This is a genomic window from Planomonospora antibiotica, assembly GCF_014647955.1.
GTDB classification, from domain to species: Bacteria; Actinomycetota; Actinomycetes; order Streptosporangiales; family Streptosporangiaceae; genus Planomonospora; species Planomonospora parontospora.
Genome location: NZ_BMQE01000028.1, coordinates 1 through 56,717, shown reverse-complemented (window position 1 = coordinate 56,717; position 56,717 = coordinate 1). Strand labels below are relative to the sequence as shown.

49 protein-coding genes, 1 tRNA gene and 3 pseudogenes (1 of these 53 running past the window's edge) are annotated in these 56,717 nt (G+C 69.3%); 16 read left to right on the top strand and 37 right to left on the bottom strand.

Features of this window, described 5'->3' with window-relative positions; all coding sequences use genetic code 11:
• The 8 genes from IEZ06_RS23515 to IEZ06_RS23480 all read right to left on the bottom strand — a co-directional run.
• Window positions 1-399, bottom strand: partial view of a phosphonate ABC transporter ATP-binding protein gene (locus IEZ06_RS23515; protein WP_189238855.1) — the 5' portion only. The gene continues 372 nt to the left of window position 1, outside the view; the window shows 399 of its 771 coding nt (coding positions 1-399); it begins with the start codon at window positions 397-399; its stop codon lies off the left edge, out of view.
• Window positions 396-1,307: a phosphate/phosphite/phosphonate ABC transporter substrate-binding protein gene (gene phnD, locus IEZ06_RS23510; RefSeq protein ID WP_189238854.1), complete on the bottom strand. Its 912-nt coding sequence runs from the start codon at window positions 1,305-1,307 to the stop codon at window positions 396-398. Before phnD ends, IEZ06_RS23515 begins: the two co-directional genes overlap by 4 nt.
• On the bottom strand, window positions 1,304-2,536 hold the full coding sequence (locus IEZ06_RS23505; RefSeq protein WP_189238853.1) for an acyl-CoA dehydrogenase family protein: 1,233 nt from the start codon (window positions 2,534-2,536) through the stop codon (window positions 1,304-1,306). Before IEZ06_RS23505 ends, phnD begins: the two co-directional genes overlap by 4 nt.
• Before the next feature lie 54 nt (window positions 2,537-2,590).
• Entirely contained in the window at window positions 2,591-4,021 is a 1,431-nt protein-coding gene (locus tag IEZ06_RS23500; protein ID WP_189238852.1) for a DHA2 family efflux MFS transporter permease subunit, read from the bottom strand.
• Window positions 4,022-4,245: 224 nt separating this feature from the next.
• A complete protein-coding gene (locus IEZ06_RS23495; protein WP_189238851.1) occupies window positions 4,246-5,532 on the bottom strand; it encodes an ABC1 kinase family protein in 1,287 nt (428 codons plus the stop codon).
• A 2-nt stretch (window positions 5,533-5,534) separates the two neighbouring features.
• Window positions 5,535-6,212 (bottom strand): hypothetical protein, encoded by a 678-nt coding sequence (locus IEZ06_RS23490; protein WP_189238850.1) that lies wholly within the window; start codon window positions 6,210-6,212, stop codon window positions 5,535-5,537.
• A gap of 68 nt (window positions 6,213-6,280) precedes the next feature.
• Window positions 6,281-7,018: a DUF6073 family protein gene (locus tag IEZ06_RS23485; protein ID WP_189238849.1), complete on the bottom strand. Its 738-nt coding sequence runs from the start codon at window positions 7,016-7,018 to the stop codon at window positions 6,281-6,283.
• A 57-nt stretch (window positions 7,019-7,075) separates the two neighbouring features.
• Window positions 7,076-7,519 carry a hypothetical protein gene (locus IEZ06_RS23480; RefSeq protein WP_189238848.1) on the bottom strand — a complete coding sequence of 148 codons (444 nt, stop codon included), beginning with the start codon at window positions 7,517-7,519 and terminating at the stop codon, window positions 7,076-7,078.
• Between the two features lie 317 nt (window positions 7,520-7,836).
• Here IEZ06_RS23480 and IEZ06_RS23475 point away from each other — a divergent pair.
• Together IEZ06_RS23475 and selB are read left to right on the top strand one after the other, a co-directional pair.
• Window positions 7,837-7,928 (top strand) — tRNA-OTHER (locus tag IEZ06_RS23475).
• Window positions 7,929-7,971: 43 nt separating this feature from the next.
• Complete coding sequence (gene selB, locus IEZ06_RS23470) at window positions 7,972-9,735, top strand: selenocysteine-specific translation elongation factor (RefSeq protein WP_189238847.1); 1,764 nt, start codon at window positions 7,972-7,974, stop codon at window positions 9,733-9,735.
• A 15-nt stretch (window positions 9,736-9,750) separates the two neighbouring features.
• On the opposite strand, the pseudogene IEZ06_RS23465 reads toward selB, so the two are convergent.
• Window positions 9,751-10,641 (bottom strand): annotated as a pseudogene (locus IEZ06_RS23465) (IS5 family transposase).
• 218 nt (window positions 10,642-10,859) lie between these two features.
• Here IEZ06_RS23465 and IEZ06_RS23460 point away from each other — a divergent pair.
• The 4 genes from IEZ06_RS23460 to IEZ06_RS23445 all read left to right on the top strand — a co-directional run bounded on the left by IEZ06_RS23460 (window position 10,860) and on the right by IEZ06_RS23445 (window position 14,851).
• Entirely contained in the window at window positions 10,860-12,386 is a 1,527-nt protein-coding gene (locus IEZ06_RS23460) for an FAD/NAD(P)-binding protein (RefSeq protein WP_203872139.1), read from the top strand.
• Window positions 12,387-12,523: 137 nt separating this feature from the next.
• Window positions 12,524-12,964 carry a hypothetical protein gene (locus IEZ06_RS23455; RefSeq protein WP_189238845.1) on the top strand — a complete coding sequence of 147 codons (441 nt, stop codon included), beginning with the start codon at window positions 12,524-12,526 and terminating at the stop codon, window positions 12,962-12,964.
• Window positions 12,965-13,019: 55 nt separating this feature from the next.
• Entirely contained in the window at window positions 13,020-14,651 is a 1,632-nt protein-coding gene (locus IEZ06_RS23450; protein ID WP_189238844.1) for an MFS transporter, read from the top strand.
• A 38-nt stretch (window positions 14,652-14,689) separates the two neighbouring features.
• On the top strand, window positions 14,690-14,851 hold the full coding sequence (locus IEZ06_RS23445) for a hypothetical protein (protein ID WP_203872140.1): 162 nt from the start codon (window positions 14,690-14,692) through the stop codon (window positions 14,849-14,851).
• A 56-nt stretch (window positions 14,852-14,907) separates the two neighbouring features.
• Here IEZ06_RS23445 and selA read toward each other — a convergent pair whose 3' ends face one another.
• The 4 genes from selA to IEZ06_RS23425 all read right to left on the bottom strand — a co-directional run bounded on the left by selA (window position 14,908) and on the right by IEZ06_RS23425 (window position 19,054).
• Window positions 14,908-16,263 carry an L-seryl-tRNA(Sec) selenium transferase gene (gene selA, locus IEZ06_RS23440; RefSeq protein WP_203872141.1) on the bottom strand — a complete coding sequence of 452 codons (1,356 nt, stop codon included), beginning with the start codon at window positions 16,261-16,263 and terminating at the stop codon, window positions 14,908-14,910.
• A gap of 64 nt (window positions 16,264-16,327) precedes the next feature.
• Window positions 16,328-17,401 carry a selenide, water dikinase SelD gene (gene selD, locus IEZ06_RS23435; protein ID WP_189238842.1) on the bottom strand — a complete coding sequence of 358 codons (1,074 nt, stop codon included), beginning with the start codon at window positions 17,399-17,401 and terminating at the stop codon, window positions 16,328-16,330.
• A 93-nt stretch (window positions 17,402-17,494) separates the two neighbouring features.
• On the bottom strand, window positions 17,495-18,046 hold the full coding sequence (locus IEZ06_RS23430; RefSeq protein ID WP_189238841.1) for a carboxymuconolactone decarboxylase family protein: 552 nt from the start codon (window positions 18,044-18,046) through the stop codon (window positions 17,495-17,497).
• 321 nt (window positions 18,047-18,367) lie between these two features.
• Entirely contained in the window at window positions 18,368-19,054 is a 687-nt protein-coding gene (locus tag IEZ06_RS23425) for a winged helix-turn-helix transcriptional regulator (RefSeq protein ID WP_189238840.1), read from the bottom strand.
• Window positions 19,055-19,166: 112 nt separating this feature from the next.
• On the opposite strand from IEZ06_RS23425, the gene IEZ06_RS23420 reads away from it, so the two are divergent.
• Window positions 19,167-19,736: a carboxymuconolactone decarboxylase family protein gene (locus IEZ06_RS23420; RefSeq protein WP_189238839.1), complete on the top strand. Its 570-nt coding sequence runs from the start codon at window positions 19,167-19,169 to the stop codon at window positions 19,734-19,736.
• A gap of 90 nt (window positions 19,737-19,826) precedes the next feature.
• On the opposite strand, the gene IEZ06_RS23415 is transcribed toward IEZ06_RS23420, so the two are convergent.
• From IEZ06_RS23415 to IEZ06_RS23400, 4 genes and pseudogenes are all read right to left on the bottom strand, one after another.
• On the bottom strand, window positions 19,827-22,097 hold the full coding sequence (locus tag IEZ06_RS23415; protein WP_189238838.1) for an ATP-dependent Clp protease ATP-binding subunit: 2,271 nt from the start codon (window positions 22,095-22,097) through the stop codon (window positions 19,827-19,829).
• 262 nt (window positions 22,098-22,359) lie between these two features.
• Window positions 22,360-22,599: pseudogene (locus IEZ06_RS37690) on the bottom strand (ArsR/SmtB family transcription factor); the annotation flags it as partial.
• Window positions 22,600-22,626: 27 nt separating this feature from the next.
• The gene (locus tag IEZ06_RS23405) at window positions 22,627-22,977 is read right to left on the bottom strand and encodes a VOC family protein (protein WP_189238837.1); all 351 of its coding nucleotides are present in this window, start codon (window positions 22,975-22,977) and stop codon (window positions 22,627-22,629) included.
• A 150-nt stretch (window positions 22,978-23,127) separates the two neighbouring features.
• Window positions 23,128-24,576: a DHA2 family efflux MFS transporter permease subunit gene (locus tag IEZ06_RS23400; protein WP_189238836.1), complete on the bottom strand. Its 1,449-nt coding sequence runs from the start codon at window positions 24,574-24,576 to the stop codon at window positions 23,128-23,130.
• A 268-nt stretch (window positions 24,577-24,844) separates the two neighbouring features.
• On the opposite strand from IEZ06_RS23400, the gene IEZ06_RS23395 reads away from it, so the two are divergent.
• A complete protein-coding gene (locus IEZ06_RS23395; protein WP_229798586.1) occupies window positions 24,845-26,299 on the top strand; it encodes an LVIVD repeat-containing protein in 1,455 nt (484 codons plus the stop codon).
• 74 nt (window positions 26,300-26,373) lie between these two features.
• Here the strand turns inward: IEZ06_RS23395 and IEZ06_RS23390 are convergent, their stop codons facing one another.
• The 12 genes from IEZ06_RS23390 to IEZ06_RS23335 all read right to left on the bottom strand — a co-directional run bounded on the left by IEZ06_RS23390 (window position 26,374) and on the right by IEZ06_RS23335 (window position 42,007).
• Window positions 26,374-26,925: a hypothetical protein gene (locus tag IEZ06_RS23390; RefSeq protein ID WP_189238835.1), complete on the bottom strand. Its 552-nt coding sequence runs from the start codon at window positions 26,923-26,925 to the stop codon at window positions 26,374-26,376.
• A 27-nt stretch (window positions 26,926-26,952) separates the two neighbouring features.
• Window positions 26,953-27,897: a hypothetical protein gene (locus tag IEZ06_RS23385; protein ID WP_189238834.1), complete on the bottom strand. Its 945-nt coding sequence runs from the start codon at window positions 27,895-27,897 to the stop codon at window positions 26,953-26,955.
• On the bottom strand, window positions 27,894-28,643 hold the full coding sequence (locus IEZ06_RS23380; RefSeq protein ID WP_189238833.1) for an NADPH-dependent F420 reductase: 750 nt from the start codon (window positions 28,641-28,643) through the stop codon (window positions 27,894-27,896). Before IEZ06_RS23380 ends, IEZ06_RS23385 begins: the two co-directional genes overlap by 4 nt.
• A 22-nt stretch (window positions 28,644-28,665) precedes the next feature.
• The gene (locus IEZ06_RS23375; protein WP_189238882.1) at window positions 28,666-29,106 is read right to left on the bottom strand and encodes an acyl-CoA thioesterase; all 441 of its coding nucleotides are present in this window, start codon (window positions 29,104-29,106) and stop codon (window positions 28,666-28,668) included.
• The gene (locus IEZ06_RS23370) at window positions 29,103-34,721 is read right to left on the bottom strand and encodes a type I polyketide synthase (protein WP_189238832.1); all 5,619 of its coding nucleotides are present in this window, start codon (window positions 34,719-34,721) and stop codon (window positions 29,103-29,105) included. The genes IEZ06_RS23375 and IEZ06_RS23370 overlap by 4 nt, the downstream gene beginning before the upstream one ends.
• Window positions 34,722-34,725: 4 nt before the next feature.
• Window positions 34,726-35,679, bottom strand: a complete 954-nt coding sequence (locus tag IEZ06_RS23365) for an enediyne biosynthesis protein UnbU (RefSeq protein WP_189238831.1) — start codon at window positions 35,677-35,679, stop codon at window positions 34,726-34,728.
• Complete coding sequence (locus tag IEZ06_RS23360; RefSeq protein ID WP_203872142.1) at window positions 35,676-37,589, bottom strand: FG-GAP repeat domain-containing protein; 1,914 nt, start codon at window positions 37,587-37,589, stop codon at window positions 35,676-35,678. Before IEZ06_RS23360 ends, IEZ06_RS23365 begins: the two co-directional genes overlap by 4 nt.
• Entirely contained in the window at window positions 37,586-38,551 is a 966-nt protein-coding gene (locus IEZ06_RS23355) for a DUF1702 family protein (protein ID WP_189238829.1), read from the bottom strand. Before IEZ06_RS23355 ends, IEZ06_RS23360 begins: the two co-directional genes overlap by 4 nt.
• A 335-nt stretch (window positions 38,552-38,886) precedes the next feature.
• Window positions 38,887-39,342, bottom strand: coding sequence for an SRPBCC domain-containing protein (locus IEZ06_RS23350; protein ID WP_189238828.1), 456 nt, complete (start codon window positions 39,340-39,342; stop codon window positions 38,887-38,889).
• A gap of 51 nt (window positions 39,343-39,393) precedes the next feature.
• Complete coding sequence (locus IEZ06_RS23345; protein ID WP_189238827.1) at window positions 39,394-39,732, bottom strand: ArsR/SmtB family transcription factor; 339 nt, start codon at window positions 39,730-39,732, stop codon at window positions 39,394-39,396.
• A 232-nt stretch (window positions 39,733-39,964) separates the two neighbouring features.
• The gene (locus IEZ06_RS23340) at window positions 39,965-40,681 is read right to left on the bottom strand and encodes an ArsR/SmtB family transcription factor (protein ID WP_189238826.1); all 717 of its coding nucleotides are present in this window, start codon (window positions 40,679-40,681) and stop codon (window positions 39,965-39,967) included.
• Between the two features lie 39 nt (window positions 40,682-40,720).
• Window positions 40,721-42,007 (bottom strand): NAD(P)/FAD-dependent oxidoreductase, encoded by a 1,287-nt coding sequence (locus IEZ06_RS23335; RefSeq protein ID WP_203872143.1) that lies wholly within the window; start codon window positions 42,005-42,007, stop codon window positions 40,721-40,723.
• 61 nt (window positions 42,008-42,068) lie between these two features.
• On the opposite strand from IEZ06_RS23335, the gene IEZ06_RS23330 reads away from it, so the two are divergent.
• The gene (locus tag IEZ06_RS23330; protein ID WP_308427681.1) at window positions 42,069-42,770 is read left to right on the top strand and encodes an ArsR/SmtB family transcription factor; all 702 of its coding nucleotides are present in this window, start codon (window positions 42,069-42,071) and stop codon (window positions 42,768-42,770) included.
• Between the two features lie 89 nt (window positions 42,771-42,859).
• Here IEZ06_RS23330 and IEZ06_RS23325 read toward each other — a convergent pair whose 3' ends face one another.
• The 5 genes from IEZ06_RS23325 to IEZ06_RS23305 all read right to left on the bottom strand — a co-directional run bounded on the left by IEZ06_RS23325 (window position 42,860) and on the right by IEZ06_RS23305 (window position 48,030).
• The gene (locus IEZ06_RS23325; RefSeq protein WP_189238824.1) at window positions 42,860-44,062 is read right to left on the bottom strand and encodes an RNA polymerase sigma factor; all 1,203 of its coding nucleotides are present in this window, start codon (window positions 44,060-44,062) and stop codon (window positions 42,860-42,862) included.
• Window positions 44,059-44,400, bottom strand: coding sequence for a YciI family protein (locus IEZ06_RS23320; protein WP_189238823.1), 342 nt, complete (start codon window positions 44,398-44,400; stop codon window positions 44,059-44,061). Before IEZ06_RS23320 ends, IEZ06_RS23325 begins: the two co-directional genes overlap by 4 nt.
• A 445-nt stretch (window positions 44,401-44,845) precedes the next feature.
• Window positions 44,846-46,045, bottom strand: a complete 1,200-nt coding sequence (locus tag IEZ06_RS23315; protein WP_189238822.1) for a sulfurtransferase TusA family protein — start codon at window positions 46,043-46,045, stop codon at window positions 44,846-44,848.
• Entirely contained in the window at window positions 46,042-46,893 is an 852-nt protein-coding gene (locus tag IEZ06_RS23310; protein ID WP_189238821.1) for a phosphate/phosphite/phosphonate ABC transporter substrate-binding protein, read from the bottom strand. The genes IEZ06_RS23315 and IEZ06_RS23310 overlap by 4 nt, the downstream gene beginning before the upstream one ends.
• A 15-nt stretch (window positions 46,894-46,908) precedes the next feature.
• Window positions 46,909-48,030, bottom strand: coding sequence for an acyl-CoA dehydrogenase family protein (locus IEZ06_RS23305; RefSeq protein ID WP_189238820.1), 1,122 nt, complete (start codon window positions 48,028-48,030; stop codon window positions 46,909-46,911).
• A gap of 1,102 nt (window positions 48,031-49,132) precedes the next feature.
• Between IEZ06_RS23305 and IEZ06_RS23300 the strand changes: the two genes are divergently transcribed.
• The 3 genes from IEZ06_RS23300 (at window position 49,133) to IEZ06_RS23290 (ending at window position 50,308) form a co-directional block, all read left to right on the top strand.
• The gene (locus IEZ06_RS23300; RefSeq protein ID WP_189238819.1) at window positions 49,133-49,549 is read left to right on the top strand and encodes a BRCT domain-containing protein; all 417 of its coding nucleotides are present in this window, start codon (window positions 49,133-49,135) and stop codon (window positions 49,547-49,549) included.
• Between the two features lie 40 nt (window positions 49,550-49,589).
• Window positions 49,590-49,865 (top strand): hypothetical protein, encoded by a 276-nt coding sequence (locus tag IEZ06_RS36540; RefSeq protein WP_203872144.1) that lies wholly within the window; start codon window positions 49,590-49,592, stop codon window positions 49,863-49,865.
• 194 nt (window positions 49,866-50,059) lie between these two features.
• Window positions 50,060-50,308 (top strand): hypothetical protein, encoded by a 249-nt coding sequence (locus tag IEZ06_RS23290; RefSeq protein WP_189238818.1) that lies wholly within the window; start codon window positions 50,060-50,062, stop codon window positions 50,306-50,308.
• A gap of 46 nt (window positions 50,309-50,354) precedes the next feature.
• On the opposite strand, the gene IEZ06_RS23285 is transcribed toward IEZ06_RS23290, so the two are convergent.
• From IEZ06_RS23285 to IEZ06_RS23275, 3 genes are all read right to left on the bottom strand, one after another.
• Complete coding sequence (locus IEZ06_RS23285; protein ID WP_189238817.1) at window positions 50,355-51,092, bottom strand: dienelactone hydrolase family protein; 738 nt, start codon at window positions 51,090-51,092, stop codon at window positions 50,355-50,357.
• Window positions 51,093-51,325: 233 nt separating this feature from the next.
• A complete protein-coding gene (locus IEZ06_RS23280; RefSeq protein ID WP_189238816.1) occupies window positions 51,326-52,003 on the bottom strand; it encodes an IS3 family transposase in 678 nt (225 codons plus the stop codon).
• A gap of 389 nt (window positions 52,004-52,392) precedes the next feature.
• Window positions 52,393-53,163: a TetR/AcrR family transcriptional regulator gene (locus IEZ06_RS23275; protein ID WP_189238815.1), complete on the bottom strand. Its 771-nt coding sequence runs from the start codon at window positions 53,161-53,163 to the stop codon at window positions 52,393-52,395.
• A 131-nt stretch (window positions 53,164-53,294) separates the two neighbouring features.
• On the opposite strand from IEZ06_RS23275, the gene IEZ06_RS23270 reads away from it, so the two are divergent.
• The 4 genes and pseudogenes from IEZ06_RS23270 to IEZ06_RS23255 all read left to right on the top strand — a co-directional run bounded on the left by IEZ06_RS23270 (window position 53,295) and on the right by IEZ06_RS23255 (window position 56,708).
• Complete coding sequence (locus IEZ06_RS23270) at window positions 53,295-53,849, top strand: dihydrofolate reductase family protein (RefSeq protein ID WP_189238814.1); 555 nt, start codon at window positions 53,295-53,297, stop codon at window positions 53,847-53,849.
• A 314-nt stretch (window positions 53,850-54,163) separates the two neighbouring features.
• The gene (locus IEZ06_RS23265; RefSeq protein ID WP_189238813.1) at window positions 54,164-54,433 is read left to right on the top strand and encodes a hypothetical protein; all 270 of its coding nucleotides are present in this window, start codon (window positions 54,164-54,166) and stop codon (window positions 54,431-54,433) included.
• 52 nt (window positions 54,434-54,485) lie between these two features.
• Window positions 54,486-55,730 carry a GAF domain-containing sensor histidine kinase gene (locus IEZ06_RS23260; protein WP_189238812.1) on the top strand — a complete coding sequence of 415 codons (1,245 nt, stop codon included), beginning with the start codon at window positions 54,486-54,488 and terminating at the stop codon, window positions 55,728-55,730.
• Between the two features lie 301 nt (window positions 55,731-56,031).
• Window positions 56,032-56,708: pseudogene (locus tag IEZ06_RS23255) on the top strand (IS5 family transposase).
• The last annotated feature ends 9 nt before the right edge of the window (window positions 56,709-56,717 follow it).

The following is a 56,717-nucleotide window of genomic DNA, read 5'->3' as shown; positions in this document are numbered from 1 at the left end:
GAACCGCCGCGGAACGGCACCCACGAGTACGGCCGCCCACTCCGTGAGCCTCCACTCGTAGGCGGCCGCGGCGAGGATGTTGGTACGGGCGGTCAGTCCGTTGACCAGGTCGTCGCGCTGGCGTACGCAGCCGATGGACCGCCTCACCCGGGTCAGGTCGGCGCGGGAGCCGAAGGGGTCGATTCCGTCGGCTCTCACCGTCCCGCGTGAGGGGGTGACGGCCCCCACGACCACGCGCAACAAGGTCGTCTTGCCGGCCCCCGAGGGGCCGAGCAGAGCCACCTGCTCTCCGGGCGCCACGCTGAGACTCACACCGCCGAGCACGGGACGGTCAGCGAATCCGACATGGACGCCGGACAGCTCCAGGCCCATCGCCCGGCTCTTCTCCTCTGCGGTCATGGAGCCGTCAGGAGGCCGAGGTCCGTCGCCTGCTTGCGGACGTCGGCGTAGTCGGCGGCCGACACCTTCACGTAGGCCTTGGCGCGCATGAGATCCAAGAGCTTGGGATCGGACATCGCGGTGAACGCGTTGATCACGGCATCGCGGGTTTCACCGGTCAGATCCGGGCCGGCGACCCACGGGTAGCCCATCACTTCGCGGGTCTCCACGACTTTGAGTGCTCCCTTGGGAACGCTGCCCTGCTTTTCGAGACGGTGCAGGATCCGCAACTCGATGCCCCCGGCGTCGACGCTGCCGGAGGCCACCGCCTGCGCCGTAGCGTCATGCCCGCCGGTGAAGGTGACCGAGGCGAGTGGCGGGCACACGGTGAGGTCGCCGGTCTGGCAGCGTGCGCCGGCGTCGACGAGCATGACGCGGGGGTAGAGGCTGCCGGAGGTGGAGCTGACGTCTCCGAACGCGAACTTTCCCCCGGCGGCCACGACGTCCTTGGCCGACCGGAAGGAGGCGTCCGCCTTGGCCACGATCGCCGACAGGTATTCGGGGGTCCCGGTCTCCTGGTCGACCTCGGTGACGAGCGGCGTGACCTTCGTCTGGGCCTCCGCCTGGACGTAGGTCAGCCCGCCCAGGTAGGCGATGTCCAGCTTCTTGCCCGCCAGGGCGGAGACGACGCCGGCGTAGTTGGTCGCGACGAAGAGTTCGACGTCGGTCTTCAACCGGTCGGCGAGGTACTTGCGGAAGGGCTCGTAGTGGGCGCGCTGCGTCTCGGGTGAGATGTTGGGGATGATCCCGACGCGAAGCGTGCCCGGAGAGCCGTGAGCATGGGTCGCGCCTCCCGCCGAGCACCCGGTGGACGTCAACGCCAGGGCGGAGAGCACGGCCAGCGCCGCCCGCCATGCCGTCGCCGTCATCGGGTGCGCCCCTCGACGCCGGCCGGGGGCGTCCCCGGCATCTGCGGAGCGGCGACGGGCGCGACGGCGATGCCCAGCGAGCTCGCGCCGATCAGTTCCTTTCCGGTGCGGTTGTTGATGGGCATGACCAGCCCCGCCTGGACGTCGCGCCACATGCGTTCGAAGGGCTGGCCCCGCATATAGGCCGCTCCGCCCACGACGTCGAGGAGGCGCGTCATGATGGCGGCGGCGTTGTTCGTGCAGACGTTCTTCACGAAGGCGCAGCGGCTCAGCCCTTCCTGCACCGTCAGCTGGTCGATGAGGCGGTGGCTGGACACCTCGGCGGCGTGGCGCTCCAGTACGCTCCGGTTCACCTCCAGCATGATCTCCACGTCCGCGACGGCGTCCTGGATCCGGGGATCGTTTTCGAGGCCTTTGCGGCGGATCTGTCCCAGGGTCCATTCCAGCGCGCCCGCGGCGATGCCCGTGTACACGGCGCCGAAGCTGGGGGCGGTCCAGCAGATGATGGTCTCCAGGACCTGGGCGTCGAAGTGGCCGACCGGTATCGACTGGACGACGCCGTGCTCCGGCACGAACATCCCGTCGAAGACGACATCGTTGCTCTGCGTGGCCCGCATGCCCAGCGTGTCCCAGGTCTGCTCGATCGAGACGCCCGGTGCGGAGGGGTCCGCCAGCAGGATCAGCAGGCGGGGGCCGTTGTCGGGGTCGTCGTATCTGGCCGTCGTGGCCCACATGGAGGCGACGGCGCTGTTGGTGCCGAAATTCTTGCGGCCGGTGATCCGGTAGCCGCCCTCGACGCGGGTCGCGGTGGTCTTGGCGTCGACGAAGAGGTTGGAGGTGCCCATCTCGCTGGCGATCGCCGCCAGTACCAGCCGATCCTGCCCGGCCAGTTGCAACACCTGGGCGAGGGGCGGGGCGCCGGTGCGTCGCCAGGTCAACGCCCACGAACCGAGCGGGGCGACGTGCATGGCGTAGGACAGGGCGGTGGCGCCGTCGGCGCTCGCGAGCCGTTCGAGCACCAGCAGCATCTCCTCCTGGCCCGCGCCGAGTCCGCCCAGTTCCTCGGGCACCGTCAGCCGCAGAAGCCCGGCGTCGCGAAGATCACCGTAGTTGTCGAAGGGGAAGGTGTTCTCGCGGTCGTGGAGGGCCGCGCGTTCGGTGAACGCGGGAAGCACCTTGTCTGCCAGCGCGAGGAATCTTTGCTGGCGTTCGTCAAGGCAGCGGCGCATGTCGATCTCCTCGGAACTCGATGAGATTGGGTGGAGCATGGGGCGACCAGCGGTTCATGGGGCCAGGGGCGTCATCTGCGGGGACGGGGGACGGGAAGGGCGTGACCTGAGCAGCAGGCAGGCCAGTGCCGCCAGCAGCGCCACAGCGGCGAGGACGATCAGAGCAGGGCGCGCCGCCGCCGTGAAGGCACCGGCGAGGACTGCGTCCGCCCCTTCGTGCCGTCCACTCGCCACCGTCTCGCGGACGGCGGGTCCGGTCTGGAGGATCACACCCACGAGCGTCACGCCGAGCAGGCCGGCGAGCTGCCGTCCGGTGTTGAGCACGCCTGAGGCGGCGGGCACGAGAGCTGCGGGCAGACCGCGGACGGCCTCGGTGCTCGCCGGTGCCATCACCAGCCCTACGCCGGCTCCGACCAGGGCCGAGGGCAGTGCGAGTCCGAGGACGGGGACCGACGGTGAGATCAGGAGGGCGAACCAGGCGACGCCGGCCGCCATCGCAGCGAAACCGGCCATGATGATCCGGCCGCCGCCCACCCGGTCGGTCAGCCATCCCGCCAAGGGTGAGAGCAGTCCCGCCATGACCGCCATGGGCAGCAGGATCAGACCGGCGTCGATCGCGCTGCCTGCCTGGGCCCTTTGGACGTGCAGGGTGATGACCAGCATCAGTCCGAGCATCACGACGAACTGGACGCAGGCGAGCCAGCCCGCCACGACGAAGGAGCGATACCGGAACAGGCCGAGTGGCAGGACCGGGGCCGCCGCCCTGCGCTCCCACCAGGCGAACGCGCACAGAAGCAGAAGGCCTGCGGTGAGGACCGACGGAATGGTGACGGGCCCGGCGACCGTACCCCACCCGTACCGCTCCCCCTCCACGAGACCGTAGGTGATCGCGCCCAGCCCCGCCGTCACCAGCGCGACGCCGCCCCAGTCCAAGCCCTGGTGATGATCGGGCCGAATGCCGGGCACGTACCGCAGGGCCATGGCCAGGGCCAGGAGGCAGATCGGCACGTTGATGAGAAACGCCCACCGCCAACCCCACGCGGTGATGATCGCTCCCCCTCCGACAGGGCCGACGATCGCTGCCAGCGCCATGGTGGCGCTGACCACTCCCAAGGCCGCCCCGCGGCGATTCTCCGGGAACATCAGGGCGACCAAGGTCAGGCTCTGGGGAACGATCAGCGCTCCACCGATTCCCTGCGCGACGCGGGCGATGATGAGCTGCTCCGGTGAGGCGGCCAGGCCGCAGGCGAAGGAGGCCGATCCGAACAGGATCAGGCCTGCGATCAGCAGGGGCCGAGGGCCCACGATGCCGCCCGCCCGGCCGGCCGTGATGAGGAGCGCGGCGTACACCAGGACGAATCCGTTGACGACCCACAGCACCTGCTCCAAGCTGGCGCCCAGTCCCCGCATCAGGTCGGGAACCATGACCTGGATGATCGTCGTGTCCACCATGACCACGAAAGCGGTCAAGCAGAGTGCGACCACTGGAAACCCGATATTTGGCTTTTTATCCAGTGAGGGCTGGGCAGACATGCGAAACTCCCAGATCATGGGGATCGGGTTTTTACGGGAAGGAATCCGATATCCAGAAAACGACCGATAACTTTATAAAAGTATAGTTATCGTCTCTTTTCATCCTTAACATGTCAAGAGCGAATCGGGTTGACGCCGCCAGCCAGATCGCCTGTCCGGTGTGCGGCGCCTCGACGTCACGTCGGAGACTCGATAGCGGCCGTCAGCAGTCCCTGCATGACGTACGGAGCGGCCTCGAGCTGGAAGTCCATCGCGGGATGGAACCTGCGCACCGTCCCCTCCAAGGACAGCAGGCACAGCAGGGGGAAGACGAACTCCGGCTCGGCGAAGAGCCGGTGCCGCCGCTGCAGATCGAAGATCTGCACCGCGAAAGCCGCCAGATCGAAGTCCCGCGCCACAGCGCCCGCATTCCGCACGACGAGCTCGGCCAAATCGCTGCGGAACCGCCCGATGTCCGCATTCTTTTCGACGCGACGCACCGTGGACAGCAGGATTTCGGCGCAGGACTCGCCGTTCCCTTGAATCATTCCGGCGAAGAAACGAGTGAAGCTGGTCCGCGCCATATCGCTCATCCGGAAAACGAATCCGGCGTCGAGGATCACCACCTTCCCGTCGCGGCGGAAGTACACGTTGCCCTGATGCAGGTCGACGTGGATGAATCCCTCGACGAAGAGCATGTGATAAACGGCGCGCACCAGGGCCGCCACGCCCGCCTCCCGTGTCTCGGAGGGGAGACGGCCGATCAGCGAACGGTCGAGGCCGTCGATGAACTCCATGGTGACGACCCCATCGGCGCAGGCGGCAGCGTACGCCTCGGGGACCACGGTCCCGGGTACCTCCGCCAGGACCGAGCGCAGACGACGGAGATTCACCGCTTCCCTGGAGAAGTCCAGCTGCCCGATGAGGCAGTCGCCCATCTGCCCGGCGATGTTGGCCAAGGGAACCCGGCGGAGGGCTGGGACGCGTTCGGCGATACGCGCCATGAACCGGAACATCGCGATGTCGGCCGCGAACGTCCGGGCGATGTCCGGACGCCGCACCTTGATCGCCGCAGGAGCACCGTCCAGATCCACCCTGTAGACGCATGCGATCGATCCGCTGGCCACCGGCGGCCGGGTCAGGGCCTGCAGGAACCCCCGCGGCGGCTCATCGAAGGCCGACTGCGCGGCCCGTAGAGCCTGCGATGAGCTCATCGGCTCGACACGGTCGTGCAACCGGCCGAGCGCCTCGGCCATCTGTTCCCCCACCAGGTCGACCCGTGTCGCCAGCAGCTGGCCCGCTTTCAGGAACGCGCCACCGAGCCGTTCGGGCAGCCGGGCGGCTTCGGCCGCCAGACGCTCACCCCGGTGTTCCCGGGGTGACACCGCCGCGATCAGCAGCAGGCGGGCAAGCGTGCGGGAGCCGTGGACGATCAGGTGCAGCGTGCGCCGGCACAACAGCCACGGCGAGGGCCGACTCTGCATGGTCACTCCTGCCAGGTGTGCAACCGCTGCTCCACCGTGTCGCGGAGCGACTGCGGCTCGGCATCGAACGCCTCGTGGGATATCGGCAGCGCCGGGCTCGTACGGATGAAGTCCGTACGGTGGCCGCTCTGCAGTCTCGCCACGCTGAGCCGCCTGGGCAGCCAGTCCTCTTCGGCGCTCCCCTGCTCCACCACCTCCCAGCGCCTGACCTCCTGGTCGCCGTGGTGGACCGTCCGGCAGACCACCAGGCCCTGGCGCGGCGTGAGGAGTTCGTTCACCCGCAGCCCGGCCGGGCCGGTATAGCACCGCGTCACGGTGCGGCCCGGTGTTCCGGAAACCGGGGACACGCCCGGATCGGCTGGGACGAGGCGGAGCGCGGGGTGCGGCCACGCCATGAGGTCGAGGTAGCCGATGTCGGTGAGCGGCAGGCAGTCGAATGCGAGCCGGTCCACCACCTGGATCGGCTTTCTCATCGTGGGAAGGTAGGTGTGGATCCGGCAGGCCGGAAGGTCGGGGTCCTCGTCGATCCACACGTACGTGCCGAAGAGGACATCGGGTTTCAGCACGAAGAGCGCGGTCACGGCGCTCACGCGACCTGCAGGACCCGAGAAGCGGCGCGCGAACACGTACCGCATCGGGTTCTGCCCGATGGTCGCCTCGACGCTGAAGGCGTAGGACACGAGCCGGCCCGCGCGAAAGTTCGCCCGAGCCGGCCCGGCAACACGCACGTCATTCATCGCCTTGGCGCCTAGGCGAGCACTCTGGCGAGCTCGGCCGGCACCACCGCGCTGGCGATCGGAACGTGGTGGAGCAACGCCCCGATCTCGATGTCGGCGGCGATCAGCTCACCGACGCGACGTCCTTCGCCGTCGTACAGCGTGTAGGACTTGGATGTGCGCGACACGTCCCCGATCGGCGGGACCATCGCGACCCGCGACTCCAGACGGACCACCTGGTCGCCGGTGTCAACGGTCGTGCCGAGCTGCTCTACCTCGAACCGAGGATAGATCATGGTGATACAGTCCTTGATCGGCATCACCGAGCCGTCATCGGGCGCGGGACTCGGCTTGACCCGCGCTCCTTCCGCCTTGCCGGGCGAGTTCGACACCTTGACCTGCCCGAAGATCTCGCTGTGCCCGGTCACCTGAAGCGACAGGAACTGCGCGGTGATCGTGGAGCTGGCCCAGTCGAGGGCGGTGCCCTCGGCTGCGTGGGGGTCGTGGCGACGATAGATCGCCATGCCGTGGAGGTCGACGATGTCCTCACCGAGTCCGTCGATGCGCACGTGAATGCGCTCGCGGACGGTGAAGGACTCGAGGGCCGACGGTGTCAGCGTGTACGGGCGGATCGGGTACAGGTTGCCCGGTCCTCCCCACGCGGACTCGTGACCCTTGACAACCTCCGCCGGCGAGAGCGTCGCGCCGTCGATGCCGGCCGCGATGCCCCTGTCGAGGAGCTGTCTGAGGATTCCCTGTGGTTCGCTCACAGTTCAACCTTTCGAGTGAGAGCGATGGAGCGTGGTCGCCTTCAGTGCGGCACCCGCTTAATCGGCGAGTGACGCCATGAGGGCATCGAGCGAGTCGATGACGTGCGCGAAGTCGACTGTCCGCTCGCGGATCTTGGTCTGGTCGACCGTCTGGTCGCCCAGTTCGATCGCGAGCACCTCGATCAGGCGATCGAGGTTGTTGTAGGCGATGCTCACCGGGAAGTGCTGGAGCGGCGTCGCGAAGCGGGGGTCGGCCGGAGGAGCGCCGGACTCCAGAACCCCCGTGGACCCGCTCGTCTCGCGCCATGCACGCTCGACCGTGAGGTCGTAGGCGTGAAACGGGCCGAGGTAGTGCGGCTTCCAGCGGCGACGCAACTCGTTCGCGGAAATCCTCCTTTCCAGGTAGTCCACCGCCGCGGGGACGAACTGCTCCCGGTAGTCGGCGAGCAGGGGGCGAACGTCCGGAGACGCTGTCGACAGCTGACTGTCAGCGATGGTCATCTCTCTCTCCCAACCTGGGCTCTTGGCTGATCAGAACGCCTCTAGAGCGGAGCCGACCGGCTCCTGTCCGCTCAAGTCGCCGGACCCGGCGAAGCACTGGCTCGCAATGCCGAGCCTCAACGCACTCATAGTGGACTACTTTAAACTCATATAGTCAACACCTTGAGCGTGATGGACTCGCACAACCCCTCGCGGTGATCCGTTGTCAACAAATTCCCTTTTGAATAGGGACGTCAGAGCTCCGCTCACTTCGGAATGAGAAGATCTTGATCCTCATATCATTGACATCCGGCTACAGATATCGTTAGTTAGCTCTTGGAGGCGTTGGGTGCCTGGTGGCCCTCCCGGTCTACAAAACCGATGGGGCGGCGTTGACGTCGCTGGCGGGTTCGATTCCCGTTCGCCTCCGCTACAGATCGTCGCGTCATTCCTCAAGCGATGGGAAAGTGCGCATGCACGTAGTCGCGACCGCAGGGCACGTCGACCACGGCAAGTCCACGCTCGTACGGGCCTTGACCGGCATAGAGCCGGACCGGTGGGCGGAGGAGCGCCGACGCGGCATGACCATCGACCTGGGTTTCGCATGGACGGCGCTGCCCTCGGGCCGGGAACTCGCCTTCGTCGACGTTCCCGGCCACGAGCGCTTCGTGAGCAACATGCTCGCCGGCATCGGCCCGGTGCCCGCCGTCATGATGGTGGTCGCCGCGGACGAGGGCTGGATGCCGCAGTCGGCTGAGCATCTCGCCGTGATCGACGCGCTGGGGCTCGGCCACGGACTGCTCGTCGTCACACGATGCGATCGCGAGGACCCCGAGCTCGCCATCGAGGAGGCCCAGTCGGAGATCACCCAGACCTGCCTCGGCCAGGTGGAGGCCGTCGCCGTCAGCGGCAAGACCGGCGAAGGCATCGGCGACCTCGTCAAAGCACTGGAGCGACTCGTCGACTCCCTTCCTCCGCCATCGGCCGACGGGCCCGTCCGGCTGTGGATCGACCGTGCCTTCACCATCAAGGGCATGGGCACGGTCGTCACCGGCACGCTGCCCAGCGGCACCGTGACGATCGGCGACGAACTGGTCCTGATCCCCTCCGGCCGTCGAGTACGGGTCCGCGGCCTGGAGTCGCTGAAGAGGCGGGTCGATTCCGTCTCCGGCGTCGCCCGCGTGGCGATGAACCTCAAAGGCGTCGAACTGGGCGATGTCGCGCGGGGCATGGCGCTCGTGACTCCGGACAGGTGGAACAGCACGAAGACACTCGACGTGCGGCTGCGCGGCGCGACCGCGGGAGAGCTGGCGCGGGAGTGCATCCTGCACATGGGCTCGACTGCGACAGCGGTGAGGGTGCGCAGGCTCGGCACGGACACGGCACGGCTGACGCTCTCCGCTCCCCTGCCTCTTCGTGTGGGCGATCGCGCCATCATCCGAGAACCGGGCTCCCGGCGCGTCGCAGGACTCACCGTGCTCGACGTACGGCCACCCTCGCTCAGCCGCCGTGGTGCCGCCGCAGCCGCCGCCCGTGAACTGGCCGACTGGCCCGACCCGCCCACCGGCGGCGTGCTGCTGCGCAGACACGGGTTCCTCACGCAGGACGACCTGACCGTCATGGGCTGCGAGCCCGCCGGCCAAAGAGTGTCCGGTGACTGGCTGGTGGACGCGGAGCACTGGAAATCGCTGGGCACCGATCTGTCCCGAGCCGTGAGCGAGTACGCCGAGCGCAACCCCCTCGCTCCGGGATTTCCCGTCGAGTCCGCCAGGCAACTGCTGCGTCTGCCCGACCGGCGCCTGGTGGAGGCCCTGGTACGGCCTCCCCTGCAGTTGAAGGCCAACCGGATCCACAAGACGGCCGCCGCACCCGAACTCCCCGCCCCGGTCGCCGCAGCGGTGCGCCGTCTGGAGGAGGAACTGAAGAGCACTCCCTTCAGGGCGCCGGAGGCCGGCCGTCTCGCAGAACTGGGCCTGCACTCCAAAGCGGTGATCGCCGCAGCACGAGCGGGTGCACTGATCAGGCTCGCCGAGGGCGTCGTCCTGCCTGCCGGCGCCGAGGACCGTGCCGTCCAGATCCTCAGCCGGATCTCGCAGCCCTTCACCGCGAGCGAGGCCAGAAGCGCTCTCGACACCTCCCGGCGCGTCGTCATCCCTTTGCTCGAGTACCTGGACAGTCGAGGCCACACCGTACGGGTGGACTCCAGCACCCGCAGGATGAAAGCCCACAGCGACTAAGGCCTGTCCTGTGAATCACGAGAGCCAGTCCAAGGTCGCGACCAGCAGGATCTGGCAGCGGTAGATGACCGCGCGCTTGGCGTACCGGGAGGCCGGCGCGCGGTACCGCTTCAGGCGCGCGATCGCGCGCTCGACCACGTTGCGCCGCTTGTAGATCTCCGGATCGAAGGCGTACGGCCGGCCGCCCCGCGAACCCCGGCTCCGGCGATGGGCCAACTGGTCGGCCTTCTCCTCAGATCGTGGCGGCGATCCGCCGGCGGCGCAGGTAGCGGCGGGTGGCACGGGCGCTGTAGGCCTTGTCGGCGATCACCCGAAACCACCAACCCGCCGGCCGCGGGTAGCCGACGGGCGGACGGACCTGATCCGGCAAGGGGATAAGCCGCGGGTTGTCCCCGGCCTGACCGGGCGTGAGGATCACCGCCAGGACCCGGCAGCAGGCATCCACCGCCAGGTGCGGCTTGCTGCTCAGGCCGCCCCGGGAGCGGCCCGGCGCCTCGCCGTCGACGGCCGCCACCGCCGCGCCGGAGGCGCCGATGGATGCGGTGCCCCCTTTTCCCGGGCACCGGCGGCATGCTGGTGCGCCCGGGTGACGGTGGAGTCGACCGCCACCTCGTACACCGCATCGTCCAGGCCGTCCTCACCGGCATGAACCGTGGTTTTGACGTGCTCGAAGATCCGCTCCCAGGTGCCGTCGGCACTCCACCGGCGCAGCCGCTCGTGCAGCGTCTTCCACGGCCCGTACCGATCCGGGACGTCCCGCCAGGGCGCCCCGGTGCGGGCCTGCCACACGATCCCGTTGATCACCTGCCTGTGGTCGCGCCACTGCCAGCCCTGACGGCCGCCTTGCGGCAGCAGCGGCTTGATCTGCTCCCACTGCTGATCGGTGAGTTCCCCTCGGTGCACCATGCCTACGACATCGGTGACCCGGCTGAACTTCTGAGAGGAAGATTCACAGGACAGGCCTTAGTACCGGGAGGAACGGTCCTGTTTCATGGCTGATCGCTACAGAATGGGCGATTCACTGACATGCAAGCAGAATCCAAGCGCGGGCGCCCATGATGGCGGCGACCGCCCAGTGATCACCGGGCGGTGTGGACCGTCCGCCCCTCCGCGAGGAACCCGCTTTGCCTGCCGCCCAGCACGACGCCCTCACCCCTCGTCTCATCGGCTCTCCCGTCTGGGACGACCGCATGGTCCACGAGGCGGGCATCCCGGTCTTCGACACGCCACTGGTCTCGGTCGGCGGCGGGTTCGGCTCCTTCACCCTGGTCGACGTGCTGCGGATCTGCGGAGTGCCGACCTCCTCGATCCGGGTGGTCTCCAACAGTGACACCCCCTGGCAGACCTGGGAGTACCTCACCCGAGTGTCGCAGCTTCCGCCGCAGGAGCGCATCCGCTCCGACGCGGGGGCCCGCCCCGACAACATCTGGGGCTTCCCTTCCTACGCCCTGCATGAGGCCTTGCAGGACCGCTCGCCGAGGCTGCTGTGGCATGTCCTGGTGGAGCCGCTCCTCACCGACTTCTTCAGCCCCAGGGCCGCGACGGTCTTCGCCACGGTCAAGCGCGAGGCCGACCGCATCGCGTACTGGGACATGCTGGTCAAGGGACAGGTGCGGATGGTCCGCCGCCGGGCCGGCGGCGGCTACTTCACGCTCTTCACCCCTCCCGCCGGCACGGGGCCGGGCCGGCGGGTGGCGTGCCGCTCCCGGTACGTCCACCTCGCGGTCGGCTACCCGGGCCTCAAGTTCCTGGAGGACTTGCAGTGCTTCCGGGAGGAGTACGACGACTACCACCGCGTCGTCAACGCCTACGAGCCGCACGAGCACGTCTACGAGTTCCTCAAGACGCGGCCGGGCACGGTGGTGGTCCGGGGCGCCGGGATCGTCGCCTCCCGCGTGCTGCAGCGCCTCATGGACGACCGGGAGCGGTACGGCCTGCAGACGCAGATCGTGCACCTGTTCCGCACGTTCGTGGCCGGACCGCACGGGGCCGGTCCGTGGATGCGGCGCGACGGCGGCGACGGCTGGGCCTACCAGGCGTTCACCTTCCCCAAGTCCGCCTTCGGCGGGCAGCTGAAGGAGCGGTTCCGGCAGGCCCGCGGCGAGGAGCGCACGGCCCTGTACAAGACCGTGGGCGGCACCACCACGCCGAAGCTGCGCCGCTGGCAGGAGCAGCTGCGCCAAGGTCGGGCGGGCGGCTGGTACCGCCCCCTCCAGGCGACGGTCCACAAGGTGGAGCCCACCCCGGACGGCCGGCTGGCCAGCTTCACCAGCAGTGCCGACGGGGTTTCCGGTCGCCACGTCTCGGACTTCGTCATCGACTGCACCGGGCTGGAGGCCGACATGCCCGAGCACCGCGTCCTGGCCGACCTGCTGGAGCACGGCGGCGCCCGGCGCAACGGCGCGGGCCGCCTGACGGTCGGAGAGAGCTTCGAGGTGACCGGCACAGAGAACGGGGACGGCGTGCTCTACGCCTCCGGCGCGGCCACGGCGGGCAACCACTTCCCCGCGGTGGACAGCTTCCTGGGCATGCAGACCGCCGCGCTCGACATCGCCGCGGACCTGGCCCGACGCGGGTTCTGCGCCCGGCTCACCTCCGCCAGGTCGGTCGGCCAGTGGCTGCGCTGGGCCGCCGGCCGCCCCCCGGTCTGACCCCGCCTCCTCTCCGCCCGCACCGCGAGCGGAACGGCCGATCGACGGCTCCTTCCCGGACCGGTCGGCCGTCCCTCGCCGCCGACCGGCCGTTCCGCTCTGTCCACCACGCCCCGTCCCGAAAGGAGCCGCCCGCTGTGATCCCCACCCTCGCCGGTCGCCTGCAGACCCGGATCTTCCTGCTCGCCACCGTCGGCGTGGTCCTGACGGCGTTGGTCGTGCCGGTGCTGCCGGGCACCTCCGGCTCCCTGGCGGAGACGTACCGGACCGCCTACCTGATCCTGCTCGCGGTCGCCGTCGCGGGCCTGGGCTGGGAGCTGCTCTACCACCTGCTGATGCAGTTCCGCTGGGACAAGGACTGGCCGACGCTCTTCGGCCTGCTCACGAGCGTCCCCGAGGGCCTGCTCATGTGGGTCCTGCTCGAGGCGGGGCTGGTCCCCGGCATCGGCGGCCCCGTCGCCTTCTCGACGTTCGCCGCCATGTTCACCCTCGTCTGGCTGGGCCAGTGGCTGTTCGCGAACGGCCCGATGCGGGTGCTCTCCGTCCAGTGGCGGCTGCGCGGCGGCCGCCTGTTCTGACGGCGCGCCAAGCGCCTCCACACCATCCGACCGATCGACGTCTTCGAGGACACCGATGAGAACACGTGCCGTGGGCGGCATCGACTTCGCCCACCCGCTGGCCTTCTGGACCGGTTTCGCCGCCTGCGTGGCGGGAGTGGCCCTGCACCTGCCGATGTACGCCCACGCCTCCCACATGGGCTACCGCATGGCGGGCATGCCCATGGACGCCCCGATGATGATCGGCATGGGCCTGATCGTCGCCGGGCTGGCGGTGACCGCCTACGGCCTGGTCCCGCGCGGCCTGAAGGAGGCGCGGCGGGCCGGCGAGGTCCGCGTCCGCGCCACGGGCGACGGCCGGCTCCGCCCCGCGCACCTGGGACTGATCGCCGTGATGACGGCCGCGGTGACCATCGACGCGATGAAGCCGATCACGCTGGCGTTCGTCGCGCCGGGCATGGGCGCCGAATACGGGCTCAAGTCGGCCCTCAACCCCGACGGTGACCTGCCCGTCGCGCTCCTGCCCCTGTTCGGGCTCACCGGCACGGTCCTCGGATCGTTCCTGTGGGGCTGGCTGGGCGACCGCATCGGGCGCCGGGCGGCCATCCTGCTGGCCGGGGTGATGTTCGTGACCACCGCGATCTGCGGGGCGATGCCGTCCTTCGCCTGGAACCTGGTGATGTGCCTGATGATGGGGCTCGCCGCCGGCGGCATGCTACCCATCACCTTCTCGCTGCTGGCCGAGACGATCCCGGGCCGGCACCGCGGGTGGATCATGGTGCTCATCGGCGGCAACCTCGCCCTGGCCTACGTCCTGACGAGCTGGTTGTCGTCGGAGCTCATCCCCGCCTACTCCTGGCGGGCGCTGTGGCTGCTGGGCATGCCCACCGGGGTGCTGCTCATCCTGCTGAACCGCTGGATCCCCGAGTCGCCGCGTTTCCTGCTGGCCCATGGGCGCGAGACCGAGGCACGGGCGATCATGTCGAAGTACGCGGCCGAGGCGGAGATCGTGATCGAGGCCGAGACGTCCTCCGAGGACCGGGCGGCCGGCGACGGCGGCGGATACGGCCCGCTGTTCCGCAGGCCGTTCGCCGGACTGACCGTTGCGGTGGTGATCCTGGGGCTGAGCATCGGCCTGGTCACCTACGGCTTCCAGCTGTGGATCCCCTCCAACCTGCAGAAGCTCGGCCTCGACCAGCAGACGGCCGACCGGGCGTTGCGCGACTCGGCTCTGCTGGGGCTCCCGCTGGTCTTCGTCGCCGCCGCGATGTACGGGCTGTGGAGCGCGAAGAAGACCATCCTCGTGCTGACCGCCCTGGTGGCCGGCGCCCTGCTGGCCTTCTTCTCCGCCGGTGAGTCCCTGGTGCGGGACGACACCTGGCTGTACGTGCTGCTGGCCGGGCCGATCGTCGGCACCGCCACGATCTCGGCCGTACTGGCGGCCTACAGCTCGGAGATCTACCCGACCCGGGTCCGCTCCCGGGGGTCGGGCCTGTCGGCGGGGGTGGGCAAGTTCGGCGGCGTCGCCGTCACCGCCGTCCTGGTGGCGGGGGTCGCGGTTCCCTCGATCGGCGCCACCGCGCTCCTCGGCGCGGTCCCGCTGGTCCTGGCCGTCGTCGCGGTCGTCTTCTTCGGGGTCGAGACCCGGGCCGGGGCCTTACCGAGCGGCGGCCCTCTGCGGTCTCAGGTGTCCGCCGAGGACGTCTGAGACCCCACCGGCGACCCCCGCGAGGTCGTCATCGACCTTTGTCCGGCGCCCATATCTGGGACGCCTCCTCGGCGGCCGCCCTGGACGCCGTGCAGACCAGGTACGCCGCCCGCGGCAAGAAGGTCACCGTCATCGACCTCAACGAGCCCAGCGCCCGCCTGCACGGCAACCTCGGTGGCCAGCTGTCCGGCGGCCACTGACGACGACCGGGCGCACGGCACTGTCAACGACTGGCGATCTCGTCCCTCGTTCCGTGTCAGGCGTCGGTCGCCAGCGCGTCCCGCAGAATCCGCAGCAGCCGCGCGTCCTCCTCCGGGGGCACCGTACGAAGGTCCACCAGGACACGCCCCTTCTCCGCGCGTGCGATGACGGGCGGATCCGCAGTGCGGAGCCCGGCCACGAACGCCGTCTCGCTCATGGGTTGAGGGTCGATCTCGACGAGCACGCTCGGCAGGTGCTCTCCCGGCAGGCTGCCGCCTCCCACGACACCCGCGCCTTCCCGTAAGGAGGCGGCCCGACCGAGCCCGTCCGCCAGCTGCTCGGCGCGGATCCGGAGATCCTGCGGGGACAGGTTGAGCATCCGCCATATCGGGAGTTCCTCCAGCCGGCCCGACAGATGAGACAGCAGGGTCGCCTCCAGGGCGGCGAGGGTCAGCTTGTCGATGCGCACCGCGCGTGCCACGGGATGGCGCGCCAGCCGCTGCACGAGATCGGAACGTCCCACGATGAGTCCCGCCTGAGGACCGCCGAAGAGTTTGTCGCCGGAGAAGACCGCCAGGTCCACCTCGGCTCTGAGACTGTCCTCGAGCGTGGGCTCGTCCCCCATCTGCCCGCGCAGAAGGCCTGAGCCGATGTCGTGCAGGAGCGGGACACCGGTCTTCCTGGCCAGGTCGACGAGATCGGTCAGCGGCGGCTGGGCGGTGAATCCCTCGATGCGGTAGTTGGACGGGTGGACCACCATCAGCAGGGCCGTTCGTTCGCTGATCGCGTCGATGTAGTCGGACAGGTGCGTCCGGTTGGTCGAACCCACTTCGACGAGTTTCACCCCGGCGGCCTCCATGATGGCCGGGATGCGGAACTCCCCTCCGATCTCGACCAGCTCGCCCCGGGACACGACGACCTCCCGGTCACGTGCCAGGGCGTTCAGCGCGAGCAACAACGCCGCGGCGGCGTTGTTGACCGCGAGGCAGGCAGGGGCACCGGTGAGTTCCCGGAGGAGCAGGTTGGCAGTGGTCCCCCGCTTCCCGCGCCCTCCGGTCTGCAGGTCGAACTCCACGGTGGAGTAGCCCGCCGCGGCGGTGACGGCCTCGCGGGCCGCGTCCGACAGCGGTGCCCGGCCGAGGTTGGTGTGCAGCACCACTCCGGTGGTGTTGATGACCGCGCGGACCCGCCCCGAGGTGAGCGCGGTGACCGAGGTCGTCACCGTCTGCGCGATGTCGTCCAGCGAGGGCAGGGGCTGCCCCTCGGCCAGGCCCTCGCGTGCGAGGTCCAGCGCCCGTCTGGCCACCTCCGTCACGAGTGGCCGCCCGCAGGCGTGCATCTGCTCGGTGATCCAGGGGTGTGCGAGGACGACGTCCATCTTGGGCAGGGCACGACGCGGGTCGCCATTCATCGCCTTCACCTCCGGCCGGGCCGAAACCATCTTGAGCTTGATCTGTCGGTCCGCTGGAGAACCGCTAGGACTCCGCGTCCGCTCGTACGGTGATGCGGCCGGCCGGACCGTCGACGATCCTCCCGACCGTCACCGCGGGAACCCCGCGCCGGTACAGGCGTTCCATGAGGTCGTCCGCCGGTGCGGGCGCGGCGATGAGCAGGCCGCCTGATGTCTGGGCGTCGTGGAGGAGGACGGAGACCTCGTCGTCGAGCGAGGGGTCGATCCGTACCCAGCGCGTCAGGAAGTCCATGTTCGCCCGGGTGCCGCCCGAGACGAATCCCTTGCCTGCGAGTTCCCGGGCGTCCGGCAGGAAGGGCACGCGATCGGCGTCCACCTCGGCCGCGACCCCACTGGCCGTCAGCATCCTGCGCAGGTGCCCCAGGAGGCCGAATCCGGTCACGTCGGTGGCGGCCCGCGCTCCGGCCTCGACCGCGACGTCGCTCGCAGCGGCGTTGAGCGACGTCATCGACTTCACGGCCTCCGCCACCGCGGCGGGGTCGGCGGCGTCGTGTTTCAGCGCCGTGACCACGACCCCCGTCCCGATCGGTTTGGTCAGGATCAGTTGATCGCCGACGTTCGCCTGGTCGATGGTGAGCAGGCGTGTGGGATCGGCCATTCCCAGCACGGCCATCCCGTACTTGGGGACCGGATCGGCGATCGTGTGCCCGCCGACGACCGCGCATCCGGCCGAGCCAGCGACGGCCGCAGCGCCTTTCATGACCTGGGTGAGCATTTCGATGGGCAGGCCATCGCCGGGCCAGGCCGCCAGATTGAGCGCGAGGATCGGCCGGCCTCCCATGGCGTAGACGTCGGACAGGGCGTTCGCCGCCGCGATGCGGCCCCAGTCGTAAGGGTCGTCCACGATAGGGGTGAAGAAGTCCGTGGTCAGGATCAGCGCCTGCGTGTCGTTCAACCGCAGGACCGCGGCGTCGTCGCCTTCGGGGAGCCCGACGAGAAGATCGGTGCCGGACGCCGGAGTCATCGGACCGAACCCGTTCATCAGCTGCTCGAGGGAGGATTGGGGGAGCTTGCAGGCACAGCCGGCGCCGGGCGACAGAGAGGTGAGGCGGACGGCGTGCCGAGTCGTTTCGGTCATCGCACTCCCTTCCAGGTGCTCATCACGGGTTCGGACGACCGGGGCCGCTCGGCCGCACGGGCGGCAGGCCGAGCGACCGCCGCACGATCGGCGCTAGTGGCCGGTCGCGCACATCCGGTAGCCGTCATTGATGATCATCTGGGCCATCCCCACGTAGGCGGCGGGGTCGGTGGGAACGATGGCGGCCAGGCCGTCGCAGTAGCGGTTGAACATGCAGAAGGCCGCCGCGATGAGGACCGTGTCGTGGATCTCCGTGTCGGTGGCGCCGGCCTGGCGAGCGGTGTCCACCATGGTCTCGGTGACCTCGTGCCCGCCGCGCTGCGTGGCGCCCGCGATCGCGAGCAGTGCCTTGAGCTTCGGCGAGACCGGAGCGCTGTCGAGGTCGTTGATGGCCTTGTCCACCAGGGTCCGTCCGCCGTCCATCTGGGCGGCGCTGACCTCGGAGTGGGTGGAGCTGCAGAAGGTGCAGTCGTTCAGAACCGAGACGTAGGCGGCGATGAGCTCCCGCTCGCCCCGGCTGAGCGAGTGGGGATTACGCAGGAGCACCTCGGCGAGCTCGCCCAGGGGACGGCCTGTCTCGGGACGGTACTGGAACAGGCCAGGGGTTCCAGGAGCGAGCTCAGGGGGCATGGCGATGTGCGGCATGGTCTCTCCTACGGAGGTGGGTGCAGGACCCTCGGAGCCGCCGTAGCCGACCGTGAAACGGCGTCGCAGCGCTTACCAGCAGGTTCTTCTCACGACGTCTACTACGGGGCGGTTTTGTACCAGCTCCCCAAAGTAGACAACTTTAGAGATATATAGTCAAGCGTTGCACCGTGGATGAGATGCGGGTTCAATGGACACGACGCCGACCCGGCCAGTACAGGAAGAACCAGGGCCGACATGGACTCAGGTCTTCACATGCCCGACAGTGAAGCCGGGGCCGCCCCAGAGCGCCCCTACGTTATTGAGAAGTCGTTTGCCCGGTCAGTACGCGCCGGCGGCGCTGAGGGGCGCCTCCCCTGCCGCGGGGATCAGCCCGAGGAGTGCGCTGGATCGCATGATGGCGTCCGGATCGCCGGAAAGCGTGAGCCTCCCCGAGGCGAGGGCCTCGAAGGGGCTCAGACGCTTGGCCCCGATCTCGACGAAGGTCTTGGCGTCGGTCCGCGCCACCATCGAGCACGGACCGGTGGCCGGGCCTTCGACGGCGCGAGGGACGCCTTGGTCGACGCTGATGTGGAACACGACCTCGTCGACATGAAATTCGTATACCTCGTCGACATCAGGCGTCCGGTCGGGATCGATCATGGCCTGGACGGCCAGGAACCCCCAATGCGGCCGCACCTCCTGACCGTCGTCCGGCGCGCCGAGGAACGACATCCCCCAACGGGCCAGCATCAGGACGGGGTCCCGGAGCCGCCGGCCGATCTCGGTCAGCTCATAGCCCTGGTCCCTGGACGCCGGCTTGGTGAGCACACCCATCTCGACGAGGCTTTTGAGCCTCTCAGCGAGGAGGTTCGTACCGATGCCGGGCAGTTCGGCGAGAAGCTCGCCGTACCGCCGGGGCCCCAGGAGCAGCTCGCGGATGATGAGCAGCGTCCAACGCTCGCCCACGACGTCGAGGGCCGACGCCAGGCCGCAGTACTGACCGTAGTTCCGGCGAACGTGGCTCATGCCGACCTCCTCATCTTCTCTCTACTTTAATTCTAGATAGTGTTTGAATACAACCCTTCAATTCCTACCGGGAGCGGATATGACCCAAGCGCCTGGTGTGCGGGTGCCTGTGGTGAGCGAGACGGCCGCGGCGGGCGCCACCGCCGCCCTGTACGGGGAGATGCGGACCCATTTCGGGTTCGGTCTCGTGCCCGACGTCTTCAAGCTGGTGAGTACCCGCCCGAGCTATCTGAAGGTCTTCTGGGACGGATACCGGTCGGTTTTCGATGAGGGCTTCCTGGATCGCGAGGTCAAGGAGCTCATCGCCGCCTTCGTGGCGCGGGAGGTCTCCTGCGGCTACTGCGTCGACGCCCATGTCCTCTTCCTGGACATGATCGGTGCCGATCCTCGCCTGGCAGCCTGCCTGGAGGTCTCCGACATCGATGACATGCCCGTTTCCGCAGCCACGCGGGAACTGCTCCGTCTGGCCCGCCGGATCACTCACGAGGCGTATCGCACGGGCCAGGCCGATTTCGACCGGCTCAAGGAGTCCGGGTGGGGCGACGACCAGATCCTGGAGGCGATCTGGACCGCATGCCAGTTCAACTGGGTGACGCGCATGGTCAACGCCGCCGGACTGGTGGCCTTGGGGCAGCTCGGCGAGCCGGGTCTGGCCGGCAGCGCTCCCGGGGCGGGGGGATAGGCGCCAGAGGCGGGTCCCGGCGTGCTCCCGCCCGGGACCCGGGGCACCGGCCGCCGGCGCGTCGTCACAGAGCCCGTGGCGGCATGCCGCTCACGTAACCGCAATGAACGTGAGAGCAGGCCGGTCGCTCCCTGCGGCGTCCACGACCACTGTCCGGCCGGGCCGGAGGCGGTCCGTCAGGATCAGCTCCGACAGGGGATCGTCGAGCTCCCGCTGCACGGTCCGGCGTAGCGGACGGGCCCCCAGCGCGGGGTCGTGGCACCACTGTGCCAGCAGGCGGCGGGCAGCGGCCGTCACCTGCAGGGTGACGTCTCTGCCTTCGTGGAGCCGCCTCTCCAGCCGGGCGATCTCGAGGTCGACGATCGCGGTCATGTCCACCGCCGTCAGCGGACTGAACACCACGACATCGTCCACACGGTTGAGGAACTCCGGGCGCAGGTGCCCCCGCAGCTCGCCGTCGACGACGGAACGCATCCAGCCGCCTTCGGCGTCGTGAGTGAATCCCGTCGGCACGCCGGAGGCGATGCCCCGGGCGCCGAGATTGGTGGTCATGATGAGGACGGCGTTGCTGAAGTCGGCGGTACGGCCCTGCCCGTCGGCGAGCCGCCCTTCCTCCAGGGTGTGCAGGAGCACATCGAGCACGTCGGGATGCGCCTTGTCCATGTCGTCGAACAGGACCACGGAGAAAGGCCTCCGCCGCACCTGCTCGGTGAGCTGCCCGCCGTCGTCATGGCCCAGGTATCCGGGTGGCGCGCCGTACAAGCGCACCGCCGAGTGCTTCTCCGCGTACTCGCTCATGTCGATCCGGATCAGCGCGTCGTCGTCACCGAAGAGGAAGCCGGCCAGAGCCCTCGCCAGTTCCGTCTTCCCCACCCCCGGGGGGCCGGTGAAGAGGAAGGATCCCACCGGCCGGTTCGGATCGGCGATCCCGGCCCTGGTCCGGCGGATCGCGCGCGCCAGCACCCTGATCGCGGCGTCCTGCCCGATCACCCTCCCCCGCAGCTCGTTCTCCATCTCTCGCAGGCGCGTCGTCTCCTCGGCGGTCAACCGGGAGAGGGGAATCCCGGTACCGGCCGCTACCACCTCCGCCACGAGTTCCCCGGTGACCGGAACCGGAATCCCGTCTTGGGACGGACCGGCCAGGGACCGGATCCGGGCCAGCGCCCCGGCCTCGTCCAGGACGTCGATCGCCTTGTCCGGCAGGAACCGGGCCGTGACGTAGCGGTCGGTCAGGTGGACCGCGGCCGCCAGGGCGTCATCGGTGAACGTCACACCGTGGTGCGCCTCGTAGTGGTCGCGTAGCCCCTTGAGGATCGCGATCGTGGCCGCAGGGGTGGGAGGTTCCAGGCGAATCGGCTGGAACCTGCGTTCCAGCGCACGATCCTTCTCGATGTGCCGGCGGTACTCCTCCGGTGTGGTGGCGCCGATGGTGCGTAGTTCACCGCGGGCCAGCATCGGCTTCATGATCGCCGCGGCGTCGAGGGCGCCGTCCGCCCCGCCGGCGCCGACGAGGGTGTGCAGCTCATCGATGAACAAGACGATGTTCCCGTCGGCCGCAGCCTCCTGGACGACCGTCCGCAGGCGTTCTTCGAAGTCGCCCCGGTACCGGGTGCCCGCGACCAGCGAGCCGAGGTCGAGCGCGTACAGGCGCTTGTCCTTGAGCTCGTCCGGTACCTCGCCGTTCACGATCCGCTGTGCCACGGCCTCCACGAGCGCGCTCTTCCCCACTCCGGGTTCTCCCAGCAGGACGGGGTTGTTCTTCGTGCGGCGCAGGAGCACCTGCAGCAGCCGGTCCAGTTCGGTGCCGCGTCCGATCACCGGGTCCAGTTCCCCCGCCCGGGCTGCCTCGGTCAGATTGCGGCCGAAGCGTTCCAGCAGGAGGTCGGCCGGCCTGATCGGGCCTGCGACGGCATGGACCGCCTGGGGGGCCTGGTCGAGCAGGGTCTCGAGGATGCGCTCGCGGATGTGGGCCGGATCGGCCCCCATGCCGGACAGCACCTGGACGGCGGCGTCCTCCTCGACGGCGAGCATGCCGAGCAGGATGTGCTCGGTGTCGACATGGTCACGGCCGAGCCTCCGGGCCTCGGCCGATGACCTGTCGAGCAACTCGACCGTGCGGGCGCTCAGCGGGATCCGGCCGGCCGAGGACTGCTGGCCGCGTCCCACGATCTTCTCCACCTGCTGGTGCACGGTGTCGAGCTCGATGTGCAGGTCCTTCAGCAACGTACCCGCCAGACCGTCGGTCTGGACCAGGCCGAGGAGGATGTGCTCGGTTCCGATGGCATTGTGGTTGAACATCCTGGCCTCCTCCTGGGCCAGGACGAGAACCTGCCGGACGCGACCGCTGAGCTGGTCCACCATCTTCGCTCCTCGTTCGAGCCCCGAGGGCGGCGTGGGCCCGGGCTCCCGGATTCCGGCGAACGTATGCGGCGGGATGCCGAGAGACGCCGGCCGTCACCGCAGAACACGTGAAGCGCTCGCGGCGCCGGACGGACCGTGCGTCCGTGAGGTGCGCCGACGTCATGGGATTATTTTTTTTTCGCTCCGCGTCCTCGGCGGCTTCGCGGGCCAGGTCGAGGCCGGACTGCCAGAAATGTTCGACGAACACGCGGAGTTTGGCCAGGGTCACCTGGCTGGCCCGGTAGAGGCGGCGGGTCCCGTCACGGCGTTCGATGACCAGACCGGCTTCTTTCAGGATCTTCAGATGCTGGGAGACCGCCGACCGGGTGACCTCGAAGTGTTCCGCGATCTGCCCGGCCGGCAGTTCGGTGGATGCGATGAGGCTGAGGATCGCCCGTCGCCGTGGCTCGGCGATCGCCCGAAGGACGACGTCCAGTTCCTCGTCCGTGTTCACGGATCGCATCTCACCGGGAGACATGGCGTCGGCGTCTCAGCGCTGCCAGAGACCGACGCGGTTGCCGTCGGGGTCCCGGAAGACGGCCATGACGCCGATCCCGGGGATGTCGTACGGCAGCGTCTCGCGCTCGCCGCCGAGGGACTCGACCTGCTTGAGGGTGGCCTCGGCGTCCTCGACGACGATGTACAGCACGATGCCCGCGGCGCTGTGCTCACCGGCCTCGCCGATGCCGCCGGGGATGCCCTCGGCGGCGGCGGTGTCGATCATTCCGTAGTTCATCTGGGGGTCGACGTCGATCTTCCAGCCGAAGATCTCCGAGTAGAACGAGCGCGACTTGGCGGCGTCCTTCGCCGTGATGTCGAACCAGGCAACGGGCTTTCCCATGACTCTTCCCTTTCCTGCGATGGTGTTCTGCTACGAGCCGTCCGTCCCTGGGGTCAGGGTGACGGCCCTCCCGGGGGTGGTGATCCGGCAGTCGACGCTCGGAGCCTTCTCCTGCTCCGACGCGTGCTCGGCCGGGAGGATCGAGGGTTTTCAGGAGGTGGCGGGTCCCGGCTGCGCCTCCGGTGGCATCGACGCGGCGGAGGCTTCGTAGTCGGGGCGGCGGATGATCAGCGCGGCGGCGACTCCGGCGAAGGTGATGACTGCGAGCACGATGGTCGCGGGCGTGAATCCCGCCACGAACCGCTCGCTCGCGCCGTACCCCCCGGCCGCGGTGAACACCGCCGCGGCTGCGGCGACGCCGAACACCGCGCCCACCTGGCGGATGGTGTTGCTGACGCCGGCCGCTATGCCGACCTCCATCGGGCTGACCGACCTCATGACCGCCGAGGCCACGGTCGGGAACGCGATGGAGACGCCGATGCCGGCCAGGAGCAGGGGGAAGATCATCGGACCGTAGCCCGTGCCGGCCGAGGCCATCAGCGCGATCGCGAGGAAACCGATCCCGTGCAGCAGCAGCCCGACGATGACCAGGGGGCGCTCCCCCATGCTGTCGGCCATCTTCCCGGCGATCGGCGAGATGAAGATCGCCAGTCCGACCCACGGCAGCAGTCTGATGCCCACGCCGAGCGGGTCGTTGCCCTCGGCCAGCTGCAGATACTGCGCGAAGACGAAGCCGTTGCCGTACAGCGCGGCGGCGAGGACGAAACTGGTCAGGCATCCGCCGGTGAAGCTGCGGTTGCGGAACATGGACAGCGGCATCATCGGGCTGGACGTCCTGGTCTCCCAGATCACGAACAACACCAGCGCGACCGCCCCGCCGACGAACCCGCCGAGGACGGCGGGCGAGGTCCAGCCCACTTCGCCGCCGCGGATGAGGGCTTGGGCGATCCCGAAGACGCCGAGTGTGGAGAGCACGAGGCCCAGCAGGTCGACGGCCCTGGTCTCCCCCCGGGTCTCGGCGATCTTCATCAGGCTCATGACGATGAGGACCACGCCGACCGGCACGTTCAGCCAGAAGATCCACTGCCAGGCGAATCCCTGGATGATCAGGCCGCCGACGAGGGGGCCCGCGGCCACCGCGACACCCGAGATCGCGCCCCAGACGCCGAACGCCGCCCCTCGTTCCTGCGGCGGGGTCGCATCCGCGATGACCGCGAGTGCGAGTGCGATGGCGATGCCGCCTCCGACGCCCTGAAGCGCGCGTGCCGCGATCAGTGTCTCGATCGTGCCGCTCATCGCACACAGGGCCGAGCTGAGGGTGAAGAGCCCCACGCCGGTCACGAACAGCGCGCGGCGGCCGAACCGGTCGCCCAGGGCGGCGCCCGTCAGGATGAACGCGGCGAAGCCGAGTTCATAGGCGCTGACGGTCCAGCCCAGGCCGGAGACTCCGGCGCCGAGCTCTTCGTGCAGGGTGGGCAGCGCGGTCGTCACGACCAGCACGTCGAGGCCGACCATGAAGGAGGCGAAGGAGGCGAGGATCAGGGTCCATCGCTGCCGAGCCTTCGGGTAGGCCGGTAAGGAATTATCACTGAGGGTCATGGCTACTCCAACCAGACAGATTGGCAGTACGAGCAGCGCCCCGTGCCGCAGATCTCCGGGCCCGGCTGCACACGGCGACCGGCTCACGCTCGCAGCCGGATCGGTGATCCGAGGATCACTGCATGGCTCCGAACGTTAGTCTCTCCTTTCGAAAGCGTCAACTGTCATTTGACATTTCGCAAGGGCCGTCGTGCGTCCGGGTAAGATCGGCGGCTCGCCGGATCAACGAGCTATTGACTATATATTTATAAAGTAATCCACTGGATCCATGGAGACAAGCAATCCCGTCAGGCGCGAGGCCGCCGCGCCGCCTCCTCGGCTCGCGCGGCCCCGGTGGGCTCGCGCCGCGCTCGTCCTGGCATCGATCGCGCTGCTCACTCTCAGCGGCAACGCCACGGCCACCGCGGCGGGCGGAAAAGCCGACGACGTCCAGCACAGCAGGAACATCAGGCCCGTCGCGAACATCGCCAAGCAGCCGCCGCTGGACGGCATGTTCTCCCCCACCACCGACCTGGCCTTCACCCGCACGTACGCGATCGCCGGCAACTTCGGCGGTTTCACCGTCTACGACATCGCCGACCCGCGCTCTGCGCGGCTCGTCACCCAGGTGCTCTGCCCCGGAGCCCAAAACGACGTGTCGGTGGCCGGCAACCTGCTCTTCCTGTCCACGGACGACCCGCGCAGCGACGACTCCTGCCAGAGCTCTCCGCAGACGACGCCGGACAGGGACTCCTGGGAGGGCATAAAGATCTTCGACATCAGCGACGTCTCCCACCCCCGGTACGTGACGTCCGTGGAGACGTCCTGCGGTTCGCACACCCACACGCTGGTCCCCGGCAAAGGCCGCAACCGCGGCGCCGTCTACGTCTACGTGTCCTCCTACTACCTTCCCGGGACCGCGCTCCCCGGCTGCGGGCCGCCGCACGACAAGATCACCATCGTGAAGGTGCCGGTGAACGATCCGGCCCGCGCGGCGATCGTCGCCGAGCCCGTTCTGTTCCCCGAGGGAGGCAACCCCGGCGGCGGCGCCACCTGGTACCCCACCACCGGCTGCCACGACCTGACCGTCCACCTGGGCAAGGACCTGGCCGCAGGCGCCTGCATGGGAGACGGCGTCCTCATCGACATCTCCGATCCGGAACGGCCGTATGTCATCACCACCGAACGGGACGCCGCGAACTTCGCCTTCTGGCATTCGGCCGTGTTCAACAACCGCGGCGACAAGGTCGTGTTCACCGACGAGCTGGGCGGAGGTTTCGCTGCCACCTGCAACGAGGCGGTGGGATCCGCCAGAGGCGCCAACGCCGTCTACAAGATCAAGGGCAAAGGCGACCGTCGTATACTGATTCCGCAGAGTTACTATAAGATTCCGCGGCATCAGACCGACACGGAGAACTGCGTCGCCCATTACGGTTCACTCATCCCGGCCGCGGGCCGCGACATCATGGTGCAGGCCTGGTATCAGGGCGGAGTTTCGGTGTGGGACTTCACCGATGCCCGCCGACCGCATGAGATCGCCTACTTCGACCGGGGTCCGCTGTCGCCGACGCAGCTGCTGCTCGGAGGAACGTGGTCGGCTTACTACTACAACGGCTATATCTACGCCACCGATACGCAGAAGGGCCTGGATGTGATCGATATCCGGGACCTTCGCACCGTCACCGCGAAGTTCGTTCGCCATGGCGAGTTCAACGCCCAGACCCAGATCCCCTACCGAGGATGACCGGGTGCATGCTCTCCGTACGGCGTGGCGGTCCTCGCAGGGAGGACGCGAGGACCGCGGCCCGGATGCACCGGTCACCCGACGGGAGCCGGCGCGCAGGTGCAGGTCATGATGGCGCGCTCCTGCGGCGACGGCCGCCGGTGCAGGAGCATCGCGACCACCATGGGGATGAAGACGAGCCCGTTGTAGAACAGGTGGAGCTCCACCCGGGGGACGACGAGCTGGATCAGGCTGGTCGGCGCCGGGCGGCCCAGCAGGTTCATCCCCACCAGTGCCTGGCAGAGCAGGAGCAGGTGCTCGAAATGGTGCCACACCTGGAGGCCGAGCGAGATGTTCCACCAGGTCCGCGCCCTTCCCGTGAAGGCGGGTCGCAGGATGACCAGGCCGATGAGCATGAGCAGGGCGTAACCGTAGTGCAGCCACTCCGAGTGCACCAGCCAGGGGAAGGGGATGCCCAGGACGCCTCTCGCCTCGTGGACCGGCCATCCGAGGGCGTAGATCTGGAAGGCCTGCACGAGGTGCTCGGCCCAGTGGGCCACCACGATCACCAGGTAGACGCCGAGCGCGGTGCGGTGGTGGCGGTCGTTGAGTCCGGCGAGGACGCGGGGGATGCTGTGCGTTGCCATTACGGCCTCCAGGCGGGCAGTGCTCGATCAGTACCAGGTGATCGTCGGGTACCAGATGACGCCGGTGCGGGCGAGGAGCCGAACGTCCCAGTAGAGGAACGTGAACACGCCCGCCACGAGGAAGGCGGAAGCGGTGATCACCGCGGCGCGGCCGGGCTTGGCGGTGATCCAGCGTTGGACGCGGCCGCCTGAGGCGACGGCCAGGAGCAGGAAGATCACGGCCAGGACGACGATGTTCCCCAGCGACTGGACGACGAAGGCGAAGGCTCCGTACAGGGGGTTGCCGCTGTCGGCGACGTCACGGAAAAGCTGCCGGTAGAGCCCGAACGGACGGCCGATGAGGAACGCGCCGATCAGAAGACCCATGACGAGGGAGCGGACGTGGGGGAACCGCCGCGATGCTCCCTCCAGCGGGTCCTTGACGATCTTCAGTGCCGCCAGGCCCAGGTAGCACAGGACGAGGCCGATCACTCCGAAGACCACCATCGACTGGACGAGCCGGGGCGCGAGGCCGCTGCTCACCGTGGCGGTCGAGTACTGGGGCATGTGGGTGCCGAACAACCCGGCGATGACGCCGTAAACGGCGGACACGGCGGTCATCCCGGCGACGAGCCAGCCGAGGGGCGGCAGGGTCTGAGTGAAGCGGCCGCGTACGGAGCGCTCCTGACCCAGCATCGGCGCGACGGCGCCCAGAGCAGCGATGTTGCATGCGGTGAAGGTTCCGCCGAGACCGCTGGCGAAGGCGAAGGCGACGCCTGCCAGGATGCCGGTCATGGGTGCGTCGGCCGGCTCGTGCCCGAGGATCGCGCTGGTGACCCCGTCACCGATGACCTTGTCGACGAAGGGGGCGGACCACAGGACGGTCAGCGCGAAGCCCGTCAGGACGCTGAAGACGATGACGGCACCTCGCCGTGCGGGTTTCGTCTCATGGCCGGTGGAGGACGTGGCCGCTGCGGCCTCGGTGTTGGTCACTTCCGGTTCTCCTTCCGTGATGCGGACGTCGAACCGGGAAGCGGGTGCCCTCGCGGTTCGCTGTGCGTGTGCTCACGGCCGAGGCGCAGCAGGCGGAACCCCACCGCGTCACCCAGCCCTTCCTCCTGGCCGATCCGGCGCAGCAGTTCGGTCAGTCCTTCGATCCATCGGCTGTTGCTCAAAGGCCCGGCGTCGGCCACGTCGAACCCGGCGCGGTCGAGGATCCGGGCCACGCATCGTTTCGCCTCGGGCTCGTCACCGGTGACGGGTACCGTGAAGGGCGGCCCGCCGTGGATGAAAGCGCGGATCTGGCGTGCCGACACGCAGTTGAGGCCTTTGACGACCGAGCTCTTGGGAAAGGCGTCCGCGATCAGTTCGGCCGCCGAGTGGTATCCGGTGCCGTGCAGGTCGGCCGTTGTGGGGTTGGAGACGTCCAGCAGCACCTTGCCGCCGAGACGGTGCCCGATGTCCGGGGCGATCTCCGTGCGGCTGACGTGGACCGGCGTCGCCAGGACGAGCACCTGCGCCGCGGACGCGACCGTCTCCGGGCTCGCCGCCACGGCGGAGGGAAGCCGGGCCGCCAGTGCTTGCGCGGTCCGTCGTCTTCCGCCCGCCAGGTACAGCGGGAAGCCGCGGGCCGCGAACAGTTCTGCCAGGGCGGCGCCCATGGATCCACAGCCGATGACGCCGAGCACGGGCGATCCCCGGTCATCGGACGGAACCTCCGGCCGGCTCGTGCCCGCCATATGTGTCTCCTCCTCGCGCTCGTCAGCGGTGTCGCGTCGCGCCGGAGTAGGCGTCCAGGGCCTGGTACAGCTCCTGGGGGACGTCGATGGGAACCAGATCGTCGCCTGCCCGCTTCATGCAGGCGACCGTCTGGGTGCCGCGGGCCACCAACTGGCCGGGGCCGGAGTGGAGCCGGAAGTAGTCGAAGTCCATGACGATGCGGTTGACGTCGATGTCGCGCAGCGACATCCGGATCGAGACCGTGTCGAACGCGAACAGTTCCGCGAAGTACTCGCACGAGCAGGAGACCGTCACCAGGGCGAGGTCCTCGGCGAGACTCCTCAGCACGCCGGGGGCGTGTGCGGCCAGGAACCTTTCCCTGCAGGCGCCCTGCCAGGTGAGGTAGTTGGCGAAGTAGACGTTGCCGACGAGGTTGGTGTCGGCGAAGGTCACCAGATGCTCATGGGAGAAGTAACGCTTCACGAGCCTCCTTTCAACATGACGGTGATCGCCGCGGGACGGCGTTCGTCTCCGACGGGGATCACCACGGAAGCGAGGTGGTCGGCTCCGCTGCGCAGCAGGAGCCAGCCCTGCTCGTAGGCGCCCTGGATGGTCAGCGGGGACTGGGCGGCCGCGCGGCCGGACTTGGCCAGGCATTCGCGGGCGGTCCACAGCCGGGTGAGCACGTGACCTTCCGGCTCACCGGTCAGCTTGGTGATCTGCTCGGCCTGCCCGGCCCAGGCCTTCTCCGCCCGCAGGTGCCCGGGATCGTCCGTCACCCACTCCCAGTCGCAGGTCAGCGGCGTGGACCCGCTGATCTGCAGGATCAGGTCATCCAGGTGGCTGCGGCCGATGGCCGGATCCGGCGCTCCGCGGTGTGCGCTCCTCCTGCCGGCGGTCCTGCCTTCGGTCTTGGGCCGGACCGCGACGTGGACGGGGGTGCCGGGCAGCAGAGTCTCCAGGCTCCGTTCGAGGTAGGGGCCGATGAGCACGTCCGGGTATCCCCCGCTCGGCTCGATCGGGCCGACGTCGCGAAGCCGCAGCCCCGTCCAGGCGGTCACGGACCTGCCGCGGTGATCGCGGGCGATGACGTCGTAGGTGTACTCCGCTCCCGTGTGCTCGCGTTCGACCGCGGTGAGGATCAGATCGCCGTCGCGTGACCCGGGCTGGACGGTGAAGGCGTCACATCCCACAGGGAGCAGGCGCCGGTTCGGCACGCACGCCTGCAGGACGTGAACGGTGGCATCGTGGACCGAAGGGTCACCGAACTGTAGTCCGCCCCGGACGCCCGGCCCGAATCGCCACCTGTCCTCCGCCGCCAGGACGGCCGTGCAGGCCGTCGCCTGGAGGTGGTCGTAGCCGCGCAGGCGCTGGAAGAGGGGACCGTGGAAGAACGTGGGCCCGTACAGATCGCGTCCCCGGTGCGCGGGCAGTTGCGAGCGCCCGGCGGGGAGGTCCACCGGCTCCGGCGGGCAGAGCGGCACGCGACCGGAGAAGTGGTCGACGGCGAAGCCGGTCTCGTCGCTGCGGATGACGACCTCGACGTCGCCGCCGTCCCCGACGAGGGCGCAGATCCTGATCGTGCGGGCCGTACCCTCCGGGATGATCACCGGCCGGTCGAACCGGCAGTCCTCCAGACCGGTGACGGGGCGTCCGGTGAGCACGGTGGCGGCCTGGGCCATGGCCTCGATCGCGCAGACGGCGGGCAGGACCATGAGGCCGTCGATGCGATGGTCGCGCAGGTAGGGATCGCGCTCGGCGTCGAGCTCCGCCTCCGCCACCAGTTCGACGCCGGCGAGCATCGTGCGCACCCGGCGAAGGTACGGATGGCCGCCGACCGGCTGGGGGGACTCCAACTGGGGCAGCCGGCCGGCGACGACGACGGACGGCTCGGCCGGACGGGCCGCGAGCAGCTTTCGTAGCAGTGCGATGCCGGTCTCCACCGGCAACGGGACCACGCCGGCCCGCATGAGGCCGTCGAGGACGTCGAGCCGTTCCCCCATGCCGGCGCCGGACCATGCGGTCCAGTCCATGTTCCAGACCCGGCACCCGGGCAGGTCGCGGGCCAGGACGCGGGCCAGCTCGCGCATCCGGCCGTTGGCCAGCGCGTAGTGGGCCTCGCCCGGCAGGCCGAACCTGCCGATGACCGACCCGTAGGTGATCAGCAGGCGCAGGGACGCGGTGTCGAGGGCGTCGACGAGTGCACGCAGGCCATGGTATTTGGGCGCGGCGTGCTCGGCGTAGTCGGCCGCGCCCAGCCCGGCGAAACGCTTCGGACGGTTGACACCGCTGCTGTGGACGACCGCGGTGACCTGTCCGAGCTCTCCGGTGATGCGCGCGACGGCCTGCCGTACGGCCGACGTGTCGGCGATATCGGCGGTCACGTAGAGGTGCGGGATGTTCAGCTCTTCCATCAGGGAGAGGTTCGCGCGCAGCTCGTCGTCGTCCTGCGGCCTGCTGCGGCCCAGGAGCGCGATCCGGGCCCCGTACGACCGGCCGAGGGCGAGCGCGGTCTGGAATCCGATGCCCTTGCCGCCGCCGGTGACGAGGACGACGTCGTCACCGCCGAGCGGCGCCTCCTGGGCGGGGGGAAGCGGGAGGGGCGCGTACGTGAGGGTGCAGATCCTGCCGTTCTCGTCGATCACGAGCTCGGGGTGCTCGTCCGGGGAGGAACGCAGGGCGCGGGCGACCGCGGCGGCGGTTCCGGCAGACGCCCCGCCGATCCAGCGGACCGCCCGGTCCGGGTGCTCCTGGCGGATCGTGGCCAGGTAGCCCGCGGCCGTGTCCCCGTGCTCGATCACGGCGAGCGGGACCGCCTTGTCGACCGCGGCCTTCGCGATGTCGAGGAGCCCCGCGATGTCCTGGTCGTCGGGGTCCTCCGGCAGGAGGACCAGCTCGGCCGAGGGCTGCCAGTCATCGGTGCGCAGCAGCGGCTCCAGCTCGGCGCGCAGCGCGCCTCTCCCCCATACCCGCCAGGTGTGGTCGGTGGCCTCCTCCGTCAGCTCGACGGGTTCGTGACGCGGGCCCAGGATCCGATGCCATTCGGCCACCCCGGCGGGCACCGCAGGCTCATGGGCGTCGTCCGATACGGCAGGCAGCGCTTCGATCAGACCGATCAGCTCCGACACCGACACATCGGACGCGACCAGTGGTTCCACCGGGGCGGCGCGCAAGCATGCTGCGGCCGCCTGGGTGACGATCTGCACCACCCGCAGCGAGTTCAGGTGCAGGTCGCTCAGCAGCCGGTCGTCGCCGCCGATGGCGTCGACAGGCAGTTCGATGGCCTCGGCCACCACTCTTCTGACGGCGGAGGAGACGTCCTCCTGCAGGCCGTGTTCCTCGGCCGGAGACGAAGGGGCGACGGGAACCGGCACACCGGGCAGCGCGAGAGATTCCGGTGCCCGCTCGCAGGGGTTCTCAAGGAACGTGGGATCCCGCCACAGGTCGAACTCCCGGTGGAAGCGCTCGGCGAACATCGGCCGCAGGTCGTCCACGGCGCCGCAGGCGTACAGCGCTCCGGCCGCGTGGCACAGCTGCCGGCCCGAGGTCGCGCCGATGTCCAGGGCGAAGGCCGGGACACCGGTGATGTCACCGGCGAGCGACGCGAGCGCACGTCCGGGACCGACCTCGATCAGCAGGTCGCAGGACTTGGCCAGCTCCGATACGGCCTGGCGGAAGAGCACCGGGGCGGTCAGCTGCACGGTGAGCAGCCGGCGGACGTCGGCGTCGCCGTCGAGGAGCCCTCCGCTCACCGTGGAGTACACCGGACGGGCCGGGGCGTCCAGGGTGACCTGGTCGAGGTAGGACGCCAGCCGGGGTTCGGCCGCGGTGAAGGCGGGCGAGTGGAAACCGTGGCTGACGCTCAGCCGCTTGGCGACGATGTCCTGCTCGCGGCACCGCTCCAGGATCCGATCCAGGTCCCGGACGGGACCGGCCACCACGTGTGCGGTTCCGTGGTCGGCGGCGATGACGGCCTCGGTTCCGGCGATGAGCCGGCGGAGCGGCTCATCGCCGGCGATGATCGAGGCCATCCCGGTGAAGGGCGCGCCGTGCTCGCCCATGATGCGGCCCCGGGTCGTGACCAGGTCGACGGTGTCGCCCTCGGAGAGTGCCCCGGCCCAGTGCAGGGCGGTGATCTCGCCGAGGCTGTGCCCGACGGCTCCGCAGGCGTCGACGCCCAGCCGGTTCAGCCAGCGCAGTCCCGCCAGGGACGCCTTGACGATAGCCGGCTGGGCCACGGCCGTGTCGACGGTGCCGGTGTGGGAGGGCGCCTTGTCGAAGAGGTCTTCGACCTCGGGGAGGACGACGCCGAGCGCGCCGGGCCCGGCCGGCACGGCGGTTCCCTGCCCGGTGAACAGTAGGCCCGCTTGTCCGGGTGCGCCGCTTCCGACGCAGATCCCGGGCAGTGTGACGAGTCTGTCGTCACGGCGGTCTGCGACGAGCTGAGCGGCCTGCCGGGCCCGGCGGGCGAGCTGTTCCGGGTCTGCCGCCACCACGGCGGCACGGTGGGGACGGCGAGCGCCCGCCGCCGTCCGTGCCAGGCCTGCGGCCAGGTCCACCTGCTCGGCGAAGGAGAGGGCTGCGGCGACGCAGGCCGCGCGGTCGAGTTGCGCGACGAGATCCTCGGCTGAGGCCGCCCCGAAGACGAACACCTCGTGACCGAGCGGGTGCCGGGCGACGCGCCGCTCCCTGGCGGTGAACGCGGGGCGCCGGCGCGGCGCCGGTGATTCCAGGACCAGGTGCGTGTTGATCCCGCCGAAGCCCATGGCGCTCACCGCTGCGCGCAGCGGAGCCTCCTGCGGCCAGGTCTCGGCGTCGCGGACCACGCGCAGCGGCACCGCGTGAGCACGCAGCAGTTCGTGTGGCTCCTCGCACCCCGTCGTCGGCGGGATCACCTGCCGGTGCAGGGCCATGGTGGCTTTCAGGAGTCCGGCCACCCCGGCTGCGGCCTTGGTGTGGCCGATGTTCGCCTTGACGGAGCCCAGCGCGGCGGGATCCAGAGTCCTCATTCCGCGCTGCGCCTCGGCCAGAGCGGCGATCTCCACGGCGTCGCCCACGGCCGTCCCGGTCCCGTGCCCCTCGAACAGCGCCACGGTCTCCGGCCCGAACCCGGCCTGCTCGTAGGCCCGTTGGACGGCGAGCAGCTGGCCTGCCCGTTCCGGCCGGGTGATCCCTCCCCGGCCGTCCGAGGAGACACCCCAGCCGCGGATCAGGGCCAGCGGCCGCCGGCCGGCCGCGACCGCGTCCTCGGCCCGCATCAAGACCACCATGCCGCATCCCTCGCCCGGCCAAAAACCGGTGGGGTCGGCGTCGTAGACCCGCATCGCGGAGGTGGCGAGTGCACCGGTCCGGGCGAACCCCACGAGTTCGAACGGGTCGAGGCTCAGGTCGACACCACCGGCGACGGCCACGTCGATGTCCCCGGCTCGCAGTGCCCGGGCCGCCGTGATGACGGAGAGCAGGGAGGACGAGCATGCTCCGTCCACGGTGTATCCGCCGCCGTGGAGATCGAAGTGGTTGCAGATGCGACCGGCGATGGTGTTGGCCAGACCGCCGGCCAGGGTCTCGTCGTTCGGCTCCGGGAAGGGACTTTTGTACGTCTGCTCGAGGCCGGCGAGAAAGCGCGCCTGGGCTTCGGGAGCCCACCCCTCTGCGGTCAGCGCGTGCTGGAGTACACGGCGCACGTAGGGCCAGCGCAGCCGCAGTACGGAGGCGCGGCTGAACTCTCCGTTCATGCTGTTGCCGATGACGACGCCCACGCGGTCGCGGTCGAGGCCGCGGCCGTCGGGATGGCCCGCGGAAGCGAGCGCGTCCGCGGCGACCTCCAGGGCGAGCCAGTGGGCGGGGTCGGTGACGCGGTAGGTGGGACCTGGGATCCTGAACCGGGTCCGGTCGAAGGTCCAGCCCTCCAGCACTGCGGCGAACCTGGCGTAGGTGCCGTCGGCGCCGGCGGCCGCGTAGTCGTCGAGGTTGAGCCGCCTGGGAGGGAGGGGGCGAAACGCCCTCCGCCCGGACAGCACCATCTCCCACAGCTCGTCGGGGTCGCCGGCATCGGGATACCGGCAGGCGGCGCCGACGATCGCGATGGGTTCGTACATCAGGTCACGTCCTGTTCGCGGCTTGCTCGGGTGCGAGGTTCGGGAGGGAACGCCGGGTCGAGGCCTCGCGGGCCGGAACAGGCACCGGCTGCTCGCGGTGCCGGCGCAGGGAGACGACGGCGAGCGCCGCGCCCCGGACGGCGCACACGATGACCAGCGCGAAGAAGAGCCCGAACGAGATGTGGAGGTGCACCAGCAGCCCGTACACCGCGGCGGCCGCGACTCCGAACAGCACCTGGCGTTCCGGCTTGACGGGGGTCGTGCCCGGGTCGGTGATCATGTAGTTGGTGAAGAGCACGAATGCGGTTCCGGTCATCACGGTCAGCGCCGTCACCGTCGCCGTCCCGTCGATCGCCGTACGGATCACGGCTTGGGCGGCGAAGGCGCCCACCCAGCCGAGGATCAGTGGCATCTTCTTCGTGAGCATGGCGTTGAGCAGCGTGCCGGAGGCGAGGATGACGACCGGGATGATCCAGTCGAGTGGTCCGCTCACCCACTCGGTGAAGTGGTAGGGCGGTGCGATCCCGACCCAGGGGAAGAGCAGGAGGACGGCGACTATGCCGGTGTTGGACGGGTTGAGCACGTGCCGGAAGGCGCCGTTGAGCCGTACCCGGATCAGGTACTTCGAGGTGATGGCCACGATGACCGCGAGGATCACCGGCTCGAGGCGGTCGTTGGCGTAGAGCAGCATGGCGCAGGCCAGGGCGCTGATGTGCGCGGGGAGCAGGAAGTCGATCAGCCGGACCCAGCCACCGGCGTACTTCACCGGCCGCCGGTTCACCGTGGCGTCGAGCTTCTCCAGGCCGAGCTCCAGCCCGTAGGCCGCCGCAAGGGCGACGAGCGGCGTTGCGTAGGCCTGTTCGAAGCCCAAAACGGTGTGCCCGAGCAGGTTGAAGGCGGTGATCGATATCGCGAAACGGCGCAGTGCGCTCGTGCGCGGGTCGGAGGGGGGTTTCATCGGGTGATCTCCCGTGCTGAGCCGTCGGTCGTGAGCAGGACGGTGTGCCAGCCTGGGGCCAGCGACAGGTCGGTGTCGTGCCGGGTGCCGCAGGCGTCCCGCCAGGTGACGGTCACGTTCGCACTCGTGGCTCTGCCGTCGAGGGCGAAGAGCAGTTCGGGTGAGGAGACGCCGGCGTGTCCGGCGGCCGGGTACACCTGCGCCGTCCTGACGCCGGCCGCTCCGGAGCGGACGAGGGCGGTGGCGCCGATCGCAGGGGTCGTGGCCGCGTCGGGGGCTCCGCCGCAGGTCGCCGGGCGCACGAGCTGGATTCCCAGGAAGGGGCGCTGGGCGCTGCGGTTGTTGCGGTGGAGGAAGGACTGCCGCCACTGGTTGGCCACGGCGTAGTCGAGCCGTCCGTCGTGGTCGATGTCGGCCAGGGCCATTCCTCGGGTGGGACCGCGGTTGTCGATCCCCAGCCGGGTGGAGAGGTCGTGGAATCTGCCGTCCGGCGCCCGTACGAAGAACCTGTCGGGGTCGTCACCGGAGAGATCGTCTCCCGGGCTGAAACGTGGCCACATGTGCGGGTTCTTCAGGAGCTCGTCGTTGGTCATCGCCAGTTCCTGCAGTTCCGGCCAGCGGTTGCTCGTGCCCTTGATGAAGCCGGTGGCCTGCAGGATCTGCACCTGACCGTCTCCTGCGAAGTCGCCGGTCTTCAGGTCCCACCCCCATCCGGAGCGGGAGATGCCGAGGGGTTCGCTGCGGTCGTCGTAGAAGGCGGTCCCGTCTTCGCCCAGCACCTTCTCGCGTGTGCTGACCCAGGCGAAGTTGCTCTCGTGCAGTGCGTAGTCCTCGGTGATGTTGCTGACCACCATGTCGGGGACGTCATCCTGGTTGAGGTCGGGGAAGGCGACCCCCATGCCCTTGAACGAGTCCTTTCCCAGCACCTTCGACTTGGGGGTGGTGAAGTGGCGTGCTCCTTCCATCAACCGGAACCGGGGCTTGCCCGGTGTGGAGATGTTGTGCAGCAGCCGGTCGGGACCGAAGTCGTTGGCGACGTACAGTTCGGCGAGCCCGTCGGCGTCCAGGTCCTGGGCGCCCAGGGCGAGCGTCCAGCCGTTCGCCATCTCGGAAGTGAACGCCCCGGCCGCCTCGCTGAAGCGCGCCTGTGGTGCCTTGCCGCCGTGCGCTTCCTGGAAGAGCAGCACGCGGTTGCGTCCGGCGTTGTAGCCGCCCGACATCGAGTCCTGCATCTGGAGTTCGGGCTGGTCGGCCTTGGGGTCGAGAACCCGCGCCCCGTCCGGGAAGTAGTTGCCCAGGGCGATGTCGGTGTGGCCGTCGCCGTCGAGGTCGGCCAGGGAGACGGCGTTGGTGTTCCAGACCTGATAGGGCCGGATGAGTTCCTGCCGGGTGAAGGAGGGGGACGCGAGCGGTTCGGCGTTCCTCAGGAAGAGCACGGGTGAGCGGCCCCAGTAGTAGACCAGCGCGTCCGTCCGCCCGTCCTCGTTGTAGTCGGAGGGCACGCAGCCCATCGGCGCCATGGTCGCGTCGTAGGGGAGGCCGGACGGCTCGAGTGCGACGGGCGTGAAACGGTTGCCGGTGGTGGGGGCCGGCTGCAGGGTGACCGACTCATCACGCGGGTCGACGAGACAGACGTCGTCCGCCCGCCCGTTGGCGTCGAAGTCGGCCAGGGCGACGGCGGCCCCCAGAGAGGAGATCCAATGGTTGATCTTCTCGTAGGCGGGCGCCACGGTACGGATGTCGCGGGTCGTGGCGGCCGAGTTCAGCGGCAGCCTCTCGAAGGAGAAGTCCTGGGCCAGGGAGGCGATCGTCGCCGGAGACGCCTCGGGCAGCCGTGCGACCTGCCATCCCCCGATGACCAGAACAGCGGCGCAGAACTGGGCCAGCCGGGCCTTGATGCGTCCTTTCACCTGGTCACTCCTCCGGTGTGCAGGGTCCAGGCATGACGGATCCGAGCGCGCCATCCCTCGTAGTCGTGTAATGTCACGTGCCCGTCGGGCACGGCGTGCAGTGCCTCGTCGGTCCATCCGGCCGCGGTCTCCGGCTCGGCGCCGGTGAGAGCCCGTACGGCGGCCGCCACCTGCGGGGTGACTCCCCCGGACAGGTGGTGGGCCTTCGCCGCGAAGGCCGAGCCCTGCGCCAGGTGCTCGTGGTAATCCGTCGACGTCTTCAGCAGCCGCTCCAGGATGTCTGCCGATTGGGCGCCCGTGTAGCCGGCCGCCAGACCGATTCCCGCCCACAGATCGGCTCGGCGGTTCGGCGGGAAGCCGGCGATGGTGCCGGCGATGCGATCCGGTTCGGCTCCGGCGTAGAACCACAGCGCCCGTCCGACCCCCTGATCCCGGATCGGCAGGACCGGCCCCCGGGCGGCCCGTTCGACGCGGCCGGAGAAGACGTGAGCCGGCCGGAAGAACGCCTGGTGAAATCCCCATCCGTCCCAGGCCAGCCATCGCAGCAGCCGGTGACCGGATCGGATCCCGGTCCAGGGACGCAGGCGCATGCGCGCGTAGGCCCATCCCACTCCGACGTGGATCAGGTGGGGGTAGTGCTGTCCGGCTCCGTTGTGCAGAGCGTGCAGGCGGCGGCCTCTCGTGCCGGTGAGCAGGTCCAGCAGCGCCGTGCTCATGGCGGCTCCTTCGAACGCGAAACCGCGTAGACCCGGGTCGAGCCGCGTGAAGGCGAGCTCTCCGGGCTCCTGGGCGAGCGCAGCGTTGTAGCCGGTGGCGAAACTCCTCACGGCGGCGTCGAGCGCCGGCCGCGCCTGGGGGGAAGCGGGTGCGAAGCCTCGCCTGCCGAGATCGAGATCGTTGACGTCGAGGGCGAGCGGCCGGCGGATTAACGATCTTAGTAATGAGCCCGAAGCGGTCATCATCCAAACCCCATTGCATTCGAGAGAGGCCTGGAAAGCAACTAATAACATGGGCAAGCGGATGTCAACACGAAATCAACCGCAAGGGCGCGACCTGGGAGAACAAATTATATAATAATCTTTTGAATAATGTGCCGCCGTGAACCGGTCGCCACGCGCGTGCACTCGCGGATTAATTCGATCGGTGACCGGTGAGTGCATGATTGGAATACAACGGCGATATGCGGCAACGGTCAAGGGAGGTGTTGGCAGACGATGCCAAGCACCCTGCCGCGCAGGATCCGGCGGCAGCGGCCCATGCCGAGGCGGCCGGCGAGTGAAGTACCAGTTCAGAGGGATTAAGCAGAGCAGGCCGACTGGAGGCGGCCAAGGATCATCGGCCAACCCGACCGGTGCGCCAAGTAGTAGTCCATGAGCAGGGGCGTGAGGTTCTCCCAGCCCTTATGGATCATTTCCACACGGGTGAGAGAAGGGCCCAGGGGCTTGAAGACGAGTTCGACTTCCGTGAAGACGGGACCTTGAACGACTTCCCAGGTGAAAGCCACCCGTGCCGGCGGCTCCCAGTGCAGGATATGTCCCCAGTCGCGCTCTCGGCCATCCTTCAGCACTTCGTAGATCCGGCCGCCGACATGTTCTTCAACGCGCACGTCCTGAACATTTCCCGGCTCGATGGCGAACGAGTCGATGGGCCACCACGTCACCAGCTGCCTGGTAAAGGTGCCGAAGGTCCGGGCCTGATCCGCCTCAACGGTGACGGCATGGCGGATCGGCTCCACCCCGGTCGAGCTTTTCATCGGCGTGACCTCAGCAGACGGCGGAACGGCGCTCCCAGTCTGCCAGATATGTCAGCCGACCGCCGACTCGTTACGCACTCCGACATCAATGCCCTCAACCGTGTCACGCGCCCTGATCATGCTGTCCCGCCACAGGGACTCGACAAGGTCGCGGAGCTGAGCCAGAGCTTCCTCGCTGGCACGGTAGATCCGGCGAGTACCGTCGCGTCGTTCAACGATCAGCCCGGCGTCCTTGAGCACCTGCAGGTGCTGGGAGACCGCTGAACGAGTGACCTCGAAGTGCTCAGCGATGCGCCCCGCAGGCAGTTCCTCCGTGGCCACGAGGCGCAGGATCGCACGCCTGCGAGGCTCGGCGATGGCTCGCAGCACGTCGTCCAGGTCCCCGCTCATGTCTTCGATTCTAGCGAGCGACCAGGCCAGTGCCGTTCCTCATCGCCGGCCGGGCGTGCATCCCGGCCGGCCGGGCTTTCGCAGGAAGAGATCCTGCTCCATCGTGGGGCTGTCAACTCGCCCACCTCGCACCCACCGCCCGAACTCGATCGGGGGTGTCGCTTAACCGGAGATCAACTTATCATAAGCTTCCCTTTCGTTAGCGTCAACTGCCGGAGACGTCTGATGCGCCCTACGCGGAAGCACGGGCGTACGCCCGCGGGCGCGCAGGCACGACATGGCTGCGCCGGATCTGCGATTCCGCCGGAAGGCAGTGCAGGCGCCATTCCAGCATCCCCTCCTCCAGCCGGCGCGCACACCGGCCGTGCGCCCGCAGCAGCCAGACCGCCTCCCGGGACAGAAGGCAGTGGGCGCTCCGGCAGTAGGCGATGACCTCACCGCCCACGGGAATCTCGCTGATCCTGGATCGGAGCTCCTCCAGCGGGATGGAGATCGCCCCGGGGATGTGCGCGGAGGCGTACTCCACCGTCGGCCGTACGTCGATGAGCACCGTCTTGCCGTCCCACAGCTTGCGCAGCACCTCCTCCCGGGTCACAACGTCAGCGGGGTGGGCCGAGCCGGCACGACCGGCGCTCAGCGCCTCGGCTGCGGGCAGGCGGTGCTGGGAGACCTGCCGGAGGGTGGCGTACAGGGAGGCGACGTCCTCACCGGCGAGCCGGTAGAAGATCCGCGTTCCCTCCCTGCGGCTGCACACCAGCCCGGCGTCCCGCAGCACCTTGAGTTGAGCGGAGGTGTTGCCGACGGGGACGTCGGCGGCGGTCGCCAGATCCTCGACGTTGCGCTCGGCCTGAGACAGCAGGTCGAGGAGATGGAGGCGGACAGGATTCGCCATGGCCTTGGCCACGCGAGCGAACTCGCTGAGCACGGTGCTCATCGTGTGCGTGGACATGCTCACCACTTCTTTCCAGACCAAGGAGACGGGCGGGGGCTAGGCGTTCCAGCGTTTGAGCCAGTCGGCCTCCTGGTCTGCTTTCTCCTGGTGAAAAAGAGCGGAAGGCTCATACAGCGTCACCTCGGGTGCCGGCGGTTCGAGGAAGTTCCCCTCCCCCTTGGCCGCCAGGTGACCTCCCAGTTCGATGTAGCAGGATCCGTAGCCCGTGAACCAGGGTTCCGGGGCGTCGTACCCGAGGTGGCGTGCCACCCCGGAGGCGATCACATCGGCCGCCCCTTCAGCGAACACGGCCGCCTTGGGCAAGGGCTTGCCGTTGGGAAGGGTCAGCAGCGTCGCATCGCCCAGCGCCCACACCCCTTCGGTCCCCGTGGCCAGAGTGCGCGCGTCGACGGGGATCCATCCGGCGCCGCCCAGGCCCGTCCCCGCTGCGGAAGCGGGCGGCCGGTGCGGCGGCACGACGGCCAGAAGGTCGAAGCCCTCGCGGCTCCCATCGCGGAAGACCAGTTCCCGCGCGTCACCGTCGACCTTCTCCACCGCCCGCTGGGCAAGGAAGCCGATGCCGTGATGGCTGAGCATGTCCACGAGCGCCTGGCCCACGACGGGACCGGCGACGGGCATGGGCAGCGGATCCGGAGTGATGGTGTCCACTTGCACGTGTTCCCGTACCCCCTGTTCCCGCAGCAGGTCCGCGGCCAGGAACGCGGCTTCGAAAGGAGCTGCGGGGCACTTGAAGGGCAGGCCGGCGATCAGCACCACCAGACGGCCCTGGCGCAGGTCCAGCAGCTTCCGGTGAAGGGAGAGCGCGCCCTCGGCGGTGTAGAACTCCGCGGCGCTTTCACTCTCGAGCGCTTCCGCCAGCCCGGGGACCTGGGAGGGAGCCAGCTCCGCTCCGAGCGCGATCACCAGGGCGTCGCAGTCGAACGCACCGGCGTCGGTGAGGACTCGGCGCCGTTCCGGCTCGATGAGCGTGACGGACGCAGTGATCATCTCGATGCCCGGCAGGGCGGTGGCCGTCGGCCGGACCCGGACGTCCTCGGGGGTACGCCACCCCCGCATGATCCACAGCAGGGACAGGCCCAGCGTCCCGTCGAAGGAACGGTCGATGAGGAGGATGCGGTCTTTGTCGGGAAGCCGCTCGCGAAGACGGCTTGCGACGGTCAGGCCGCCGACACCGGCCCCGAGGACTACAACGGTCTTTGACATGGTGCAGAGCTCCCGCCGAACTGAGACGTGATCATCTTTTCGGTGCGGACACGCAGCAGAAGAGCCATCGATCAGGCTCGGACGCGCTGGATCGCCACGACCAGCGCAGACGTCGTTCATCGGTGCTTGACGAAGCAAGGAAAACGGGGACAGTGACGATCGAAAAAAGCTATACTCCTCCATGCATCCATTAATCCATTGCTCCTTGGAGGATTATATGGTCGGAGATCCGGCTAGGAAAGCCTCCCTTTTCGACCAAATCGCCCGGGTCGGTAAGGCTCTCGGTCATGGGAAGCGGCTAGAGCTCCTTGACCTGCTCGCACAGGGAGAACGAAGCGTCGAGATCCTGGCCCAGACCGCAGGCTTGGGCGTCACGAGCACCTCGGCCCATCTGCAGACCCTCAAACAGGGCGGCCTGGTCTCCACCCGCCGCGAGGGGACCCGTGTGCTCTACCGCCTGGCCGGTGACGACGTCGTCGACCTGTACGCGCGTCTGCGCAACGTGGCGGCCACCCACCTGGCGGACGTGCAGGTCGCGGTGGCTGCGTACCTGGGAGAGCACACCGAGGAGGTCACCCGCGAGGAGCTGCTCGAACGGGCGGCTTCGGGACAGATCACCGTGCTGGACGTCCGTCCTTACGAGGAGTTCGAGGCCGGGCACATCCCCGGCGCCGTCTGCATCCCCATCGACGAGCTGCCGGACCGGCTGAACGAGCTGCCGGTCGACGCCGAGATCGTGGCCTACTGCCGCGGCGCCTACTGCGTGTTCGCGCCGGAGGCGGTGCGCCTGCTCGCCAGTCGCGGCATGAACGCCAAGCGCCTCGCCGACGGCATGCTCGAATGGCAGGTGGCGGGCCTGCCGGTGGAGAGCGGAGGCGCGTGACGGGCCTTCCTTGCGGCGAAGGGACCCGAGACGGTACGGCACCCGACATCGTGGTGGACGGCGTGCCGGAACACAAGGTCCGGCTGCTCCTACATCCAGCCGAGCCGTTCGCTGAGCAGCGCCTGCTGGGCGGGATTGGCCGTCATCTCCAGTGCGCGCCGGTCGGCGGCTTGGGCCTCCTCGAGACGGCCGAGCGCACGTAGCAGGTCAGCGAGGGCGGCGTGGTAGAGCGGATAGCGATCGAGTTCCCTGCCCAGGTTCTCCAGCTCCTTCATCGCTGCATCCGGCCCTTGGGCGTACCGCACGGCGACGGCCCGATGCAGCCGCGTCACGGGCGAAGGGGTCATGTGGAGCAGCATGTCGTACAGGACGACGATCTGCGGCCAGTCGGTCTCCTCCCACCGGCCGGCCTCGGCGTGACAGGCGACGATCGCGGCCTGGAGCTGGTAGGGACCCGGCCGCCGATGGCAACGGGCCGCCCTGGTGAGCAGCGCGGTCGCATCCGCGATCGCCTCCCGGTCCCACAGCGATCGATCCTGGTCCTGCAGGAGCACCAGCCGGCCCGCGGCGTCGAACCGCGCGGCGGCCCGGGCCCGGTGCAGCCGGATCAAGGCCAGCAGGCCGGCGGCCTCCGGTTCACGCGGCATCAGCCCGGCCAGCAGCGCCGCGAGCCATTCGGCGTCGTCGGCCAGGCTGCGCGAGTGCGACCGCTCGCCGCCGTTGGACAGGTAACCCTCGTTGAACATCAGGTAGACGGCGGCCAGGACTTCGTCGAGGCGCTCCGGAAGCTCCTCGTCGGCGGGGATGCGGTACGGGATCCCCGCATCGGTGATCTTTCTCTTCGCCCGGGTCAGCCGCTGGGCCACCGTCGCCTCCGGCTCCAGGAAGGCCGCGGCGATCTGGGCCGTGGTCAGACCGCACACCACCCGCAGGGTGAGCGCGATCTGCGCCTGCCGGGACAGAGCGGGATGACAGCAGGTGAAGAGCAGCTTCAGGCGGTCATCCGCAACGGGCTGACGCGGCCAGTGCAGCTGGGCGAGTTTGTCCCGGTAGGTCGCCTCCCGGCGCAGCACGTCCAGCCCGCGCCGCCGCGCCACGGTGAACAGCCACGCATCCGGCCGCTCGGGTACGCCTTCGGTCGGCCAGCGCCGCAGTGCCGCCTCGACCGCGTCCTGGACCAGGTCCTCCGCCGCGGAGAAGTCATCGAGCAGGGACATCAGGGACGCGGCGAGCCGGCCCGCGTGCTCACGCACCACGCGGGCCAGCACGTCATGTGCGGCGTCGGCGGTCATAGCGCCGGGCGCACCTCCACGACCGGGCAGGCCGGCCAGGAACGTGCCATCCGCAGTGCCTCGTCCAGGTCGCCGAGTTCCACCTCGACGTAGCCGCTGACGACCTCCTTGCCCTCGACGAAGGGGCCGTCCGTGATGACCGGGTCGCGGCCGTCGTCCAGCCGCACCGTGGTCGCGGCCGTCGCGGGGTGCAGTTGGGTGCTGTGCGTGATGCTGGTGGCGTGCTCGGCGAACCAGCGGCCGACCTTCTCGAACGCCGCATCGCGCTCGGCCTGGTCCTTGGCCTCCCAGTCCTTCCTGTACTGCTCCGTCTCTATGAACATCAACACGTACTTCACGTGTACCACCTCCTACCCCTTAGACGAACGGCGGCGGCCCGGATTCGACACCTCGCTCCGGCAATGTGGTCCGGCCGCATACGCCGTGCGTGATTCGCCGAAACACCTGACAGGAGTCGGTAGGAGCAGATCCCCGACGTCCGAGGCCGTGCCAGGGTCGTCGCGGCGGTCCTGGACTCTTCCGCAGAGCACCGGGACGACATCACCCGGTCAGCGGATACGGCGCAGGTTTCGCTGCCGGCACAGTCTCACACGCGTGCGGGGCGGGAGGAGGCGAGATGGCGATATCCGGGTACGGCCGCCTTCGCCGCCGGATCGACCGGTCCTGCGGACCGGGAAGGCGCAAAAGCCGGGAAGACCGGCGGTCCCTACGTCCCCCGGCGCCATCGCGCCCGGCAGGGCGAACGGACGCGGCGCCTCGGGCGAAGAGGCGCCGCGTCCGCTCTCACATGAAGTTGCGCGTGTGCAGAGCGGACAGTTCAGCCGCCTCGTCGTGCGGGAACCCGAGACGGACGAGTCGATGCTGCCGCCCTTCGTCCATCTCCGCCTGCAGCTCCTGCACGGCCGCGTACCCGCGTTCTATGCCCTGGGGCGTCCACTCCCCCGCGGCCAGGACGACCAACGCGTCGAACACGTCCTGGTTCAGGCCGGAACTCGTGATCAGCGCCTGATGCCGGTGCTCCACCGCGTTGCGGAGTCGGCCCCGAAGCGAGGAGTCGACCGTGGACTGGTGCTGCAGATGGGCGACTCCGAACGCGACGTGGCGCGCCTCGTCCTGCCGGGCGAGCTTGACCACCTGGCGTGTCACCGGATCGGGGGCGTGCCTGTCCAGGAAGGTCAGCAGGTTGAGGAAGCTGCCTTCCCCCAGGACGGACAGCAGGAACGACGCGAGGGAGAAGTCCGGCTCGGTGAGCAGGGTCGTGAGCGACTCGCGGCCGCTCACCGAGGAGGTGCCCATCTCCCCTCCGGTGAGCAGCGCCCTTCGGGTGAAGACCTCCACGTGCCTGGCCTCGTCCGCCGCCTGGACCGCCAGGAGCTGCAGGACCTCCCTGAAGTGCGGATGGACACGGGCCAGAAGACGGGCGGGGATCACCAGCGCCGCCTGCTCGTTCTCCACGAGAAAGGTCATGACCTGCACGACCGCTTGTTCGATCTCCGCGGGGACGCTGAATTCGGCATCCCAGTGCACCGCCTTCGCCGGGTCCCACTGCGCCGCGGCCGCGTGCGCGTACAGGCTCGGCGCGATGTCGGCCCACACGAAGTCGCGGTCGACGAGATCAGCGTTGATCTTCGGTCCGCCCGGCTCGACGAGCGCTCCCCGCGCCGCCAACCCCCAGTGCAGCTCAGGCCTGGCGACGATGCCGCCGGGATCAGGGCCTCCGGCCCGTTCCGCACGCGCCCAGCGGTCGAGATCGGTCCGGCCCCGCGTGATCCACGCGCGGACGTCGTCGTCGGTGTCGCCGGCGCGCCGTACCTGGTGCCCCTGCTTACGGCACCAGGCCTCGAGATGGACCAGGAGCGCGGGATCGCGCCCGGTGACCGCCAGTTCGGCCCCCGGCCGCAGTTCACCCAGAGCCCGCTGCACGAGCAGGTGGGCGCCGCGCTCGAAACCGAGCTCGCCGAGGTCCAGGAAGCGCGGCGTCATGGCGCGTACCCGGCCGCCGTGACCGCGCCCTGCCCGTCGTAGAAACCGCTCTCGTCGACGGCGGTCTCCAGCGCGGCGTACCCGCTGGTCCGACCGGGCTGCCACACGGTCAGGCCCTCGAGGTCGAACAGCGGCCGCACCTGCGGATCCGCATACGACATGGACAGGAGCAGGGCACCGAACCTGCGCATCACCTCCTCCGGCACGGTGTCGCCCACGCTCATGTTGCAGTGGTCGAAGGGCGCGGTCTGGGCCAGCACCCGGGTGCTCCCGGCCGCCAGCGTGCCCTCGCGTCCGAACAGCAGGTGATTGGCGTCGATCATGCACGCCGCGGCCACCTCGCCCGCCATGAGAGCCCGCGCGGCGTCCCGCTCACCTCCGATGTGGTCACCGTGCAGGCCCACGCCCACGTCGAAGCGGCGGATCGCGACCTCGGCCCCCGGCCGCAGGCCGCGTCCGGCCAGGAACGAGGACGGGATGAGCGTGGCCTGCGGGGAGTCCACCGCACCGACCGCGACGGTCTCTCCCTTCAGGTCCGCGACGTCCTTGTACGGCGAGTCGCTGCGGACCACGATCACGGAGGTGAGGTCCCGATCGGTGTCGCGCATGACGAGGGGCGTCAGCCGGCGGTCGGCCGCCTCGGCGAGGCGGCGCGCCCGGATCCACGCCAGCGGCGAGTTCCAGGCCGCGTCGATGCGCCCTGCGACGAGGTCTTCGACCTGCCGCTCGTAGTGCGAGTAGAGGACGAAGTCGAAGGGAAGCCCGTGCTCGATCAGCCAAGCCCGGAAGCCTCCCCAGATGGTGACCACCTTGGGGTCGTAGGCGACGGCGCCCATCACCAATGTCATCGTGGGGGTCCTTTCCTAGAAGAGGGGCATGCCGAGCGTCGCCCGGCCGACGAAGTCGTGCAGCGCTTCGGTCGTCGGAGCCATCACCCGGGCGGCCAGCGCATCGCGGAACAGCCGCTCCACGCCCGTCTCCTTCCGGAAGGCCGATCCCCCGCACAGCCGCATCACGCCGTCGGCGACCTCCGCGGCCGCTTCCGCCGCCACGGCCTTGACCTGCAGGACGCGCAGGGTCGCGTCCTCGCGCCCGCTTCCCAGAGCGGCGAGGGTGTCGTCGATGAACGCCCGCACCATGTCGGTGCGGATGCTCAGCTCCGCGAACCTCGCACGCTGCAACGGCTGGTCGGCCAGGCTCTGGCCCAGATGATCGAGCCGGGAGTGGAGGAGGTGGTCATGCGCCTTGGCGACCAGCGCCTCCATGAGCCCGAGCGAGAAGGAGGCGTTCAGCACCAGGAAGTACGGCAGGGCGGTCTGCAGCGCGATCTCGAGGCCGGCGCCGTCGCCCCCGAGCAGGGCCGAGCGATCGACCGTGACGGACCGGCCCGTCACCGGTTTGGAGGCGTTCCCCCGCAGACCGAACCCGTCGAACGACCCGATGATGTCCAGACCCGGCGACCTGCTGGAGACGAACCAGATGCTCATCGGCCCCTCCGCCTCCACGGGGCGGCTCGACCACACGTAGCTGTCGGCCTCCCCCGCCGCGGTGATCCAGCTCTTGCGCGCGTCCAGCCGCACCCGGTCGCCGTCGGCCGTCGCCGTACCGAGAGGCGCCCAGAAGTGGCTGCGAGAGCCGGCTTCGGAGAAGGCGAGGGTCGTCAGGTGCTCGTCTCGGGCGATCTCCCGGCGGACGCGCTCGTCACCGTGCGCCTCGATCAACGCGGTGGCGGCGTAGTGCATGAGCACGACCATCGCGGTGGAGCCGCAGGCACCGCTCAGTCGCTCGATCACCCGTGCCGCCGCGGGGAGCCCTTCGCCGCGCCCGCCCATCTCGGCCGCGCTGATCAGGCCGAGCAGTCCGGCCTTGGCGAGTGCGTCGATGCTGGAGCGGGGGAACGCGCCGGCCCTGTCCGTCTCCGCCGCCTGGGGAGCGACAGTGGTCTCGATCGCCTCGTTCAAGGAGGTCATGTGGTCATCGGACATGGACGTCACCTTTCCGCGTTCGGGGATTGTCGATTTCCAGCATTCGATCAGGAGCTATTCGATGATATGCAGAGCAAATCAAGGCCTTACCGGAACGGGTTTCCCTCGACCGTCAGAGGAAAAGCAAATAGGTCGGCCGCCTTTGAATTCAGTGCAGATGGATGGATTGCCCCGTTCCCTGCCGTCCCGTCCGGATGATCGGAGCGATGGGAGGAGGCGGGCCATCCGACGCGCCCTTCATGTGCCTGGGCGGCCCGCAGGGTCCCGATGGATGGATCCATAGCTCAGATGATTATTCCGGACGATGTTCATCGGCGCCCGAGACGCTTTCTTTGGTGGCGGGCTCGCCGAGTCATCGCAGTTCCGGCCAGTCTCCTTCGTGTCGCAAACGTGCGTGAGGTTTCACAATCCGGCATTTCTCCGGTCGCGATCGATTGGCGGGTGAGCGCTACGTCGGCCCCGATTGAATAACATGGTCAGCCTTCGGGGAGAGTCATACAGATCTCCGCCTTAAAGGCGGTCATCATTGTCCGCGAGTTCTTGACCCGGCGGTCCTGCAGGGGATCCATTTATAATATGCAAACAACATCGGCACTTCTGGAACAGTGGGCGACCACATACAGAGAGTACGCTCCGCCTTCCGTTAGCGTCAACTGTCAAAAGGTGTTCATGTCAGCCTTCGGATCAGATGCCTTGATCGGAGACGGAGTCCACCGATCGCGATACTTCCTGAATGAGCTGCCCGGAATCCATATTCCGATCGACCGATATCGGGCGCCCCGGCGCACTCGCAGTCGCTGATCTTTCGTCCGTAGCGGTGCGACGGCCCGGCATTCGGCGCCGCCAGCCTGCTCCCGCGGCCGGTGACGGCTCGGACTGCTCCGGTGATTGCGCACCACTCCGCACGAAGACATATTCCATCAAGCCGTCCGGATGATGAGCTGCAGCTTTCCTTCAGTCGGAACCGCTCTTCCTGCCGACCCGCGGTTGACGGCGACGAAGACGGCCTGTGGGAGGGGAGGAGATCCATGGTGTCCTCGGTAGCCCTCCGACAGCGCCAGCCGCTGACGCCGACGCCGACGCCGTCCAGGCCGTCGACGGGATGGGCGCCGAGAAGGCCAAGCTCATGCTCGAGGAGCTGGCCGAGCTGCGGCCGCTGATCGACAAGCTGATCGCGGCGGGCGTCAACATGACCGAGCCCGGCGCCGTCGCGATGTCCGCGGACCCGGCCGTCGGCGGGGACGGCGCCGGGAACGCTCCGGCCGCCGCGCTGCCGCTGGCGGGCATGGCGGTGGTGGCCACCGGGACGATGACCGGCCGTCCGCAGGAGCTGTCGCGCAACCAGGTCAACGAGCTGATCGAGCGCGCCGGCGGCAAGGCCTCCTCCAGCGTTTCGGCCAAGACCGCGCTGCTGGTCGCCGGGGAGAAGGCCGGATCCAAGCGGGCCAAGGCCGAAGACCTGGGCGTGCGGATCGTCACCTGCGAGGAGTTCGCCGAGATGGTCGCCGCCTTCCTGTGACCTCTGCGTGCCGGGGGGCGGCCTGCTGATCATCGCTCACGTGTGCAACGACATCGGCGCGTGGGAATGCGGCTTCGTCACCGCGCTCTCCCGGCGCTGGCCCGAACCGGAAGCCGCCTGCCGCGCCTGGTACCGCTCCGGCGACGGCTTCGCCCTCGGCACGATGCAGACCGTTCAGGTCGCCGGCGGGCTCCGGGCGGTCGACATGGTCGCCCAGCACGGCATCCGCACCGCCGCCGGCCTGCGCACCGCCGCGGGCGTCCAGCGGGGCGACCGCAGCGCCCCCTCCGCTACGGCGCCCTGCAGCAGTGCCTGACCGCCCTGGCCGGAGCCGCCGCCGAACGCCAGGCGACGCGCATCTGCCCCTCATCGGCGCAGGACCGGCGAGTGGATCATGGGACCGCATCGAACCCCTGATCAACTGTTGCCTCGACGATCGGGGCATCGCCGTCACCGTATACGATCTGCCGTCGGCACGCTGACCCGGCCGAAAGGCGCACGAGGATGGACATGGCGGATCACGAGCAGGAGCGCGCCGCCGCATCGGCGGCAGCCGCGCAGCTGGTCACGCACGCCGGCGAGGGCTTCGACCGGGTGGTCGAAGAAGCCGGGCGGCTGGCCGGCCAGTACGGCCCCGCCGCGGCGTGGGCCATGCTGACCAGCAGATACACCACCGAGTTCGAGTGCATCACACCGAACCAGCAGCGTGCCGTGGAGATGCTGATCGCGGCCGCGCTGCGGGCCGCCGAGAGCGCCTGAACCTTCCGCCGCACGCCGGACGGCTCAAGGCGGGGATGGTCGGCGGCTAGCTCAGATGCCGGGTGAAGAACCGGCCTGCGGCGTCCCCCTCGAACTGCGGGACGCCGGTGTGCCCGCCCATATTGGCGTGCAACGTCTTCTCCTTGGAGCCGAAGGCGTCGAACAGGTCCAGGGCCATCCGCCGGTCATTGCCCTCGTCGTCCCACTGCAGCAGGACCAGCAGTGGAATGGTGACCCGCCGGGCCTCCTCGAACATGATGCGCGGCACGAAGCTCCCGGCGAACAGAACGGCGGCCGAGATGCGCGGCTCGACCACCGCCAGCCGGGTGCCGATGGAGATCACCCCTCCCGAGTACCCGACCGGACCGCCGATCTCGGGCAGCGCAAGGAGGGCGTCCAAGGTGGTCTGCCATTCCGGGACCGCCTTTTCGACCAGCGGGAGGACAAGCCGGTCGACGATCTCCTCGGAGACCGGCTCGCCGGCCTGCAGCGCCCGCTGCAGGTCGGCGCGGGCCTGCTCGGCGGCGGCGAAACGAGGCCGCTCACCGCCCCCGGGAAGCTCGATGGTGGCCGTGGCGAAGCCGTCCGCCGCGGCGTGCCGGGCTCGGGCCACCAGCCGGGAGTGCATCTTGCGCACTCCGCCGGGGTGGCCGAGCAGGATCAGCGGCACCGGTGCGGATGCGGACGCCGATGCGGGCGTCCACAGGGTGCCGGGGATCTCACCGAGGGTGAATTCGCGCTCGAGGACGCCGTCGTCGAGGCGCTGCTCGGAGGTGAATCGCATGGTCGTACCTTTCGGGAGTGCTCTGAACGGCGCTCCCGGACGACCTATCGCCCGACCGCGACCCCGGAGGGGAGCACCCATGTCGACACTGCGTTCACGGGTACCACCTCCTCGTTCTCTCGCACGGCCTCCGCCAAGGTAACAGTGGTCGCCGTGGTCCGCCAACGGGTTTTGACGAGGCGGAGCGTGTCGGTGCGGGGAGGGACTTCCACCCTGAACGTGGACACCGGTTGCTATGCGGCGGCTGCCAGCATAGATGATCTCTTCTCGAACTCGACCGGGCTGAGGTAACCCAGCGCCGAATGCCTGCGCCGCATGTTGTAGAACGCCGGCCACCGGAAGACCTCCAGCCGCGCCTGGGCCATGCTCGCCCGGCCCCCGGCCGGCAGGATCTCCCGCTTGAGGGAGGCGAAGAACGACTCCGCCAGCGCGTTGTCGGCGCTGGAACCGACCGCGCCCATCGACCGGCGCACCCCGAACGCCTCGCAGGCACAGGTGAAGGCGGGCGAGCCGTACTGCCCGCCGTGATCCGAGTGGAAAACCACCCCGGTCACCTCGCCGCCCCGGATCCGCACCGCCGCCGCCAGCGCATCGACCACCAGTTCGGCGCGCATGTGCTCGGCCGTCGCATAACCGACCAGCCGCCGCGAGTACACGTCGATCACCGTGGCCAGGTACATCCACCGCCCGCCCACCGGCAGATACGTGATGTCGCCGACCCAGCGGACATCGGGCGCGGGCGCGGTGAAGTCCCGCTCCAGCAGGTCCGGCACGGTCGAAAGAGCCGGATCCGGCACGGTGGTGTGCACCCGGCGCCGATGGTGCCGGCCCACGATCCGGTGCTCGCGCATGAGGCTCTCCACCCGCTTGCGATTGACGCACAACCCGTTGCCGCGCAGCTCGGCGTGCACCCGCGGGTCTGCCCGGAGGCGGCGTGCACGGTCCGGATGCGTTCGGCCAGACGCTCATCGGCGGCGATCCGCGCCCGCCCGGGCGGGCGCGGCGGCACGCCGGCGACAGAACCCCGAGCGGGACAGGCCCAGGACCCGGCACAGCCGTTTGACGCCGAAGGCGCGCGCGTGGTCGGCGACGAAGGGCCAAACGGCTCACCCCAACGTCTCCCGCGCGAAACAGGCCGCGGCCTTGCGCAGGATCTCGCGCTCCAGCTTCAGCAACGAGGACTCCTCTCCCTGAACCATTCCATGGTCCAGGTCTCAAGGTGTCCACGTCCAAAGTGGAAGTCCCCCCGAGCGGCAGCCTGAAACCGACGAAGGCGGCCGCTGCGAGTAGGCGCCGCCGCTCACCGCCGTGGCGCCGCGCTCGCTTCGAGGCCGTCGAGCAGCAGACGTAGGCCGGTCCGCCAGCCGCTGTTCACGGGTGTGGCCGCGGGTTGCGCGCCTGCCGCCGAGGTGGCGTGCGGGTGGCTGTTCCCGTCATCGGCGAACGTGGCGCTGGCGCGCAGGAGGGCCGGGTACTGCGCCGGGTGTTCCCGCAGTCGGGCGAGCAGGCGTTGCCCGGTGTCGCCGGGAAGCGTCCAGGGCTGGGTGCCCGTGCCGGTGACGGCGGCGGAGCGCACGAGGGCGAACATGGCCAGCACGACGTCCAGGCGCTGGGTGACCGGCAGTCCACTCGGGCCGATGGCGGCCAGCGCGGTCTCGATCCAACCGACCTCGTGTGGGCCCATGGGCCGATCGCCGATCGTGGCCGCCGACAGCCACGGGTGGCGTTGCCAGACGGCGTGCAGGTCGTCGGCCCACTGTTCGACGCGAAGGCGCCAGTCGGGGATGGGGGACAGGTCCGGCGGGTCTTCGACGGCGTGTTCGATGGTCAGCGCGATGAGCTCGGCTTTGCTGCGCACGTAGCGGTAGAGCGCGTTCTTCGTGACTCCGAGGGCGGTGGCGACTCGCTGCATCGACACGGCGTGCAGACCTTCGGCGTCCGCGATGTGCACCGCGGCCGCGGCCAGGGCGGCACGGGTCAGTGAGGGCTGTGGTCCGAAGCGTGGTGGTGGCGGCGGGGACCACAACAGCGTCAGGATGCTCTCTTCGTCGTCGGCAGGTGTGGTGGTCATCGTCGATCCCTTCTCGCAGCCCGATCTTGCAACCCGAACGGGACTATGCCTATCGTACACAGTGTGCGACGGGCACAGTGTGCGACGGGCACAGTTATTCCACAGGCATCCAAGATCTCAGGAGTTCCACGATGCGACGCGTGATCGTCTCGGCCTTCGTCACCCTCGACGGCGTGATGGAGGCCCCGGAGACCTGGTCGTTCGACTTCCACGACGAGGAGAACATGAAGGACGCGCTCGAGCTGGTGCTCGGCGCGGAGGCCCTGCTGCTGGGCCGGACGACCTACGACGGTTTCGCCGAGGCCTGGCCGTCCCGCAAAGATCCGATGGGCTTCGCCGACAAGATGAACACGATGCCCAAGTACGTCGCCTCGACCACATTGCGCGAGCCGACCTGGCACGGCGCCGAGATCCTCGATGGCGCCCACGGCGATGTCGCCGACCAGGTCGCCGCCCTCAAGCAGGCCGGTGACGGCGACCTGCTCATGTACGGCAGCGCCGCCCTCATGCGCCACCTGCTCGCCGCCGGCCAGATCGATGAGATCCGGCTGCTGCTCAACCCCGTCGTCGTCGGTTCCGGCCGTAAGCTGTTCCCCGACGGCCAGCCGCGCACCGCACTGGACCTGGTCGAGACGCACCGGTACCCGGGCGGGATGGCCCGACTGACCCTACGCCCGTGCGCATAGTCTCCCCGCCGGTTCGGCATGCCGGCGTTGAGTTCTGGTGGGCAGCATGTCGGCGCGGGTTTCGTGGCGGGGTGGGCGGGGAGTCGGCTTGTCCGCAACCAGCATCCACCGGCAGATGCCCGCGCCGCGATCCGGGTCACCTGATCCCAAGAGAACAACGATCGTCTGAAACGGGCTCGGTCGAGAGGTTCACCAGGCCGTCGACCAGCATTGCCGATGTCCGCCGGCCCGCACCCCCATGTCCGCCCAGCCGTACGGAGACGTCCGCCGACCAGCGCTTCCTCGTGTCCGCTTAGTCCGTCGGCCCATCCGCCGTGGCGGCCGATGCGTTCCAGGGCGTGGCCCTGGCGGCGGGCGGCGGTGGCGAACCCGCGGCGCAGCGAATGCCCCCTCCAGTCGCCGAGCAGGACTGCGGCGGCCGCCAGGCAGGCCACGACGTCGGCGACGGCCTCGGGAGTCATCCGGCCGTCGGGGTCGCCGATGGCCGTACCGCGCCGGGTGACCTCGGGGCAGAAGCGATGGGCGTGCGGCTCGGCCCGCTGCAGGAAACCGGTCGCCTGTTCCCGATGGTCAGTGCCGGGTAGGGCTGATCTGCGAGCATCGAGATGATGACGCCATGACACAGGGAGGTCGGCGATGGGCGAGGAACCGGCGGCCGATGCGACCGGACGGGTGCGCGAGCTCGATGAGCTGAACGCGCTGGAGAGCCTGCTGGAGCCGGACTTCCAGGCCATCGCCATCTCGGCCGCGCACGTCTGCCGGGCGCCGATCGCGCTGGTCAACCTGGTCGCCGAGGATCGTCAGTACGTCAAGGGCCGCGCCGGCACCGACCTGACCGGGGTGAACCCGCCGGTCCCGTTCTGCGACCACACCGTGGCCGGATGCGAACTGCTGGAGGTCCCCGACGCGGCCGCCGACCCGCGGTTCCGCGACACCCCGATCGTGACCGGCCCCCCGCACATACGGTCCTACACCGGCGTCCCGCTGATCACCGGCCAGGGAAACGCCCTGGGCACGGTCTGCGTGATGGACCACCGCCCGCGCCGGCTCGATGCCGCCCAGCACCAGGCCCTGCACACCCTGGCCACCCACGCCGCCACCCTGATCGAACTGCACGGCCGCGCCCACCAGACCGAAGAGGTGCTGCGGCGGCTGCACGCCCTGGAGCAGCTGAAGAACCAGTTCCTGCGCAGCGTCAACCACGAACTGCGCACCCCGCTCACCGCGATCCGCAGCTACCTGGAACTGGCCCAGGACGGCGACCTGGACACCGCCACCACCCGGCGCTTCCTGCAGGGCATCGAACGCAGCAGCGAGCGCATGCTGCGCCTGGTCAACGCGCTGCTGCTGATGGCCAGCCTCAAAGCGCAGACCGCCACCTTCACCCCCGCCCGCATCGACCTGGCCGAGCTGGCCCGCCAGACGGTCGAGCGATCCGCCCCGGCCGCCGAGCTCAAACAGCTGGTGCTCAACCTGCACGCCCCCGGCCCGGTGGTGGTGTGGGCCGATGCCGAGCGGCTGGGCAACGCGCTGCTGCAGGTCCTGGACAACGCGATCAAGTTCACCTCCCGCGGCGGCGCGATCGACGTGGTCGTCGTCGCCGGTCCCGCGCCCGGAGTGGAGATCCACGACACCGGCGTCGGGGTGGAGTCGGAGGACCTGCGGCGCGTTTTCGAGGAGTTCTACCGCACGCCGCAGGCCGAGGAGCAGGCCGTCGAGGGCGCCGGCATCGGCCTGTCCATCGTCGAGAAGATCATGGAGATGCACGGCGGCACCGCGCGGATGGAAAAGGAACGACACGAAGGCGTGTGCGTCCACCTCACCCTGCCTCCATCGGCCGCGACCGGTGACCGTCCCGGCTCCGATTCCAGCACGACCTGATCCAGCGCAGGCCTCCCCGTCGCCGGCGGCGGACGCGAGAGCCCCTACCTCGAGATCAACGACTTTTCGGATCTGCGACGCCGACGTCAGCGCGGCCTCCTTCCCGCCCTGGAGGGTGGGGGCCGGCCGAACGTCGGCCTCATCCGGCGACCAGGTGCAGCCCGCCGTGCTCCCGGGCGGCCTTGGTCTCGGCGAGGCGGGCGGCGACCTTGTCGGCCGCCGACCTAGGGCACGTATCGAGTTGTGATCAATTGCGGGGATTCGTTCTCATGCCGGGGTCTGATCCGGTAGACCGTCGGGCGTGACGCGTGCGCAACTGACGGACGAGGAGTGGCAGTTCATCGAGCCGTACCTGCCGATTGGCAGGTACGGCCCGTACCCGCAGCGGCTGCGGCAGCAGTTCGAGGGCGTGATCTGGCGGTTTCGGACGGGCGGGCAGTGGCGGGAGATCCCGAAGGAGAAGAACGGCGACGCATCCGGCGGCGACGGAAACTCCGGCTGAAAGCCGCCCTGCTCGGACGGTCGAGGGGCGGGCAGACCAGTAAGATCCATCTCGCCGCCGACCGCGGGTGCCGCCCGCTGGCGTTCGTCGTGACCGCGGGGCAGGCCGCCGACAGCCCGCAGTTCGTCCCGGTGCTGCAGGGGATACGGGTGCGGGGGCCGGTCGGTCGTCCCCGCACCCGGCCCGGCGCGGTCGCCGGCGACAAGGCCTACTCCTCCCGCGGCAACCGCGCCTACCTGCGTAAACGCCATATCAAGGTAGTCATCCCGGAGAAGCGGGACCAGGCCGCCAACCGGAGGAAGAAGGGCAGCAGGGGCGGCCGGCCCGTCAGTCACGACGCCGAGCTGTATAAGGAGCGCAACACCGTCGAGCGGTTGATCAACAAGATGAAGGCCTGGCGGGGCATCGCCACCCGCTACGACAAGACCCAAGGCCGCGTAGTTAAGGATCTCGGACGTGCGGCAAGCCACCGGTGAGTACGGCCA

Excerpts from the sequence above, each read along its gene's own strand:
- phnD (WP_189238854.1), bottom strand. The coding sequence starts at position 1,307 with ATGACGGCGACGGCATGGCGGGCGGCGCTGGCCGTGCTCTCCGCCCTG.
- IEZ06_RS23505 (WP_189238853.1), bottom strand. The coding sequence starts at position 2,536 with ATGCGCCGCTGCCTTGACGAACGCCAGCAAAGATTCCTCGCGCTGGCA.
- IEZ06_RS23495 (WP_189238851.1), bottom strand. The coding sequence starts at position 5,532 with ATGCAGAGTCGGCCCTCGCCGTGGCTGTTGTGCCGGCGCACGCTGCAC.
- IEZ06_RS23480 (WP_189238848.1), bottom strand. The coding sequence starts at position 7,519 with ATGACCATCGCTGACAGTCAGCTGTCGACAGCGTCTCCGGACGTTCGC.
- selB (WP_189238847.1), top strand. The coding sequence starts at position 7,972 with ATGCACGTAGTCGCGACCGCAGGGCACGTCGACCACGGCAAGTCCACG.
- IEZ06_RS23450 (WP_189238844.1), top strand. The coding sequence starts at position 13,020 with ATGAGAACACGTGCCGTGGGCGGCATCGACTTCGCCCACCCGCTGGCC.
- selA (WP_203872141.1), bottom strand. The coding sequence starts at position 16,263 with ATGAATGGCGACCCGCGTCGTGCCCTGCCCAAGATGGACGTCGTCCTC.
- selD (WP_189238842.1), bottom strand. The coding sequence starts at position 17,401 with ATGACCGAAACGACTCGGCACGCCGTCCGCCTCACCTCTCTGTCGCCC.
- IEZ06_RS23430 (WP_189238841.1), bottom strand. The coding sequence starts at position 18,046 with ATGCCGCACATCGCCATGCCCCCTGAGCTCGCTCCTGGAACCCCTGGC.
- IEZ06_RS23425 (WP_189238840.1), bottom strand. The coding sequence starts at position 19,054 with ATGAGCCACGTTCGCCGGAACTACGGTCAGTACTGCGGCCTGGCGTCG.
- IEZ06_RS23415 (WP_189238838.1), bottom strand. The coding sequence starts at position 22,097 with ATGGTGGACCAGCTCAGCGGTCGCGTCCGGCAGGTTCTCGTCCTGGCC.
- IEZ06_RS23405 (WP_189238837.1), bottom strand. The coding sequence starts at position 22,977 with ATGGGAAAGCCCGTTGCCTGGTTCGACATCACGGCGAAGGACGCCGCC.
- IEZ06_RS23400 (WP_189238836.1), bottom strand. The coding sequence starts at position 24,576 with ATGACCCTCAGTGATAATTCCTTACCGGCCTACCCGAAGGCTCGGCAG.
- IEZ06_RS23395 (WP_229798586.1), top strand. The coding sequence starts at position 24,845 with ATGGAGACAAGCAATCCCGTCAGGCGCGAGGCCGCCGCGCCGCCTCCT.
- IEZ06_RS23390 (WP_189238835.1), bottom strand. The coding sequence starts at position 26,925 with ATGGCAACGCACAGCATCCCCCGCGTCCTCGCCGGACTCAACGACCGC.
- IEZ06_RS23380 (WP_189238833.1), bottom strand. The coding sequence starts at position 28,643 with ATGGCGGGCACGAGCCGGCCGGAGGTTCCGTCCGATGACCGGGGATCG.
- IEZ06_RS23370 (WP_189238832.1), bottom strand. The coding sequence starts at position 34,721 with ATGTACGAACCCATCGCGATCGTCGGCGCCGCCTGCCGGTATCCCGAT.
- IEZ06_RS23365 (WP_189238831.1), bottom strand. The coding sequence starts at position 35,679 with ATGAAACCCCCCTCCGACCCGCGCACGAGCGCACTGCGCCGTTTCGCG.
- IEZ06_RS23355 (WP_189238829.1), bottom strand. The coding sequence starts at position 38,551 with ATGATGACCGCTTCGGGCTCATTACTAAGATCGTTAATCCGCCGGCCG.
- IEZ06_RS23350 (WP_189238828.1), bottom strand. The coding sequence starts at position 39,342 with ATGAAAAGCTCGACCGGGGTGGAGCCGATCCGCCATGCCGTCACCGTT.
- IEZ06_RS23345 (WP_189238827.1), bottom strand. The coding sequence starts at position 39,732 with ATGAGCGGGGACCTGGACGACGTGCTGCGAGCCATCGCCGAGCCTCGC.
- IEZ06_RS23340 (WP_189238826.1), bottom strand. The coding sequence starts at position 40,681 with ATGTCCACGCACACGATGAGCACCGTGCTCAGCGAGTTCGCTCGCGTG.
- IEZ06_RS23335 (WP_203872143.1), bottom strand. The coding sequence starts at position 42,007 with ATGAACGACGTCTGCGCTGGTCGTGGCGATCCAGCGCGTCCGAGCCTG.
- IEZ06_RS23330 (WP_308427681.1), top strand. The coding sequence starts at position 42,069 with ATGCATCCATTAATCCATTGCTCCTTGGAGGATTATATGGTCGGAGAT.
- IEZ06_RS23325 (WP_189238824.1), bottom strand. The coding sequence starts at position 44,062 with ATGACCGCCGACGCCGCACATGACGTGCTGGCCCGCGTGGTGCGTGAG.
- IEZ06_RS23315 (WP_189238822.1), bottom strand. The coding sequence starts at position 46,045 with ATGACGCCGCGCTTCCTGGACCTCGGCGAGCTCGGTTTCGAGCGCGGC.
- IEZ06_RS23310 (WP_189238821.1), bottom strand. The coding sequence starts at position 46,893 with ATGACATTGGTGATGGGCGCCGTCGCCTACGACCCCAAGGTGGTCACC.
- IEZ06_RS23305 (WP_189238820.1), bottom strand. The coding sequence starts at position 48,030 with ATGTCCGATGACCACATGACCTCCTTGAACGAGGCGATCGAGACCACT.
- IEZ06_RS23300 (WP_189238819.1), top strand. The coding sequence starts at position 49,133 with ATGGGCGCCGAGAAGGCCAAGCTCATGCTCGAGGAGCTGGCCGAGCTG.
- IEZ06_RS23290 (WP_189238818.1), top strand. The coding sequence starts at position 50,060 with ATGGCGGATCACGAGCAGGAGCGCGCCGCCGCATCGGCGGCAGCCGCG.
- IEZ06_RS23285 (WP_189238817.1), bottom strand. The coding sequence starts at position 51,092 with ATGCGATTCACCTCCGAGCAGCGCCTCGACGACGGCGTCCTCGAGCGC.
- IEZ06_RS23275 (WP_189238815.1), bottom strand. The coding sequence starts at position 53,163 with ATGACCACCACACCTGCCGACGACGAAGAGAGCATCCTGACGCTGTTG.
- IEZ06_RS23270 (WP_189238814.1), top strand. The coding sequence starts at position 53,295 with ATGCGACGCGTGATCGTCTCGGCCTTCGTCACCCTCGACGGCGTGATG.
- IEZ06_RS23260 (WP_189238812.1), top strand. The coding sequence starts at position 54,486 with ATGGGCGAGGAACCGGCGGCCGATGCGACCGGACGGGTGCGCGAGCTC.